Origin of the sequence: Pseudomonas azerbaijanorientalis (assembly GCF_019139795.1) — a bacterium.
In the GTDB taxonomy this organism is placed as follows: domain Bacteria; phylum Pseudomonadota; class Gammaproteobacteria; order Pseudomonadales; family Pseudomonadaceae; genus Aquipseudomonas; species Aquipseudomonas laurylsulfatiphila.
This window is the reverse complement of sequence record NZ_CP077078.1, coordinates 435,061-492,731: the sequence shown is the minus strand read 5'-3', so window position 1 is coordinate 492,731 and position 57,671 is coordinate 435,061. Positions and strand designations below refer to the sequence as shown.

Genomic DNA, 57,671 nt, shown 5'->3' with positions numbered 1-57,671 from the left:
ACCCTGACGCGCAAGATCAAGGAGTTGGGGATGAAGGTGGATGGTGGGGATGATGATGAGGGCGACGAAGCCTGATTACTCACTGAGCACACGATCCTGTGGGAGCGGGCTTGCTCGCGAAGGGGCCATAACATTCAACATCATTGTTGACTGTTACACCGCTTTCGCGAGCAAGCCCGCTCCCACATTCAAAGCTGCGTGCACCGCCTGAATGCACTGTGAACCGCAATCGCGCACAAAAACAGTTTCGAATCCCCATCTGCTTTCGCAATCGAATCCCTTTCGAAAAAACACGAAAGCCCCGAATCTCGGGGCTTTCAGCGTTTCAAACCGGCTTTTTTGTTTCTCTTTGTGAAAACTGGCACGCCCCCTGCAATAACCCTTTCAAGTGATTCAGATCACCGACCCGGTTTCGGGGACCTTGGTACAGGCAGGCCGGGGATTCCCCTCTTTACACCGGGCTCACACCGCAGCCGCGACGAGCCCAGCCGTTTTGGGGCCCTTGATACAGGCAGGTCAGGGGTTCCTTCTTTACACCAGGCTCACACCGCACTCGCGACGAGCCTCCCGTTTCGGGAACCTTGGTACAGGCAGGCCGGGGATTCCCTCTTTTATTGCTCCCGGAGATGGATCTCCAGCCGCCAGCGGTCATCGACCTCGCTACCGGCCCACTCGCCCTGCAGGGGTCGGGCCGCCACCAGCGTCAGCAGCAACCCTCCATCACTCAAACGTACCCGCCAGTTCACATCCTTGCCGCCAAGCTTGAGTTGGCCTTTCTGCGCCTGGCCCTCGGCGCCAAACAGCAGCGCGACACTGCCGTCGACGATTTCGCCATGGACCTTGGGTTCGTTGTTGAACCACACCACCAGCCCGTCGCCCGTCACCTCAACCTGCTGCAACTGACTCGGGTCTGGCGTGGTCAGGCGACCGATCATCAGGCCGATCATCATCCCGACAATCGCCAGCGAGCCCATCACCCGCAGGAATAGTTTCGAACGCACGTCTGCTTGCGGCGTAGAATGCGCGTCATCTTTACCTTCGGAGCCGTGCATGTTTCACGTCATCCTTTTCCAACCAGAAATTCCGCCGAATACCGGCAACGTTATCAGGCTGTGCGCCAACAGTGGCTGCCACCTGCATTTGATCGAGCCGCTGGGCTTCGAGATGGACGACAAGCGCCTGCGCCGCGCCGGCCTCGACTACCACGAGTATGCCACCTTGCAACGTCACGCCGACCTCGCCAGCTGCCTGGAAAGCCTCGGTCATCCACGGCTGTTCGCCTTCACCACCAAGGGCTCGCGGCCATTCCACGATGCCAGCTTCGCCCCAGGCGATGCGTTCCTGTTCGGCCCGGAAAGCCGGGGTTTGCCCGCCGAGGTGCTGGACGCCCTGCCCCCTGAGCAACGCCTGCGTCTGCCGATGCGCGAGGGCTGCCGCAGCCTGAACCTGTCGAATACGGTGGCCGTCGCGGTTTACGAAGCCTGGCGCCAGAACGACTTCAAATAACACCGCATAGCAAATGTGGGAGCGGGCTTGCTCGCGAAAGGGTCATCAACTTCAACAAGAATGTTGACTGAAAAACCGCTTTCGCGAGCAAGCCCGCTCCCACATTGGACTTGCTTCGACGCTCAGAAATGCTTACTGAACAGTCGGCGTCTCGCCGGCAGCCTGCATGCGTTGCAGTTCTTGCGCATACAGCGCATCGAAGTTCACCGGAGCCAGCATCAGTGCCGGGAACGAACCACGGGTCACCAGGCTGTCCAGGGTTTCGCGAGCGTACGGGAACAGGATGTTCGGGCAGAACGCACCCAGGGTGTGGCTCATCGAAGCATCGTCCAGGTTCTTGATCAGGAAGATACCGGCCTGTTGCACTTCAGCGATGAACGCCACTTCGTCACCGTTTTTCACGGTAACCGACAGGGTCAGCACGACTTCGTGGAAGTCCGATTCCAGTGCCTTTTGACGGGTGTTCAGATCCAGGGCGACGCTCGGCTCCCACTGCTGGCGGAAGATCGCCGGGCTTTTCGGAGCTTCGAAGGACAGGTCACGCACATAAATGCGCTGCAAAGAGAATTGCGGTGCAGTTTCTTCTTCGTTCGCAGCAGTGTTCTGTTGGTCAGTCATCGCAGATCCTTCTTGATCCAGGGTTCTTTTAGGTTTGCTTGTTTGGGGTACTGGTGTCAGGCCCTGAGCAGCGCGTCGAGCTTGCCGGCGCGCTCAAGGGCGAACAAATCATCACAACCGCCCACGTGGGTGCTGCCGATCCAGATTTGCGGCACGGACGTACGTCCGGCCTTCTGGGCCATCGCAGCGCGCACCTGCGGCTTGCCATCGACCTTGATCTCTTCGAAGGCCACGCCTTTGTTCTCGAGCAGGTACTTGGCTCGCGAGCAGTAAGGGCAGTAATCGCTGGAATAGACGACGACGTTGCTCATATCACTTCACCAGCGGCAGATTGTCGGCTTTCCAGCTGGAAATACCGCCGGACAGCTTGGCGGCGGTGAAGCCGGATTTCATCAATTCACGAGCATGAGTGCCGGCGGTCTGGCCCATGGCATCGACCAGGATGATGGTCTTGGCCTTGTGCTTTTCCAGCTCGCCAACGCGGGCGATCAGTTTGTCCTGGGGAATGTTCAGCGCGCCGACAATGTGACCGGCGGCGAAATCCTTGGTTGGACGAATGTCGATCACCACGCCGGCGTCCTTGTTGACCAGGCCGGTCAGTTCGCCAGTGCTCAGGCTACGGCCGCCGCCCTGCATTTGATAGGCAATCAGCAACGCCAGCAGTACGACGAAGATACCGACGAGAATGTAGTGGTTAGTGGCAAATTGAATCAGGTTAGCAACCATCGAAGGAGGTTCCAGGGCGTTAAAATGTCGGCCAGTATACACAGCCACTATGGTGGGCCAAACCCCGTCCGGCGGTGACGCGGCCGGAACTTCGCTTTAAACTGCGACTCCCTTTTCCATCGCCCCTTTTTACTTGAGCCAGAGCGAATTCCATGACTACCACGCCTAAACCTTTGGTCCTGATGATTCTCGACGGCTTCGGTCACAGCGACAACCCCGAATCCAACGCCATTTTCGCGGCGAAAAAGCCTGTACTGGATCGCCTGTGGGCCACTGTGCCGAACGGCCTGATCTCGGGCAGCGGCATGGACGTCGGTCTTCCGGATGGCCAGATGGGCAACTCCGAAGTCGGTCACATGAACCTCGGCGCCGGTCGCGTGGTGTACCAGGACTTCACTCGCGTCACCAAATCGATCCGCGACGGCGAGTTCTTCGAGAACCCGACCATCTGCGCCGCCGTGGACAAAGCCGTCGCCGCCGGCAAAGCCGTGCATTTCATGGGCCTGCTGTCCGATGGCGGCGTGCATAGCCACCAGGATCACCTGGTCGCCATGGCCGAACTGGCCTTCAAGCGCGGCGCTCAAAACATCTACCTGCACGCCTTCCTCGACGGCCGTGACACGCCGCCAAAAAGTGCGCAATCCTCGATTGAACTGCTCGACGCCACTTTCCAGGCCCTGGGCAAAGGCCGGATCGCCAGCCTGATCGGCCGTTACTACGCCATGGACCGCGACAACCGTTGGGACCGTGTCTCCCAGGCCTACAACCTGATTGTCGATGGCCAGGGCGAATTCAACGCCGCCACCGCCCAGGAAGGCCTGCAAGCAGCCTACGAGCGCGGCGAGAGCGACGAATTCGTCAAAGCCACCTCCATTGGTGAGCCGGTAAAGGTCGAGGACGGCGACGCCGTGGTGTTCATGAACTTCCGCGCCGACCGCGCCCGCGAATTGACTCGCGTGTTCGTCGAAGACAACTTCAGTGAGTTCGAGCGTGCCCGCCAGCCGAAACTGGCCGGTTTCGTCATGCTGACCCAATACGCCGCCAGCATTCCTGCCCCGTCGGCCTTCGCCGCCGGCAGCCTGGAGAACGTGCTGGGCGATTACCTGGCAAAAAATGGCAAGACCCAGCTGCGCATCGCCGAAACAGAAAAATACGCCCACGTGACCTTCTTCTTCTCCGGCGGTCGCGAAGAACCGTTCCCGGGCGAAGAACGCATCCTGATTCCGTCGCCGAAAGTCGCTACCTATGACTTGCAGCCGGAAATGAGCGCACCGGAAGTTACCGACCGCATCGTCGACGCCATCGAAAACCAGCGTTACGACGTGATCGTGGTCAACTACGCCAACGGCGACATGGTCGGCCACAGCGGCGTGTTCGAAGCGGCGGTCAAGGCTGTTGAATGCCTTGACCTGTGCGTGGGCCGCATCGTCGACGCCCTGGAAAAAGTCGGCGGCGAAGCCTTGATCACGGCTGACCATGGCAACGTCGAGCAAATGTCCGACGAAACCACCGGCCAGGCGCACACTGCACACACCACCGAGCCGGTGCCGTTCATCTATGTCGGCAAGCGCGACCTGAAGGTCCGCGAAGGCGGCGTGCTGGCGGACGTGGCGCCGACCATGCTGAAGCTGTTGGGCCTTGAACAACCGGCGGAAATGACCGGGACTTCGATTCTGGTCTGATCGGATTTCCAAAACGCCACAAAATCTGTGGGAGCGAGCTTGCTCGCGATAGCAATCTGACAGCCAACATCTATGTTGAATGATCGGACGCCATCGCGAGCAAGCTCGCTCCCACAGTGGTTTTTGGAGTTTTTGAAATGGAATTCAGTCTGTCGCTTGCTCCAGTCATCACACAGTCAGAAATGGGCATTTTTTTTGCCGCCCATGGCGGGCATACTAGGCCGTCCCTTTCCCTGGTACCGCCCGCCCCTATGCTTCGCGTCCTGATAGCCCTAGCTCTGACTTGCCTGCTCCAACCGGCCTTTGCTGACGAGCGCGCAGACACCCAACAACAGTTGGACGCCACGCGTCAGGACATTGCCGAGCTGAAGAAGCTGCTGGGCAAGCTGCAGGAAGAAAAGTCCGGTGTGCAGAAAGAGCTCAAGGGCACCGAAACCGAAATGGGCAAGCTCGAGAAGCAGGTCGATGCCCTGCAAAAAGAGCTGAAGAAAAGCGAAGCCGAGCTGCAGCGACTCGATGCGGAGAAAAAAAAACTCCAGAGCGCGCGCATTGAACAGCAACGACTGATTGCCATTCAGGCCCGGGCGGCCTACCAGAATGGTCGCCAGGAATACCTCAAGCTGCTGCTCAACCAGCAGAATCCGGAAAGATTCGCCCGTACCCTCACCTATTACGACTACCTGAGCCAGGCTCGCCTGGAGCAGTTGAAGAGTTTCAACGAAACCCTGCGCCAACTGTCCAATGTCGAGAAAGACATCGCCATGCAGCAGGCGCAACTGCTGGTGCAGCAAAGCAGCCTCGACACCCAGCGTGACGAACTCGAGAAAGTCCGCAAGGAGCGCCAGCAAGTCCTGGCCAAGCTCAATGACGACGTAAAGGCTCGCGATCAGAAACTGGCGGCGCGCGAGCAGGATCAGGCAGACCTGTCTAAAGTCCTTAAAACCATTGAAGAAACCTTGGCCCGCCAGGCCCGTGAGGCAGAAGAAGCGCGACAAAAAGCGCTGATTGCCCAGCAGGAAGCCGAAAAAAAGCGTTTACGTGAGGCCCAGGCGCAGGCAAATGCCAGCGACGACGCCCCACGCAAACCAGTCAGATCGATACCTGGCGCACTGGTTTCCAGTTCCGGCGAGACCTTTGGTGGTCCGTTTGCGTCAACCCGCGGCAAACTTCCGTGGCCTGTCGATGGTCGACTGCTGGCGCGCTACGGTGAAAGCCGTGGCGACGATGCCCGGACCAAGTGGGATGGCGTGATGATCGGCGCGTCTGCCGGCAGTACCGTGCATGCGGTGCATGGTGGTCGCGTAGTGTTTGCCGACTGGCTGCGAGGCGCCGGGTTGCTGGTGATCCTCGACCACGGCAACGGTTTTTTGAGTCTTTATGGTCACAACCAGACGCTGCTCAAGTCTGCGGGTGATGTGGTTAAAGCCGGTGAGTCCATCTCCACTGTCGGCAACAGTGGCGGGCAGGATACGCCAGCGCTGTATTTTGCTATTCGTCAGCAGGGTCACCCGAGTGATCCGGCGCAATGGTGCCGCGCGCAAGGATAAGCGCGTTACCTAATTCAGGAGTTTGTTAGACATGCTGCATTTGTCCCGCCTTACCTCGCTGGCCCTGACGATCGCCCTGGTGATCGGCGCGCCTCTGGCGTTTGCCGCTCAACCGGCCCCGGCGATTGCGCCTGCGGGCACTGCTGCGACCACCAAGGCGCCACTGCCGCTGGATGAGTTGCGCACCTTTGCCGAGGTGATGGACCGGATCAAGGCCGCTTATGTCGAACCGGTGGACGACAAGACCCTGCTGGAAAACGCCATCAAGGGCATGCTCAGCAACCTCGACCCGCATTCGGCTTACCTCGGCCCTGAAGATTTCGCCGAGTTGCAGGAAAGCACCAGCGGTGAATTCGGTGGCCTGGGCATTGAAGTCGGCGCCGAAGACGGCTTCATCAAAGTGGTGTCGCCGATTGATGACACTCCAGCTTCCAAGGCCGGCATTCAGGCCGGCGACTTCATCGTCAAGATCAACGGCCAACCCACCCGTGGCCAGAGCATGACCGAAGCCGTCGACAAGATGCGCGGCAAGATCGGCCAGAAAATCACCCTGACCCTGGTGCGCGACGGCGGCACGCCGTTCGACGTGACCCTGTCCCGCGCCGTCATCCAGGTCAAGAGCGTGAAGAGCCAGCTGCTGGAATCGGGCTACGGCTACATCCGCATCACCCAGTTCCAGGTCAAGACCGGTGAAGAGGTTTCCAAGGCGCTGGCCAAGCTGCGCAAGGAGAACGGCAAGAAGCTCAACGGTATCATCCTCGACCTGCGCAACAACCCGGGCGGTGTGTTGCAGGCGGCGGTGGAAGTGGTCGACCACTTCATCACCAAGGGCCTGATCGTCTACACCAAGGGCCGCATCGCCAACTCCGAGCTGCGTTTCTCTGCCACCGGCAAGGACGAAAGCGAAGCCGTGCCAATGGTCGTGCTGATCAACGGCGGCAGCGCCTCGGCTTCGGAAATTGTCGCCGGCGCCCTGCAGGACCAGAAGCGCGCCGTACTGATGGGCACCACCAGTTTCGGCAAGGGCTCGGTGCAAACCGTGCTGCCGCTGAACAATGATCGTGCATTGAAGATCACCACGGCGCTGTACTACACGCCGAACGGCCGCTCCATCCAGGCCCAGGGCATCGTCCCGGACATCGAAGTGCGCAAGGCCAAGATCACCAGCGAGCAGGACAACGACTACTTCAAGGAAGCCGACTTGCAGGGTCACCTGGGCAACGGCAACGGCGGTGCGGACAAACCGACCGGCTCCAGCAAGGCCAAGCCGATGCCACAGGACGATGATTACCAGCTGGCCCAGGCCCTGAGCCTGCTCAAAGGGCTGAGCATCACGTCCGGCCGTTGAGGATGCGCCTGCGGTACATTCTCGGCCTGCTTTGCTGTCTGGCGGGTGTTGTTCACGCAACACCCGCCCCGACCACCCCGCAAAAAGCCTACCTGACCCTGATCATCGATGACCTGGGGCAGAACCTGCCCCGGGATCGCCGCGTGCTGGCCCTGCCCGGCCCGGTGACCACGGCAATCATGCCCGACACGCCTCACGCCACCGAATTCGCCCGCGAAGCCCATCGCGCGGGCAAGATCGTCATTCTGCACATGCCCATGGATCCGGCCACCGGACCGTTCGCCTGGCATCCCGAACTGCCTGTCGATGAGCTGGAAAAGCGCCTGAACGCCGCGTTCAAAATGGTTCCCTACACCAGCGGCATCAACAATCACATGGGCAGCCGCATGACCGCACAACCCGCGGCCATGGCTTGGTTGATGGCAGATTTGCAACAACGGCACAAATTTTTCGTCGACAGCCGCACCAGCGCCCAGACCGTTGCCGCGGCCGAAGCGCAGAAGATCGGCCTGGCCAGCGTTTCGCGGGATGTGTTTCTCGACGATGAACGAACCGAAGCAGCGATCTTCAGCCAGTTGCAGACAGCGATCAGCCTCGCGCACAAGCAGGGTTCGGCGGTGATGATCGGGCATCCTTATCCACAGACACTCGCGGTGCTGGAGCGGGAGTTGCCGAAGCTGAAGGCTCAGGGAATTGAGTGGATTGATATCAGGCAGATGATCAGTGTGCGCGGTAATCGGGCAACGGCGGCGCATGGGAAGGATGGGGTGTACCGCTAGAGCTACACAGCGCCCCCTGTGGGAGCGAGCTTGCTCGCGATAGCGATCTGTCCTTCACCAATGTTGTCGACTGACACGACGCCATCGCGAGCAAGCTCGCTCCCACAGTGGTCCGGGCATGACTGAAGGGTTGGTGTTGAATCCTATAGATACCGCGCCATGATCTCGTCGACCTTGCCTTCCTTGCGCATCTGATCCAGCGCCGCCTGGAGCTTGGCCACCGTCTCGTCCGGCACGTCCTTGTTCAGTGCCAGGTACAGTTCGGCACTGTTGAAACGCAGTACGGTTTTCAACCCGTTTACCCCTTCCTGACGCGCCAGATAGCGCCCGGCCGGGTCACCGGTGGCCCACAGGTCGATCTGCCCGTTGACCAGTTTTTTCGCGTTGTCCTGATCGCGCAGTACAACAATAGGATTGAGCCCCTGCTTGGCCAGCGTCTCGGCAATCGCGTCGCCCTTGTAGGCGCCGATCTTGTACTTGCGCGCATCATTCAAGGTTTCGAGGGTGATCTTGCTGTCTGCCTTGGCCAGCATGATCCAGTCGTCCGGGCCGATTGGACCGACCCATTTGAACAGCTTCTCGCGATCCGGCAACCGCGCCATGACGAACACGCCATAGCCGGGTTTTTCCAGGGTGAGTTTGTAGATTCGCTCCCAAGGGAAACGCAGCGTCAGGCTGTAGGTAATGTTGGCGCGCTTGAAAATCTCGCGGACGATATCGGTGGCGATGCCATCGATGTTCTCGTCCTGAGCGAAGTTCTTGCCATTCTTCGCCATGTTGTAGGGCGGGAAGTTTTCAGTCAGCAACACCATGTCGGCATCGGGACTGTCTTTTGCGTGTGCTCCGCCGATGAACAACAGAGAAGCGCTGGCAAGGACGAGAAGAAAGCGTTTAAGCATGTCTGGCTACCGAAATCCATGGCGTACCCAAGAGTGCCTTGGGCACGCCATGATGTCCACTGGCCTGCACTGGTTTGTTCAGCGCATCACAATCCCGCGATGGGCCATATAAGCCTTGGCTTCCTGCACGGTGTATTCGCCGAAGTGGAAAATACTCGCCGCCAGAACCGCGCTGGCGTGACCTTCGATAATGCCATCGGCCAGGTGTTGCAGGTTGCCGACGCCACCGGAAGCGATCACCGGAATGCCCAGCGCATCGCTGATGGCGCGGGTGACGCCCAGGTCGAAACCGTTTTTCATGCCGTCCTGGTCCATGCTGGTCAGCAGGATCTCACCGGCACCCAGACCTTCCATTTTCTTTGCCCATTCGACAGCGTCGAGACCGGTTGGCTTGCGACCGCCATGGGTGAAGATTTCCCAGCGCGGAGTTTCGCCAGGTCCCGAAACCTTCTTCGCGTCGATCGCGACCACGATGCATTGCGAACCGAAATGCTGCGCGGCTTCGCCGACGAACTCAGGGTTGAATACCGCTGCGGTGTTGATCGAAACCTTGTCCGCGCCGGCATTGAGCAGGTTGCGGATGTCCTGCACGGTGCGCACGCCACCGCCCACGGTCAGCGGGATGAACACCTGGCTGGCCATGCGCTCGACGGTGTGCAGCGTTGTGTCGCGGCCATCGACGCTGGCAGTGATGTCGAGAAAGGTAATCTCGTCGGCGCCCTGCTCGTCATAACGACGGGCGATTTCCACCGGGTCGCCGGCGTCGCGGATATTTTCGAATTTCACACCCTTGACCACCCGGCCGTTGTCCACGTCCAGGCAAGGGATGATGCGTTTGGCCAGCGCCATGATCAGTCCTCAGCCTTTGTACGAATCGCAGAAAGCTTGCGCTTCGGCGACATCGAGGGTGCCTTCGTAAATCGCACGGCCGGTAATGGCGCCGATGATGCCCGGCGCCTTGGCGTCGAGCAGGGTCTTGATGTCGCCCAGGTTGTGGATACCGCCGGAAGCGATCACCGGGATCTTCGTTGCAGCAGCCAGTGCCGCGGTGAACGGAACGTTGCAGCCCTGCATCATGCCGTCTTTGGCGATGTCGGTATAAACGATCGCGGAAACGCCGTCGGCTTCGAATTGCTTGGCCAGGTCGATCACCTGAATGGTGCTGATTTCAGCCCAGCCGTCGGTGGCGACGAAGCCGTCTTTGGCGTCCAGGCCGACAATCACCTTGCCCGGGAATGCGCGGCAGGCTTCGGCAACGAAGGCCGGATCTTTCACGGCCTTGGTGCCGATGATCACGTAGCTGACGCCCGCTTTCACGTAGTGCTCGATGGTTTCCAGGGAGCGGATACCGCCACCGATCTGGATCGGCAGGTTCGGGTAGCGCTTGGCGATGGCGGTGACCACTTCGCCGTTGACCGGCTGGCCTTCGAAGGCGCCGTTCAGGTCGACCAGATGCAGACGGCGGCAACCGCCCTCCACCCACTTGGCAGCCATGCTCACCGGGTCATCGGAGAACACTGTGGAATCTTCCATGCGGCCCTGGCGCAGACGAACACAGGCACCGTCTTTAAGATCGATAGCGGGAATAATCAGCATCTGGCAAACCTTCAAATTTGAATGTTCAGCTTGGCTCGGAAATCAGTTTTTCTCGAGCGCCCACAGGTCGCTTTCGATGCTTTCGAACCTCTCTTTGAGGTGCGCCTGCACATCGAAAATCGCCCTGTTGTAATAGTGCGGAGCAATTTCACGGGTAAACAGCTCAAGAATCTCCGCCGCCTCGAACGAGCCGAGGTCGAGTTCGAAGCGGTCTTCCATGAAACGCTTGATCTTGCGATTGGCCTCGCTCTCCTGCTCGGGAGTGAGGGTCAGAATCGGCGGTTTCTTCTTGACGGCCATTTACCAGCGACCGTCCCACGCAGCGAAGTTCTGCAGCAACTGCAGGCCATGGGTATGGCTTTTCTCCGGGTGGAACTGCACGGCGAAACGCGAGCCTTCGGCCAGCGCGGCGGCGAAATCGACACCGTAGTGCCCGCCACCCACCACCTGCCGCGCGTTGGCGGCAGCGATGTAGTAGCTGTGCACGAAGTAGAAACGCGCCAGGTCCGGAATGTCATGCCACAGCGGGTGACTGACCTTCTGCTTCACTTCGTTCCAGCCCATGTGCGGGACTTTCAGGTGCTCGCCGTCCTCGACCAGATCCTTGCCGAAGAACTTCACCTGGCCCGGGAACAGGCCGATGCAGTCGACGCCGTCGTTCTCTTCACTGGTGTCGAGCAAGGCTTGCATGCCCACGCAGATGCCAAGGAACGGTCGATCCTGGCTGACTTCACGCACCAGCGAATCGAAGCCGAGGCGACGTATCTCCGCCATGCAATCGCGAATGGCGCCAACGCCGGGGAAAACCACCCGGTCGGCTTCGCGAATCACGGTGGCATCGCTGGTGATCAGCACCTTGCCGGCACCGACGTGCTCGAGGGCCTTGGCCACCGAGTGCAGGTTGCCCATGCCGTAATCGATAACCGCGACTGTCTGCATTACAGGACGCCCTTGGTCGAAGGCATTTGCCCGGCCATGCGGTCATCGAGCTCGACGGCCATGCGCAGGGCGCGACCGAAAGCTTTGAACACGGTTTCGATCTGGTGGTGGGTGTTGTGCCCACGCAGATTGTCGATGTGCAAGGTGACGTTGGCGTGGTTGACGAAGCCCTGGAAGAATTCCTGGAACAGGTCAACATCGAAGCCACCGACGGTGGCACGTGTGTAGGGAACATGCATCTGCAGGCCTGGACGGCCGGAGAAATCGATCACCACGCGCGACAGCGCTTCATCGAGCGGCACGTAGGCGTGACCGTAGCGACGGATGCCTTTCTTGTCGCCGATGGCTTTGGTGAAGGCCTGGCCGAGGGTGATACCGACGTCTTCCACGGTGTGGTGGTCATCGATATGCAGGTCGCCCTTGCTGACAATATCCAGGTCGATCAGCCCGTGACGGGCGATCTGGTCCAGCATGTGCTCAAGAAAAGGTACACCGATATCGAATCGGGCCTTTCCGGTGCCATCGAGGTTGATCGAGGCTTTGATCTGGGTTTCCAGAGTGTCGCGCTCGACAGACGCCTTACGTTCGGCCATCACCAGCTCCGCAAAATCATTGGGCGAAAAAGGCAGCCATTATAGGCGTGCGGGAGCCAAACAGAAACACGCGAGGTGATATCACTGACGGAGTGAATCCGGGGGTGCCAGCGGTGTACATGTCAGTACAAGCCATTCAGGTGCAACACAGAACAAATGTGGGAGCGGGCTTGCTCGCGAAAGCAGTGGATCAGCCCACAATAATGTCGACTGATACTCCCTCTTCGCGAGCAAGCCCGCTCCCACAGGGGCTGTGGCTTACCTTGGTGTTAGTGGAACAACACCGCTGTTTTTTGCAAGGTCACCCACACACCCCACGCCAACGGAATCCCCACCACCAGCCACGCCGCCACCGCCAGCGGTTTGGTGCCAGGCGCGGCTTTCCACTCCAGCACGGTGCTGCTGTCAGCCCCTTTGTCATGGCCCAGCGCCTGTTCGGCGGCCAGTTCGGCGTCGGTCATGAAGTACTTGTCCGCCACCGGGCGCACCAGCAGGTTACACAGGAAACCCAGCACCAGCAGGCCGGCGAGGATGTACAGCGTGATGTCGTAAGCTGCTGCACGCTCGACGCCGATGCTCAGCTGATATTCACGCAGGTAGTTCACCAGCACTGGGCCGAGCACGCCGGCAGCCGCCCACGCCGTCAGCAGACGACCGTGAATCGCACCGACCATTTGCGTACCGAACAGGTCCGCCAGATACGCAGGAACAGTCGCGAAACCACCGCCATACATCGACAGGATGACGCAGAACGCCGCCACGAATAGCGCGATGCTGCCCAGATGACCCAGGTTCGGAATCAGTCCGTACAGGGCAAAGCCCAAGGCGAAGAACACGAAGTAGGTGTTTTTGCGACCCAGGTAATCCGAGAACGAAGCCCAGAAGAAACGCCCGCCGATGTTGAACAGGCTCAGCAAACCGGTGAAACCGGCCGCGATGGCGGCGATCGAAGCCAGTTGCGAAGCGTCGAGTTGGCCGAACGCCAGGTCATTGCCCAGCAACTTGCCACCGAACACTTCCTGCAACAGCGGCGACGCCATGCCGAGGATACCGATACCGGCCGATACGTTCAGGCACAACACCAGCCACACCAGACGGAACTGCGGCGTCTTCCAGGCCACATTCACGTGAACATGACGATGAGTAATCATCGCGTTCGAGGCTTTTTTCGCCGGGGCGGTCCAGCCTTCAGGCTTCCAGCCGGTTGGCGGGACGCGGTAGGACAATGCGCCACCGATCATGAACACGAAGTAGATCGCGGCCATGACCAGGAAGCTCTGCCACACGCCGACGCTGGTTGGCGAAGCGAAATGCCCCATCAGCGCTGCCGCCAGCGGAGCACCGACCATCGCACCACCGCCGAAGCCCATGATCGCCATGCCGGTGGCCATGCCGCGCTTGTCCGGGAACCACTTGATCAGCGTCGAGACCGGTGAAATGTAACCCAGGCCCAGGCCGATACCACCAATGACCCCGGAGCCGATCCACATCAGCCAGATCTGGTGGGTATACACGCCCAGCGCCGAAATCAGCAGACCGCCGCACCAGCACAATGCCGACACTACGCCAGCCTTGCGCGGCCCGGCATGTTCCAGCCAGCCGCCCCAGATGGCGGCCGAGCAACCCAGGAAGATGAAGAACAGGGTGTAGATCCAGCCGAGCATCGAGATCGGCCAGTCACACTGGGATGAAAAGACTTGTGCGATAAAACTCATGTCTGGCGCGCAGGCCACTGGAGCCGTGATGCCCAACGCCTTTGACAGCGGCAACCAGAACACCGAAAAGCCGTAGGCCATGCCGATGCACAGGTGGATGGCCAGCGCGGCCGGCGGTACCAGCCAACGGTTGAAACCGGGCCTGGCGATGATCCGCTCCTTGGACAGGAACGCAGGCTGGTCGGCGCCGAAGCCGTCCGCCGTGATGCTCGTGGTCATTGTGTATCCCCCAATTATCAGTAGGGTTCGCCAGCCACAGTTAACTCCCGGCCTTTATGCACGCAGACATGACCGTTTTTTGGTGGAGCGCCTTGTTGTGCGACAACAGGTCGCAGAAGGACGGGCGAACGGGCAAAGGTTACCATCTGCCAGTGACAGAAAAACCAAACTGACATCACCTTTGGTACGTCGTCTGACCTCCATCGCTTCATGACCCCACAGGAATCACCATGCCGATCATTGTCGAGCCGCTGAACCAAGCCACGTCCCAGGATCGGCAGGATCTGCAGAAGATCTACCGCGACGCTCCAGACTGGTTGTTCGCCCCGTTTTCCGGCGAAGCGCAGTTGATCGAGGAGTGTTTACGCGACGGCACACTGATCGCCGGACGCTTCAACGATCGCCTGCTGGGCGCGGCCCGCTTGCAAAGGCACCAAGACGCCTGGCATTTGTCACAAATATGTGTGCGAAAAATTACCCGTCGCCGTGGTGTTGCCGAGCGACTGGTGGCCGAAGCGCAAAAAATGGCCGCTCAATCGGGCATGACGCTACGCCTGCTGGCGCCTGCCGGGCACCTGGAAGCGCAGGCGCTGGCCGCCAAGCTGAAACTGCCGCTGGATGTGCTGCCGGAGTGATCGCCGAACGGTCGTCCGTTCCGGGGCGCTATACTCCCCGGCTAAATTTTGAATTCGACTAATTACAAGGACTCGCCCATGAAAGCGTTCGGCAAAATCCTGGGTCTGGTACTTCTCGGGCTGTTGCTGATCATTGTGGCGCTGGGCTTTGCCCTGACCCACCTCTTCGATCCCAACGACTACAAAGACGAGATTCGCCAGATTGCCCGCGACAAAGCCCACATCGAGCTGACGCTCAATGGCGATATCGGCTGGAGCCTGTTCCCGTGGCTGGGCCTGGAGTTGCACGACGCCAGTGTCGCGACCATGGTCAAACCGACTGAAACGTACGCCGACTTGCAGATGCTCGGCCTGTCGGTGCGCGTACTACCGCTGCTGCGCCGTGAAGTGCAGATGAGCGACGTGCGCGTCGAAGGCCTGAACCTGCGCCTGAACCGCGACAAGCAGGGTCATGGCAACTGGGAGGACATCGGCAAGCTGCCTGCAACGGCCGGCACCGACGCGACCGGCACCCCGCCAGCCACTACCGAACCTGCGCCCGAAACCAGCGCCGCGGCGGAAAAACCGCCCCAGCCGATCCGCCTGGACATCGACAGCCTGACCGTGAACAACGCACGGGTCGAATACACCGACGAAAGAACCGGCAAGAGCTTCAGCGCCGAAAGCATTCAGTTGAGCACCGGCGCGGTCCATGACTCCGTCAACATTCCACTCAAGCTCACAGCTTTCCTGTCAGCCAACCAGCCTGCACTGCGGGTGCGTACCGAACTCAACGGTGAGTTGCGCATCGCACGTGCATTGCAGCGCTATCAGTTCGAGGACATGAAGCTGACGGGGGAAGTGACCGGCGACCCCTTGCAAGGCAAGGCCGTGACGTTCTCGGCCCAGGGCCAGCTGGTGCTGGACAAGGCAGCCAACGTTGCCGAGTGGACCGGCATCAAGATCTCCGCCAACCAGTTGCGGGCACTGGGTGAACTGAAGGTCAACGATCTGGACAAGACCCCACAGGTCAGCGGCGGCATCTCGATTGCCCAGTTCGACCTGGCGAAATTCGTCGACAGCATCGGCCAGAAACTCCCGGCCATGGCCGAAGGCAGCCTGAGCAAGGTCGAGCTGGTCAGCCGGTTGGCCGCGACACCGACCAGCCTGGCGCTCGACGACCTCAACCTGAAAGTCGACGACAGCACCTTCAGCGGCCGCATCGCCGTAGAAGACTTCGCCAGGCAATCGCTGCGCGCGGTGCTCAAGGCCGACACCTTCAACGTCGACCGTTACCTGCCGCCGAAATCCGCCGAGGCCAATAGCGCGACACAAGTGCGTCAGGCCGAAGTCGCCAGCACCGAAGCCGATGCCATGGCCGGCGCCGGCAGCACGCCGTTGCCACCCGCGCCGACCAAGGACGCGTGGAGCAGCGAGCGCCTGCTGCCAGTGGAACGCTTGAGCAAGCTCGATGTGGACGCCGAACTGACTTTCGGCCAGTTGACCCTGCAAAAACTGCCGATCCATAACGCTGCGCTCAAGGCCACCGGCCAGGGCGGCCTGCTGACGCTGGCCAACCTGCGCGGCGACCTGTACGAGGGCAACTTCGAAACCACCGGCACGCTTGATGTGCGCCAGCCAGTGCCGGCACTGAATCTGCAGACGAAGATCAGCCGGGTACCAGCGGAAAAAATCCTCGAAAGCCAGGGCAAGAATCCACCGGTCAAGGGCCTGGTCACGCTCAACAGCAACCTGACCGGCAACGGCAACAGCCAGAAGGCGTTGATCGAAACCCTCAACGGCAACGCCAGCTTCGTCATCAACAATGGCGTGCTGCTCAACGCCAACCTTGAGCAACAGCTGTGCAAAGGCATCGCTACGCTCAACCGCAAAACCCTCAGCGGCGAGCCACGCGGCAAGGACACTCCGTTCCAGGAGCTCAAGGGCAACCTGACCTTGCGCAACGGCGTAGCCAGCAACCCGGACCTGAAAGTGCGCATCCCGGGCATGACCGTCAAGGGTGACGGTGACATTGATCTGCGAGTGCTGGGCATGGACTACCGAGTCGGCATCATCGTCGAAGGCGATACCAGCGCCATGCCGGACCCGGCCTGTCAGGTCGGCGACAAGTTTGTCGGCATCGAGTGGCCACTGCGCTGCCGTGGCCCGCTGGAACTGGGCGCCAAGGCCTGCCGTTTGGATAACGACCGCATGAGCCAGGTCGCGACCAAGTTGGCTGGCGACAGGATCAGCGAAAAAATCGACGAAAAATGGGGCGACAAAGTCGACCCTAAACTGAAAGACGCGCTCAAGGAACTGTTCAAGCGATGAGAGCCGAGCAGTTTTCAACGGCGGTGCTGGACTGGTTCGACCGCCACGGCCGTCACGATTTGCCCTGGCAGCAGGACATCAACCCGTATCGGGTTTGGGTCTCGGAAATCATGCTGCAGCAGACCCAGGTCAGTACCGTGCTGAACTACTTCGATCGCTTCATGGCCTCGTTGCCAACGGTCGAAGCCCTGGCGGCGGCACCGGAAGACGAAGTGCTGCACCTGTGGACCGGCCTGGGTTACTACACCCGCGCGCGCAATTTGCAGAAGACCGCGAAAATCGTCGTCGAGCAGTACGGCGGCGAATTTCCCCGAGACGTGGAAAAACTGACCGATCTACCCGGGATCGGCCTGTCCACCGCCGGCGCCATTGCCAGCATCAGCATGGGCCTGCGCGCGCCGATCCTCGATGGCAACGTCAAACGCGTCCTGGCGCGCTTTACCGCGCAAGAGGGCTACCCGGGCGAGCCGAAGGTCGCCAGACAGCTCTGGGCCAACGCTGAGCGCTTTACGCCTCACGACCGGGTCAACGCCTACACCCAGGCGATGATGGACCTCGGTGCCACGCTCTGCACCCGCAGCAAACCGAGCTGCCTGCTGTGCCCGCTGGAAAAAGGCTGCGAAGCGCACATGCTCGGCCTGGAAACCCGTTACCCGATCCCCAAGCCGCGCAAGGCCATCCCGCAGAAGCGCACGCTGATGCCGATGCTGGCCAACACCGAAGGCGCCATCCTGCTTTACCGTCGCCCCTCTACGGGCCTCTGGGGCGGCTTGTGGAGCTTGCCGGAACTCGACGACCTCGACGACCTGTCACACCTGGCAGCGCAGCACTCGCTGGAACTGGGCACCCAACAGGCATTGCCGAGCCTGGTGCACACCTTCAGCCATTTTCAGTTATCCATCGAACCCTGGCTGGTTCAGGTCCAGGAGACCGGCCATCACGTGGCCGAGGCCGACTGGCTCTGGTATAACCTCGCCACCCCGCCGCGCCTGGGCCTTGCCGCCCCGGTCAAAACCTTGCTCGAACGCGCGGCCGCCGTATTGAACGCAGGAGAGTCGTCATGACCCGCACCATCATGTGCCGCAAGTACAAAGAAGAATTGCCAGGCCTGGAGCGCGCTCCCTTCCCGGGCGCCAAAGGCCAGGACATTTTTGACCACGTCTCGGCCAAGGCCTGGGCCGACTGGCAAAAACACCAGACCCTGCTGATCAACGAAAAACGCCTGAACATGATGAACGCCGAAGATCGCAAATATCTTCAGGGCGAGATGGACAAGTACTTCTCCGGCGAGGATTACGCCAAGGCCGAAGGCTACGTGCCGCCGTCGGAATAACCCCGATTTATCGGGGGTCGGAACGTAAGCGACGGTAATAATTAAAATTTTTTTGAAAACTTGCTTGACGACCCCCTGAAAAACCCGTTTAATGCGCCCCGTTGCCCAGATAGCTCAGTCGGTAGAGCAGGGGATTGAAAATCCCCGTGTCGGCGGTTCGATTCCGTCTCTGGGCACCAAAATACCGAAAAACCCCAAGCGAAGATGATTCCTTGGGGTTTTTTATTGCCTGCGATTTGATGACCGCCGAACCAGGCCCTTAACACTTTCCCATGACCCATCATTCCAGCCATTCCCCCCTCCTTTCAAAAACAAATGGCTTTCGAAACTCTTGAAGCTATCGCCGAGAGCTCGCCCAAGTCGCATCCACTGACGCCGACTCAGCTACCGATTTGATTACCTGACTGATGGCAGTTTGACGCTATCGTTTTGCCCTGTAGACTGCCAGGCACTTCCGCTTCCTCTTTGCATAAAAGGAATTTGCAATGCCAACCCTGGGCGAAATCCGCGTCAACCCTACGACTGGCTATCATTCCGAGCCCTCCCTCACGGCCCTGAAAGATGGTGGTTACATCGTGGCGTGGAGCGATCAGGGAACAAGCACCACCGATTACATCTACACCCAGCGCTATAACGCCAGTGGCGTGAAGGTCGGCGGACCAGCCCTCGTCAACACCGTTACCAACAGCGCACAGGAAGATCCCACCATTACCGCATTGGCCAACGGTGGCTACGTGGTCGCCTGGCAATCGGATACCTACGACGACATGTCGGACATCGCCGCCCAGGTCTACAACGCCAATGGCGTCAAGGTTGGAAGTGAGTTCATCGTCAACACAACCAGAAACGGCATACAGGACAGCGCAGAGATCACCGCGCTTAAAGACGGCGGTTTTGTGGTGTCCTGGGCTTCGTACGGTCAGGACGGCAGTGGCTGGGGCGGTTACCTGCAGCGCTATAACGCCAGCGGGGCGAAGGTCGGTGTGGAAACACGCGTCTCTACCACCACTCAGTACGACCAGGATGGCCCTACCGTCACCGGCCTTGCCGATGGCGGCATGATGGTGGTTTGGGAGGGGAACGGAAAAGACGATACCGCCGGCATCTTCGGCCAGCGGTTCAAGGCCGACGGCAGTAAATCCGGCGCAGAAATTCGCATCAATACCAGGATTGCCGACGATCAGACAGACCCGGTTGTGAAGGTTCTGAGTAGCGGTAACTACGTCGTCACCTGGCAATCGGCTCCCGACGATGGTGATGGCGACGACGAAACCGATGCCCCAGGCGACATCTACGCGCAGCTTTTCAATGCCGCCGGCGTAAAGGTGGGCGCAGAAACCCGGGTGAACACCACCATTACAGGCAATCAGGAAGAACCCAACGTCACCGCCATGATGAATGGCGGTTATCTGGTGACCTGGGCAGGCCAAGGCATCGGTGATGCAAATGGCATCTTCTGCCAACTCTTCAATGCCAGTGGCGTCAAGGTGGGTACCGAAACCCGCATCAATACCACGACCACCGGCAATCAATTGTTCTCCCAGGTAACGACATTGGCCGATGGCGGCTATGTGGTTGCCTGGGAGTCCTCTGTGGTGAATGGGCAAGTTGATGTTTATACCCAGCGCTTTGACGCGAACGGCAACAAGGTTTCCAGCCTGACAGGCGATGCCTTGGCCAACACCCTGACCTGGACCGGCGCCGGCAGCGTGATCATCGACGGCGGCGCGGGCAACGACACGCTTACAGGTGGCCGTGCCAACGACCATCTGAACGGCGGAGCAGGCAATGACTCGCTCAATGGTGCAGCCGGTGCCGACCGCCTGACCGGCGGCGACGGCTCCGACCTCTACTACGTCGACAATGCCGGCGATATCGTCAGCGAAACCAATGCCACGGCCAGCATCGGCGGCACCGATAGCATCTATAGCTTCCTCGGTGCCTACACCCTGGGAAACAATGTCGAGAACCTGCGCTTGCTGTCGACCGGCGCTGCCAGCGGCACCGGTAACAGCCTCAACAACATCATCGACGCCGGGGTCGGCAACAACATCCTCGATGGTGGCGCCGGTATCGATACCTTGTCCTATGCCTATGCCACGGCGGCGGTGACGGCCAACCTGGCGCTGACCACTGCGCAAGCCACCGGTGGTTCCGGTTCCGACACCCTGTTGAACTTCGAAAACCTCACGGGCAGCGCCTATCACGACAAGCTCACCGGCAATGCGCTTGCCAACACCCTCACTGGCGGTGCCGGCAACGACACGCTCACCGGTGGAGCCGGCAACGACCTGTTGATCGGCGGAGCGGGCCTGGACAAGCTTTATGGTGGCACCGGGGCCGACAAGTTCGACTTCAATGCCTTGAGTGAAATGGGCCTGGGCGCCGCCCTGCGCGATGTCATTGGTGACTTCAAGACCAGCGAAGGCGACAAGATCGACCTGTCGACCCTGGACGCCAACGTGGCGACGGCGGCCAACGATGCGTTCAGCTTCATCGGCTCCAGCGCGTTCAGCAGCAATGCCGCAGGGCAGGTACGGTTCGCCGGCGGCATTCTCTACGGCAGCACCGACGCCGACACCGCCGCGGAGTTCGAAATTCAGTTGCTGGGGGTGAACACACTGAAAGTTACCGACCTGATTGCCTGATCGGCCGGACATTGCATATCCGATGTTTCATGGTAGTCCCGAAAAAACTGACAAGTAAGTTATAAACAAATGACAGGGGTGTTGATATGGCTAGCTTGATAAACGGACTTGGTGGTGCGGCGGGTTTCGGGGAGAACCAGCTGACTCGAAACGATGACAGCTACACCTCCTACATTGATATCAGCACTGTTTTCGGGGCGGCCGGACTCAACTTCTTCGGCACCAACTACACCGACATTTCCGTCAACAACAACGGAAACATCACATTTGGCGGCGGTCTTTCCACCTATACCCCCTACGGCATGCAAGATTCCAGCAGGCCGATGATTGCTCCCTTTTTTGCCGACGTCGATACACGTGGTGGAACGGTCAGTGCCACGCCGGGCGGTACATCGACTGGCAGCAACCTGGTTTATTACGACTTCAATTCCGCAGGCAATGGCACGCTGACCGTTACCTGGGATGACGTCGGTTACTACAACAGCAAGGTAGATAAGCTCAATGCCTTCCAACTCCAGCTTGTTGGAAAGGGCAACGGCAACTTCGATGTCATCTTCAGATATGAAACCGTCAACTGGACGACCGGTAGCGCCAGTGGCGGCACCGATGGCCTGGGAGGAACCGTTGCCCGTGCCGGTTACTCGACTGGCGACAGCTCCTCCTGGTATGAACTGCCGCAATCGGGAAATGAATCCGCCATTCTCGGGCTGGAAACCACTCCAGGTAACACAGGGGTAGCCGGTTATTACAAATTCAGCATCGTCAGCGGCACATCCGGCAATGACAACATGCAAGGCACTGCCGGGAATGACTCTCTCTATGGCTCAGCGGGCAATGACGTCATCAATGGTTATGCCGGAAATGACGTGCTCTACGGCGCAGCGGGCAGCGACAGGCTCTTGGGCGGACTGGGAGACGACACCTATATCGTGGATGCGCTGGATACGCTTGTGGAACTGGCCAACCAGGGTATCGACGTTGTTCAGTCAGAAATCAGCTATACGCTCGGTGACAACCTGGAGAACCTGATTCTGACTGGCAACAGCAGTATCAACGGCACAGGTAACGCACTGAACAACACCTTTGTCGGCAACTCATTCAACAATGTATTCAATGGCGCGGCGGGCACCGACTTTGTTTCGTATGCCTATTCCAACTATGGCGTCAGCGTCGACCTGTCCAACACCGGCTCGCAATATACGTCTCAAGGCTACGATACTTTCGTGTCTATCGAGGGCGTCATCGGTACCGATGATTCCGACACACTAACCGGCAATGCCTTGGCCAATATCCTTTACGGCGGCGCAGACAACGACACCCTCAATGGCGGTGGCGGCAACGACTCCCTCGATGGCGGCAGTGGTGCCGACCAGATGACTGGCGGCGATGGTTCTGACGTCTATTACGTCGACAATGTCGGCGATATCGTCAGCGAGACCAATGCAGTCGCCAGCACGGGTGGTACTGATTCCGTTTATAGCTACCTCGGTACCTACACCCTGGGTAACAATGTCGAGAACCTGCGCCTGCTGTCGACCGGCGCTGCCAACGGCACCGGGAACAGTCTCAACAACGTCATCGACGCCGGAGCCGGCAACAACATCCTCAATGGCGGCGCCGGTATCGATACCGCGTCCTATGCCTATGCCACGGCGGCGGTCACGGCCAACCTGGCGCTGACCACTGCGCAAGCCACCGGCGGTTCCGGTTCAGACACCCTGTTGAACTTCGAAAACCTCACGGGCAGCAACTATCACGACAAGCTGACCGGTAACGCGCTTGCCAACACACTCAGCGGCGGCCTGGGCAGCGACCAACTCAACGGCGCCGCCGGTGCCGACCGCATGATCGGCGGCGATGGCGCCGACCTCTACTACGTCGACAATGCCGGCGATATCGTCAGTGAAACCAATGCTGTTGCCAGCACCGGTGGCATCGATACCGTTTATAGCCTCATCAGTGCCTACACCCTGACTGACAATGTCGAGAACCTGCGCCTGCTGGCGACCGGCGTTGCCAACGGCACCGGTAACAGCCTCAACAACGTCATCGACGCCGGGGCCGGCAACAACGTCCTCAATGGTGGCGCCGGCATCGATACCGCGTCCTATGCCTACGCCACGGCGGCGGTCACAGCCAACCTGGGGCTGACCACTGCGCAAGCCACCGGTGGTTCCGGTTCAGACACCCTGTTGAACTTCGAAAACCTCACGGGCAGCAACTATCACGACAAGCTGACCGGTAACGCGCTTGCCAACACACTCAGCGGCGGCCTGGGCAGCGACCAACTTAACGGCGCCGCCGGTGCCGACCGCATGATCGGCGGCGATGGCGCCGACCTCTACTACGTCGACAATGCCGGCGATATCGTCAGTGAAACCAATGCTGTTGCGAGCACCGGTGGCATCGATACCGTTTACAGCCTCATCAGTGCCTACACCCTGACTGACAATGTCGAGAACCTGCGCCTGCTGTCGACCGGCGCTGCCAACGGCACCGGTAACAGCCTCAACAACGTCATCAACGCCGGGACCGGCAACAACGTCCTCAATGGCGGCACCGGCGTCGACACGGCCTCCTACCTCTATGCCGGCAGCGCAATCACCGCCAGCCTGGCCGTGACCACGGCCCAGGCCACCGGTGGATCAGGCGCCGACACCCTGCTAGCCATCGAAAACCTGACGGGTTCCAACTACAACGACAGGCTCACGGGCAATACCGCCGCCAACCTGCTCAACGGTGGGGGCGGGAACGACATCCTGGTTGGCGGTATGGGCAAGGATGTTCTCACCGGCGGCATCGGCAACGATATCTTCGATTTCAATGCCCTCACTGAAACGGGGCTGACCAGTTCCACCTGGGACATCATCACCGACTTCACCCGAGGAGCCGACAAGATTGATCTGTCGACGCTCGATGCCAATGCGGCGACGACCACCAATGAAGCCTTTCACTCGGTAATCGGCAGTACCGCTGCCTTCAGTGCGGCCGGGCAATTGAAAGTTTCAGCGGGCGTGCTCTACGGCAATACCGATGCGGACAGCGCCGCCGAGTTCGCCATCCAGATAGTTGGCATCAGCAACGTGACGACAGCGGATTTCATACTTTAACCCCTGGCGCTTTCCGGTTCTCTTGCGGAGTGTTCTGGCCTCACCTTGCGAAAAGAAAACCCTGAATCGCAGATTCAGGGTTTATTTCCGATCCATGGTGTAGAGCGTCTCGTTAACTCGCATCATTCCAGTGGAAAACCAGGTTACGAGCTGCACCACTGCCAACATCGGCAACGTCCTGCCGGGTTTCGCCGTTGCGCGTCGCAATGACCGTGTATTTACCGGCCGGCAGCTTCACGTAAACCAACGGACCGGCGTCATTGAGTGTCAGCACGGTTTGCCCGGGGGCTTTCTGAATGACTACGTTCACGCCAGGAATGTATTTATTTTCCGTCCCGACAGAGAACGTCATGTGCAGGTTGTAGCCGGTGCTCTGCTGGATGGCCCTGGACTCATCCTCGCCGATACCGCCGGACAGGTAGGCGATGCCGTTTTGCTCCTGGCGCTGCACCTGTACGCCAGTGCTGTCGATTGGATCAAGGCTGGCGGCGGGCGACATCGATGGAAACATCAGCACGCCGACGGCGGTGAGAGGCAACAGGAGTGAATGGAGGTACTTCATGATGACGACTCCCGGGTTCTGCAGAACCCAATCGTTACATTCTTTGGATTTCCAGTCGCAGGGCGGGGTTTTAGATTGATTTGGCCTGAGTACGAAACGTACTACGCCATTTGCTCCTCAGCCCTCGCCTGCCCTCCGACACGTCCTGCCGGCGAACCCGGGATTTCCTGCCTGTTTTTCAGTCACTCCCGGCAGCTTCGAAGGGTGCTCACTTGTCATTCTCTTTCGCTATCCAATCTGCTGCGGAAGACCTCATGACGGCCCTCACACCCAACGACACTCACGACCCCTATCTGGCTTCACTGCTTGGGAACCTTGGCAAATCGATCCATCAGGCACGCCAGAAGGTGCTTCGGGCGGTCGATACCGTTCAGGTGCAAACCTGTTGGCAGATTGGTCGACATATCGTCGAGTTCGAGCAGGAAGGCGCTCGGCGGGTGAAGTATGGCAAAGAGTTCCTGTCGACTCTGGCCAAAGAGCTAACTGCGGAATTCGGAAAGGGATTTGACGCTTCCAACCTTCGGTATATGCGCCTGTTCTATCAAGCCTTTCCAATTCGTGACGCACTGCGTCACGAATTGAGCTGGACCCACTACCGCCGCCTGCTTCGGGTCGACAACGACAGCGCCCGCCTCTGGTACATGAACGAATCAGCCACACAAAACTGGTCGAGCCGCGCCCTGGAACGCCAGATCAATACGCTGTACTACGAACGCCTGCTGGCGAGCCGAGATCGCGGCAGTGTCAAGCAGGAGGCCGCCACCAACATTCAAAACATGAAGGCCAGCCCTCGGGATTTCATCCGTGATCCGGTGGTACTGGAGTTTCTGGGTTTACCCAATGCCGGCAAGCTTCAGGAAAGCGAGATCGAACAGGCGTTGATCGAACAGCTGCAAGGCTTCTTGCTGGAACTGGGCAAGGGATTCGCGTTCATAGCCCGCCAGCAACGCATCAGTACCGACAGCAAAGACTTCTACATCGACCTGGTGTTCTACAACTACTTGCTCAAGTGCTTCGTCATCTTCGATATCAAGCGCGGTGAACTGACCCATCAGGATGTGGAGCAGATGGACATGTACCTGCGCATGTACGACGACTTGAAACACAGCGCGCAAGACAGCCCTACCGTCGGCATCATTCTCCGTGCGCAAAAAGATGAATCCGTGGTGCGCTACTCAATGCAGGAAGGAAGCGAACAACTGCTCGCCAGCAAGTACAAGCTTGTCCTGCCGAGCGAAGAGGAACTCCGTAACGAACTGGATCGGGAACTGGCAGCACTTGAAGAGCGACTGCTCGATCAACCACTGCCTTGAGGCCCAATGGATTGTTCATCAACGGCATCAAGACTATCGTTGGCAGCTACCCGCAAAGGTCCGACGCCGATGAATTTGCAGGAAACGCCTTCACTCGTCTCAACTCAAATCGAGTTGCCGTTGCAACGCGTTGCGTCCGGCGAACCGTTCAAGGAAACCGCTGCAGACGGCTTTGTCCTCGGTGGTTTCACCTGGCGACACCCGTTCCGGGATGCCGCTCGTCCGGTCGTTATCATCAACGCCGCCACCTCGGTCCGTTGTCGTCATTACTCGCGCTTCGCCGACTATCTGTTCGATCACGACTTCGACGTCATCACCTATGACTACCGCGGCATCGGCGAGTCGCGGCCGGCATCGCTCAAAGGTCTGAAGGCTTCATGGACCGATTGGGGAGCACTGGACTTCGAGGCGATGCTCAAGCGCGCACAGCGTGAGTTCCCCGGGCAGCCTATCGATGTGGTCGGCCACAGCTTTGGCGGCTGCGCAGCGGGACTGGGGGCGTCCGGGCACCTGATCCGGCGTCTGGTGACGGTCGGAGCGCAATTCGCCTACTGGCGCGACTATGCGCCCGCCCATCGCTGGCGGATGTTTGCCAAGTGGCATGTGCTGATGCCACTGGTGACGATGGTCTACGGCTACTTTCCGGGCAAACGCCTCGGATGGCTGGAGGACACACCCGCCGGCGTGGTCCGTGACTGGAGCCTGTCCACTGCCCGCTACGAAACACGCGCCAGCGGCCGCGCAATCAGCACAACAAGCGGGCAACTGCCCTTTGCCGACGTCACCGCGCAAACCCTGGCCATCAGCCTCAGCGATGATCCTTACGGCACGGTCCCGGCCATCGAACGCCTGCTCAGATACTTCACCGGCAGCACAAACGTTCACCTGCGTATCCATCCCGAAGACATCGGCGAAGAAGAAGTCGGACATTTCGCCTTTTTTCGCAGCCCATACCAAGCCACACTATGGCCCATTGCATTGGCCTGGCTGCAAAACGGCGAACTGGCCCCCGATACCCCCGGGCGGCGAGTGCCACGCGGCTAGGGGGCGCTCTCAATTAGCTTTCACGCCGCGCCGGGAAGCTAATTGAGAACGCCCCCTAGGCCTCTTGCCCTTTCAACGAATACGGAACGACGCCCATGGCCTCTGCCAACAAGCAACACAAACGCGCCTCCCGCGCCAAGGCCAAGGCCAAGCAGAACCGCACCCAGCGGGCCGCCGCGCCGGTCGAACTGGACCCGAACGACGATCGCATCGATTTCGAATCGGTGGATCTGACCGAACTGTTCAAGAAAATGATCGACGCCGAAAAGATCAGCCAGCAAGCCATGTGCACGGCCTTCCTCGAAGACCCGTTGCTGGAACTGGTGTACGAGCAGGAAGGCGAAGAAGGCGCGATGGACTTCATCCTCGCCGCGCTGATCGAATATCGCCAATGGTCGGCTGAAACAGACGAAGCTGGCGCCCTGGCGTGGATCGAATCCCCGGCCTTCCAGGCCGACTATGTGGCGGCGTCCGACGCCATTGCCGCGCAAACCCAACAGAAACCGAACTGAGTTCCCATGGCCTCCCTGAACAAGCAACAGAAACGCGCCAAGCGTGCAAAAGCCAAAGCCAAGCAGATCAATATCCACGGCAGGAAACCCGCTGCACTGGACGATGATGAACTCGGTCACCTCGCCGAGCCGATCCCGGAATACACCCTGGCGATGTTCAGCAAAATGCGCGACGCCGAAGCCGTCAGCCGCAGCGAAATGCTCTCGGTCCTGCTGACGAACCTCGCCTTTATCATCGTCGACCACCCAGAACTGCTGGACATGGAAAACGCCGACGACGAAGGCATGGCCGCCACCCACCTGGCCGCCGACATGCTGATCGACTACCGCATGTGGGCCGACGGCATGGACCGCGATGCCGCCCAGGCATGGCTGAGCGAACCACAGTTCATTACTGACTTCGGCACTGCGCTGGACGCCTACCGCGAGTCGCAGGAAATGCCGGCAGAAAAAGCCGAGTAAGGGTTACGGCACAAACAAAAACGGCCGCTTGTCATCACTGACAGCGGCCGTTTTGCATTACGCAATATGGATCAGTTCAGCACCACCGCGCCGCGCTTTTCCAGTTTGCGACGGCGAGCCACCAGCAAGCCGGCTGCTACTACCAGGGCACTGAGCAAGCCGGTCGCGAGGATTTCCACACGATGGGCATCCTGGAACAGCATGATGGTCAGGGCCGCAACGATGAAGACGATCACCGCGTAGGTCAGGCCCGGGAAAAGCCACATGCTGAAGACGATTTTCTCACCACGAGCCATACGCTGCTTGCGCATGCGCAGTTGCGAAATCGCGATCACCAGGTACACCAGCAATGCGATGGCGCCGGAGCTTGCCAGCAGGAATTCGAACACGGCAGCCGGGGCCACGTAGTTGGCGAATGTTGCCAGGAACGCAGCACCAGTGGACAACATCACCGCCCAGTAAGGCGTGCCACTTTTGTTGGTGCGCGTGGACATGGCCGGTGCATCACCGCGCTTGCCCAGGGAGAACAGCATCCGCGACGAGGTGTAGAGCGCCGAGTTCAGGCAGCTGGTCACAGCAACCAGCACCACGATGTCGACAATCATCTTGGCGTTCGGGATGCCCATGCGCTCAAGCACGGTCTGGTAGGAGCCCAGGCTTGCCAGTACCGGGTCGTTCCAAGGCACCAGGGCCACAACGATGAAGATCGACACGAGGTAGAACAAGCCGATCCGCCAGATCACCGAGTTGGTAGCCTTGGAGATTTGCTTGCCAGGGTTTTTCGATTCCGCGGCCGCGATGGTCACGATCTCGGTGCCCATGAAGGAAAACATGGTGGTCAGGATCGCGCCCAGTACCGCGCCCATGCCGTTTGGCAGGAAGCCCTGGGTGTCGAACAAGTGCGAAACGCCGCTGACCTGGCTGTTCGGCAGGAAGCCGAAGATCGCCGCTACGCCGAGAATGATGAAACCAATGATGGCCAGGACTTTGATCAGGGCAAACCAGAACTCGAATTCACCATAATTCTTCACGCTGAACAGGTTGGTCACCGTCAACAGCATCGTGATGACCAGGGCGAAGGCCCAGATGTCCACGCCAGGGAACCAGGCATGCAGGATGGTCGCGGCAGCGTTGGCTTCCAACGGGATCACCAGAACCCAGAACCACCAGTACAACCAGCCGATGGTGAAACCGGCCCAGTGACCGATCGCGCGGTCGGCGTATGTCGAAAACGAACCGGTGTCCGGCGAGGCAACGGCCATTTCGCCGAGCATGCGCATCACCAGCACCACCAACATGCCGGCGGCGGCGTAAGCCAACAGAACAGCCGGACCTGCAGCGGCGATGGCGTGCCCCGAGCCGACGAACAAGCCGGCGCCGATAACCCCGGCAATCGACAGCATGGTCACATGGCGCGGTTTGAGCCCCTGTTCGAGGCCATTAGAGCTTTGGGTACTGCTCATTAAAACTACCTTTGTAAGGAGAAGCGAATGCGTGCATCCCGTTCGGCGGACCTTCTCGTAAAAAGAAGCCAACAGGGCGTTCTGGATTCTGCACGCAATAATTGCGCCAAAATGTTTCATATCCCTCTAGCCCGGCGATCTCACTTCGACCGGACGGTCATCGCAACCCATTGAATTCAATAGCACTTTGCCAGAGCGTTACCCTGCGACCCACTTTGCGGGGCAAATCTGCGCACCGGAAACACACCTGAAAATGGCCCTGCGCACATTAAAAGTGCACAACCGCTGCATTTGGCCGGATAGCGCTTCCAACACCCCGTCAAAGCTGGCAACATCGCGCCTTTTTTTGCGACAGCCACCGCGCTTTTTATCGACAGGCAAGGTTCAAACGGCTGTTCGGTTGTTGATGGGGCGACAGTCTGCTGCGCCGATGCGACAACCTGCCACACGCCAGCCGTTTACTGCCCGTAGCGCTGTTGGCTGCCATTGAAACGCTATGCTAGGTTGGCCGCCTCGCCAGGAAGGCCGCCAAGAGCAGGAGCGCAACATATATGAGGAACGCACATGGCTGAGGCCACGCCCGCGCTTGAAATCCGCAACTTGCACAAACGCTACGGTTCGCTGGAGGTGCTCAAAGGCATCTCGCTGACCGCCCGCGACGGCGATGTGATCTCGATCCTGGGTTCCTCCGGCTCCGGCAAGTCCACGTTCCTGCGCTGCATCAACCTGTTGGAAAACCCGCACCAGGGCCAGATCCTGGTGGCCGGCGAAGAACTCAAGCTCAAGGCTGCGATGAACGGCGAGCTGGTGGCCGCCGACGGCAAGCAGATCAATCGCCTGCGCAGTGAAATCGGTTTTGTATTTCAAAACTTTAACCTGTGGCCGCACATGAGCGTGCTCGACAACATCATCGAAGCCCCGCGCCGCGTGCTCGGCCAGAGCAAGGCCGAAGCCATCGAAGTCGCCGAAGCCCTGCTGGCCAAGGTCGGCATCGCCGACAAGCGCCACGCCTACCCGGCGCAACTGTCCGGCGGCCAGCAACAACGCGCGGCCATCGCCCGCACCCTGGCCATGCAGCCCAAGGTCATCCTGTTCGACGAGCCCACCTCCGCGCTTGACCCGGAAATGGTCCAGGAAGTACTTAATGTCATCCGCGCGCTGGCCGAAGAAGGCCGCACCATGCTGCTCGTGACCCACGAAATGGGCTTCGCCCGTCAGGTCTCCAGCGAAGTGGTGTTCCTCCACCAGGGCCTGGTAGAAGAGCAAGGATCGCCACAGCAGGTGTTCGAAAACCCGCTTTCGGCGCGCTGCAAACAATTCATGTCCAGCAACCGCTAACGGAGCTATCCACATGCAGAACTACAAAAAGGTCTTCCTGGCTGCCGCCGTCACCCTGGCGTTCAGCGCCAGTGCCATGGCCGAAACCCTGAAGATGGGCATCGAAGCGGCCTACCCGCCGTTCAACAACAAAGATGCCAGTGGCAATGTCGTCGGCTTCGACAAAGAGATCGGCGACGCCCTGTGCGCCAAGATGAAAGTCGAGTGCACCGTGGTGACCTCCGACTGGGACGGCATCATCCCGGCCCTGAACGCCAAGAAGTTCGACTTCCTGATCTCCTCGATGTCGATCACCGACGAACGCAAGCAAGCAGTGGACTTCACCGACCCGTACTACTCCAACAAGCTGCAGTTCATCGCCAAGAAAGACGTCGACTTCAAAACCGACAAGGCCTCGGTCAAAGGCAAGATCATCGGCGCCCAGCGCGCGACCCTGGCCGGCACCTTCCTGGAAGACAACTATGGTGACGACATCACCATCAAGCTCTACGACACCCAGGAAAACGCCTACCTCGACCTGACTTCCGGCCGTCTGGACGGCATCCTGGCCGACAAGTACGTCAACTACGAATGGCTGAAAAGCGACGCTGGCCGTGCCTACGAGTTCAAGGGCGACCCGGTGGAAGAAAGCGACAAGATCGGTATTGCCGTGCGTAAAAACGATCCGATCCGCGCGAAGCTGAACACCGCGCTGAAAGAAATCGTCGCTGACGGCACCTACAAGAAGATCAACGACAAGTACTTCCCGTTCAGCATCTATTGATTCTGACCTGCCTGACCGGCGCCTGATGGCGCCGGTTCTCGGCCTTGCCTGCCGCGATTTGAAAAGAAATCCATGATTATCGACCTCTACGGATTCGGCCCGGCGCTCGCCGCTGGCGCGCTGATGACTGTGAAACTGGCACTCTCGGCCCTGTGCCTGGGGCTGGTGCTCGGTCTGCTCGGCGCCTTGGCCAAGACTTCCCCGTACAAGCCGCTGCAATGGCTTGGCGGCACTTATTCGACCCTGGTTCGCGGCATCCCGGAATTGCTCTGGGTGCTGTTGATCTACTTCGGCACGGTCAACCTGATGCGTGCCCTGGGCGAGTTCTTCGGCAACCCCGACCTCGAGCTCAACGCCTTCGCCGCTGGCGTGATTGCACTGGGCCTGTGCTTCGGCGCCTACGCCACGGAAGTGTTTCGCGGTGCGATCCTCGCCATCCCCAAAGGCCATCGCGAAGCCGGCGTGGCCCTGGGCCTGTCGAAGTGGCGCATCTTCACCCGGCTGATCATGCCGCAGATGTGGCGCATCGCCCTTCCGGGCCTTGGCAACCTGTTCATGATCCTGATGAAAGACACCGCGCTGGTGTCGGTGATCGGCCTGGAAGAAATCATGCGTCACGCGCAAATCGGCGTGACCGTATCCAAACAACCGTTCACCTTCTATATGGTGGCCGCGTTCATGTACCTGAGCCTGACGGTGCTGGCGATGACCGGCATGTACTTCCTGGAAAAACGCGCCGCTCGCGGCTTCGCGAGGAGCACCCAATGAACTGGGAAGTCATCATCAAGTGGCTGCCGAAACTGGCCCAGGGCGCGACCCTGACCCTGGAACTGGTGGCCATCGCCGTAATCGCCGGTTTGCTGCTGGCCATTCCGCTGGGCATCGCCCGCTCGTCGCGCCTGTGGTGGGTGCGGGCCTTTCCCTACGGCTACATCTTCTTTTTCCGGGGCACGCCGCTGCTGGTTCAGCTGTTCCTGGTCTACTACGGCCTGGCGCAGTTCGACGTGATCCGTAACAGTTCGATGTGGCCGTACCTGCGCGATCCGTTCTGGTGCGCCACGGCGACCATGACCCTGCACACGGCAGCCTACATTGCGGAAATCCTGCGCGGTGCCATTCAGGCGATACCACCGGGCGAGATCGAAGCGGCACGGGCGCTGGGCATGTCCAAGCCAAAAGCGCTGTTCTTCATCATGCTGCCGCGCGCGGCGCGCATCGGCCTGCCAGCCTACAGCAACGAAGTGATCCTGATGCTCAAGGCCAGCGCCCTGGCCAGTACCGTGACCCTGCTGGAACTGACCGGCATGGCCCGCACCATCATTGCCCGGACCTACCTGCCGGTGGAGATCTTCTTCGCCGCGGGCATGTTCTACCTGGTGATGGCTTACGTGCTGGTGCGCGGCTTCAAGCTGCTGGAGCGCTGGTTGCGCGTCGATGCCTGCCAAGGGCGTTGAGGATGGCGTGTTGACGGGCGAGGCCTTGCTCGCCCGCTTCACCGCGCTGGGTGCTTTTCTGACAGAGCATCAGGCACTGTGGAAACCTCGGCCGTTCACTCATCTGCAACTTCCCTGGGAAGCGTCCTACCCAGCTCTGGCCGAATGGCTACGCGAGCGATCACTGGAAGACGCGGAAAACGCCCACAATCAACCCGCCCTACTGAATGCGCCGGAACCCTTTGCTTCCTTGGCATCGATGTCCGTTGCCTTGAGTGCTGTGGATGAATTGCCTGCACACGCACTCGAAGCGGCCGGCCATCGGCTGAACGTCGATGTACCGGGGCGCAAATGGCAGCAGATCGAAGCTTTCGCCAGTCGATTGCAGTTCTGCGAAACACCGAAGCATTGGCTGGACTGGTGCTCGGGCAAGGGACACCTGGGGCGACGCCTGCTGCAGCCTGGGCAACAACTGACTTGCCTGGAATACGACCCGGCACTGGTAACCAGCGGCCAGGCACTCAGCCAGCGTCATCACCTGCATGCGCTGCATATTGAACAGGATGTGCTCGCGGCAAACGCAGCTACTTTACTGAGTGCGCACCACACGCCCGTCGCGCTTCACGCCTGCGGTGATTTGCATGTGCGGCTGATTCAACTTGCCAGCGCCACAGGCTGTAAACAGCTCGCCATCGCGCCGTGCTGCTACAACCGGATCAGCCTTGCCCAATACTCGCCGATTTCCTCGGCCGCCCAAGGCTCCGGCCTACAGCTTTCCCTCGACGACCTCGCGTTGCCCATGAGCGAAACCGTCACCGCTGGCGCCCGCGTGCGCCGTCAACGCGACACCTCCATGGCCCGGCGCCTGGGTTTCGACTTGCTGCAGCGGCAACTGCGCGGCATGGACGAGTATCTGCCGACCCCTTCCCTGCCCAGCGCCTGGCTGGACAAACCCTTTGCCGATTACTGCCATCACCTGGCCGCACTCAAAGAGTTATCCACAGTCGGCCCGCAAAATTGGCCAGCCCTCGAAGCCGCCGGTTGGCAGCGACTGGCCGAAGTGCGCAACCTTGAACTGTTACGCGGACTTTTCCGACGCCCACTGGAGCTTTGGCTGGTTCTTGACCGGGCACTTTTCCTCGCCGAGCAGGGCTACAGCGTCCGCGTCGGCACCTTCTGCAAAACCCCGCTCACGCCACGTAATTTCCTGCTCCTGGCCGAACGCGCTTAAACACATCCGCCCTGTGGATAACTCTGTTGATGAAATAATCGTGGATCCAATATCTACGCCTGTTTCAGGCCAAAATCCACACTGTTCATTTTTTGTACACCCGCATAAAAAATCGAAAAAACAGGCATTTGCGGACAAATGAGAACGGATCCACAAATTCGGCCTAAACCCAGTGCGCCGCCAATGCCATTGTGCATAAGCATTTAACCAAAACGACATAAACGCCTAATCCCGGACCGCAGACAGGGGAAATTGCACCCTTTCATTACTCTTGATATACACACACGCAAGGGCGCCGGCAGCGCGGCCACGAACAAGAATATTCCTCCGACAGGATGCGCCAGTGACGTTCATTTCCTACGCACAGAATTTCGAAGACATACGCCTGTGGCGCGCCCTCAAAACCGTCGAGAACGGCTTCTACATCGACGTCGGGGCAAACGACCCCACCCACGACTCGGTCACCAAGGCGTTCTACGACAACGGCTGGACCGGCATCAACGTCGAACCGATGCCCAACTACTACGAAGCCCTGTGCCAGCAACGCCCCAAGGACACCAACCTGCAATGCGCGGCCGGGGAAAGCGCTGACGATCTGACCTTCTACGGCATCGCCGGCACCGGCCTCTCGACCCTCGACCCGGCCATGGCGAAAGTGCACAAAGACGCCGGAATGGACGTGCGCACCCAGACGATCAAGTCCCGCACCCTGAGTTCCATCTGCGAAGAACACGTCCGGGGCCGCGCCATCCACTTCCTGAAAATCGATGTCGAAGGCCACGAAGAAACCGTCCTGCGCGGCATGGACTTCACCCAGTGGCGGCCATGGGTAATCCTCATCGAAACCCCTTGGGCCCGCGACCAGACCTGGGAAACCCTCGTCACCGACGCTGGCTACCACTCCATCCTGTTCGACGGCATCAACACCTACTACCTCGCCGAAGAACACCTGAACCTCAAACCCGCCTTCGACATCCCGCCGTGCAACCTGGACGAATTCCAGTTCTGCAAAGGCCACAAGTTCAGCCACCCCGTCAGCGACGCCGAACACCAACTCACCGCCGCCCTGCAACGCGCCGATCAAGCCGAAGCACAGCTGCGCGCAATGCAAAACAGTCGAACCTGGAAAGCCATTCAGAAACTCAAGAAAACCCTGCTGCGCGCCTGACCCGAAGCCCGCGTAAAAATAGTCAGAATTCAGGGGTTTACAGAACCTATCCAATCGCTATAATCGTCGCCCTGACACGCCGGTATAGCTCAGATGGTAGAGCAACTGACTTGTAATCAGTAGGTCCCGGGTTCGATTCCTGGTGCCGGCACCACATTAGGCTCCATTGCATTCCACCGAATGCTCTGGAAGCCCCGAAAACCCGCCCTTTGGCGGGTTTTTTCGTTCCAGGACCCTCCGTCGGGATCCAACAAAATCCCCCTTCCCCGAGGGTATGTTAGGGGTACTGCGATTTCCCGGTCAGGAGCGCGTACCCCTATGCCACGTCTAGCGATCCCCCTCAGCGACCTGCAATGCCGCACGGCCAAAACCCGCGAACGCGCCTACAAACTGTTCGATGGCGGCGGCATGTACCTTTTCGTCAAACCCAATGGCGTGAAGACCTGGCGCTTGAAGTACACCAAGCCCAGCGGCAAGGAAGGGACACTCATCATCGGCAATTACCCCATCGTTACCCTTTCCGTCGCACGACGTAAGCGAGACGAAGCCAAAGCGCTGCTGCTCGACAACCTCGACCCAATGGAAGAAAAAAAGAAGGCCAAGATCGTAGCCCAGCGGGCGGCACTGCTTTTCGAAACCGTTGCGCTGGAGTGGCACGCTGATATGTCCCGCCGCTGGACCGAAGGCCACGCAAAAACCGTGATGAGCCGACTGCGTACCCACGTCTTCCCGCTGATCGGCCAACGACCCATCGCTGAACTCGATACCCATGACCTGCTAGAGATCACCCAGCGCATCAAGGAACGCGGCACCATGGATGTGGCGTTACGGGTACAGAACTACTTATCCACCATCATGCGCGGGGCCAAAAGGGCTCGGCAGATCACCATGAATCCTGCACTGGATCTGGCAGGCTCGATTCACGCGCCGCGCACAGTCCATCGCCCCGCCCTATCCCTCAACCGCCTACCCGAACTGCTACACCGCATCGACAACTACAACGGTCGCGAGCTGACGCGCCTTGCCGTCCTGTTGACGTTGCATGTATTCGTCCGCTCCAGCGAACTGCGCTTCGCTCGATGGAGTGAGTTCGACCTTCAACGCGCCATGTGGGAAATCCCCGATACGCGCGCACCGATTGAAGGGGTACGCAACTCCACACGCGGGACCAAAATGAACGGCGACATTCAAATGGTTCCGCTATCGCCGCAGGTCATCGAAATACTGGAGCGCCTGCGCAGCCTCAGTCGCTTTTCAGAGTTGGTGCTACCGGGAGACCATAAGTACTGGAAGCCCATGTCCGAGAACACGGTGAACACCATGCTCCGCAACGTCGGCTATGACACCAGCAAGGACGTGTGCGGCCACGGCTTCAGGACCATGGCCTGTAGCGCCCTACTAGAGTCCGGGTTATGGACCGACGCAGCCATCGAAAGACAAATGAGTCACAAGGAACGCAACCGCGTGCGCGCCGCTTATATCCACAAGGCCGAATTCCTCGAACAGCGCAGGTTGATCATGGCGTGGTGGAGCAACTACATCGACGCCAACCGCCAGGGGCATGTGACGCCCCACGAATTCGCTCACCCGGTCGGCGACAACATTACCGCCCTGCAAAAAAGCCGTGGCGCATCCAAACGAGGGTAAGCCAATGAGATCACCGCAGGCCGCCCTTCCACGCGGGTCCATCCAAACAGGGCTGCAAAGCCGCCCTGCTTGGATGGACCTCACTTAAAAAATCTAAAGCCCACGCAACTGTCTGTGGAAAACCACTGATTTCCACCGGTGGATAATTTCATCCACAGCCGCAGAACTCCCGAAAATTCGAGCCTTGACCCGAATTATCCACAGGCGTAGAAAAGATCGGGCAAGCGCTGTCGTTGACAGCAACCCAGGTAGCCAGAACCTTTAAGGCTACGCCACACCATGGTGGTTCTCCCAAAGTGCGATTAGCATCCGGCGGCTCGCACGGTCACAGCGATGTGATGGATGCCTACTTCTACCAGAGTGCCACTGCGGCAAATCATACCCTTTTATAGCTGCCCTGCAGCAACCTATTCGCTTGGCCATTTCATTGCGCCAACCTGCGCCCGTCTCTTTCTCCCGGAAAGAGACGGGCGCTCCTACCGCTGCTGCAGCCCAACTCGTACAAGGCTTTGCGGCATTCCCCCTTGTGACAATCGGCGTGACAAACACCGAGGTCACCAGCAACAGCAATGCAGATGATGGTGCCGCAGCCCAAGGAATGGGTTGCACCTGACTGACAGTCAGGCATGCCCCGGTCATCTCATCACTGCCTTCACCCGACTCAGGATCTCGCGGCGCTGATCTCGTCAGCCAGTGCAGCCTCCACCCGCCCACTTCTTCGGAAGTGCTCAGGAGGTCAGATCATGAGATGCCCAAGCTCCCGGTCGTAAAGAGCCGCCAGTCCCGCGTTAGTGGACAAACCCCACAGGTCGCAGGGGCCTTGATCCCTGATAACACTCAACATTCTTGGCGGGATGACGTGAGGGAAGGTTTCAACGGTTTGGCTTCGAGAGGAGCTCGGTCATGGCATTGGTCGGTAGGCGGGATGGGCGCAATTTTGGTTATGGCCGGCAGCTGAGCTATGTCGGACCGCAGGCGTTGCGCGACCTATTTGGCGACGGGCACTACGGCACGGTCAAAGCTCACAGTGATCGGTGGCAAGCGTTTGTACGCTGGTGTCGTTCGGAGGATGGACCAGAGTTTAACGATGCACGGCGGATTGATCGGCAGACCTTGCTGGACTACGCCGGACATCTGCGTCAGCAAGTTGAACAAGGCGCTATCGACATCGCCACCGCGCAAAACCGATTGTCCAGCGTGAACCGGCCCCTGGCTGCGCTTCGCGGTGATCAATATGTGAAATTACCGAATCCGAGCAAGGCCTTGGGAATGCGGCGCACCAGTGTTCGTCATTCGGTGCCACAACGCCAAGACCGCGAACACGTAAAGCGGATCGTCGACGTGCTCTGCGAACACCAAATGCTCAAACGAAAAATTTACACCACGCGACAGGATGCACGGGGGTGATGTGTTCGATTACATCGAGATGTTCTATAACCCGAAACGCCGTCATGGTTTCAATAATCAGTTGTCACCGGTAGAGTTTGAAAAGCGTCATGCAATGAGCTTGCAGGGTGTCTAGGGAATTCGGGGCGATTCAGTGGGGAGAGCGTCTTGGAGGACCTTATCATATGGAGTTTGTATCAGTCATATGGTCTGATATCAATGTGAAGGCACCATTCTTTCCTTGAGACTCTCATGACTGAACAAACAGAAAGCCGTAAGACCATCATCATCGATCTCGATTGCAGCGACAACAACGCAACCGTCGATGTGCAGCAGCTTGTTCAGCATGCATGTTATGTGAATCTAAAAAACAATATTACCGCTGACCTCGCCAAGGCTGAGCAAGATTCCAAGCGAGTGGAGCGAACTGGGCCCACCAAGAACTACCCCTATGGCAGCGGTTTGGTCTACTTCATTGATGGCACTCGCGGCGCCGGCAAATCCACCTTCCTCCAAAGCGCTTATCATGCCCTGCCAAAGGACCTTAAGGCGCACACGGTTGAGTCTCTAGCGTACATCGACCCCAGTCGCATCGAGCGTAGTGAAATCATCCTCCTGAGCATACTCAAAGCTCTCAAAACACAGATGCTCGCACTCTCAAGAAAGGCCTCCACGCTAGAAGGGGAGCGAGTAAGCAAGAGTTTCCGGGAGGGTTTCAAGAAGCTTGCTGGTGGTTTGAGTCTCTTCACAAAGAGTCACGATCAGCTCCAAGACCTGGATGCTGAGTTGTTTTTTGAATGGGGTCTGGAGCGCGCCGGACACAGTGCAGACCTTCGTAAAAACTTGCATGCGCTGTTCGATATTACTTGCGAATCGCTAGGTGTCGATGCGTTGATTCTCGCCTTTGACGATGCAGACACCAATGCCCAGCACGCGCGCAATGTACTGGAATGCATTCGCAAATACCTTGATACCCCGCGCCTCGTGATTTTAGTTACCGGTGATATCGAGCTGTACTCCCTGATGGTCCGCGATCATTTCTATGACAGCCTCGGAGAGGCTAAGCATGATCAGACGCCGGAACGCAAAGATCAACGCAATAAAATGGTCGACCATTTGGAAGACCAATACCTGCTCAAACTCTTTCCCATGCAACGGCGCCTTCAGTTGCGCCCATTATGGAACCTGCTGAAAAGCGACTCAGAACTTTACAAACTGAGTTACAACAAATGGGGCGAGCAAGCCCAAAGAAAACCCGCAACAGTGGTGGATGAGTTAGTCCGGCAAGGACTTCGAATCAAAACGCCCCGCGACCTAGAACTGTATCGCGAATTCCTGCTAAAACAGCCGTTGCGCTCAATACTTCAGGTACTGTGCCGGTGCGTGCCCTTCCTCGCAAAGAACAACTCAAATGAGCAACAATCCTATGCATGGAATAAAGAACTATCCGAAGCTCTAAGCGAAAGCCTTCGGGCTCTTGCATTGGGCAGCCTATACAAATTCGGCGTGGATGTAGACGCAATCGCTGCTCACGAACTACCTGCACTGACCAAAGCCGTATTCGACCTTGCAGTGCGTGACGGTGACTTTGACACCGCCGCATACCTGCGTCCCCAACCCAGCAATGCAGACCTCAAAAACAGCTTTGCAGCCCTTTCCGCAGATGTCACTCGGCTTTGCGCGGAAAAGCCTGCAGCTCTCATCGACTACATGCTAGCCGCTCCCGGCAGCGTAGCCCTGTATGGCCAAGTACTACGACGTAAGGGTAAAGATCTCCGAACCGGGGATGACGCCCAGACACTTCGTCAGCAATTCGAGCAATACATGGGTATTGGGCGTAAAGAAGATGCTCTCAACTGGGCGCGTCATGCTGTAACAATTTTCTCCGCACCATACGGTGCTAACCCAAACCGCGCAGTGGTCTATTCCGGCATTATCGGGCTCAACAAGGGCAAACCAGATCAGGCCCCCAAGGAAAGCGAGTCTAACTATAAGACAGCCCTCAGCGTCCTCAAAAGCAGTAAAGATCTCCCCGCTTTTGCACTGAGTCTTGTCGACGTATCAGGCACTGCCTCACGGACGTATGCCTCGATCTACAACATCTTAGGTCTGATGGCCCGCTTGCTCGCACTTGAACCAGACCATACCAAACAATATCCCGTGCTCAGCGTCTTACCTAAGCCCTATCCACCGCTGAGTGTTTCCCGTCCACAATGGGAAAATGACACTGTCGAAGAGGAAGACAGCGAGCAGGATGCAACCGACGATGCGGCAAAACTCGCCACGCTCGAACGCGCTGTCGAGCAATGGCTTCACGACACAGCGAGTCTTCGCATAAAGCTCAATCCGTCTGCTGTGCTAATCGGCAAGGTCTGGACGCGCCTCTACTTCAGCTTGGAGAAAGTGTGTGATGCCAACAGGCCCAAGGTTGCCCAAGACGGGGTAGGTGCCGCCAGCCTCATGGAGTTGTTCGCCCTGTGTGTAATCAATGCGTTCTACATAGAGGAACAGGACTACCACTTGAGTAGCGGCTCCAACAGCTCTGCAGGCGGTTCCGCGCTGGACCGCACCAATCCACTCACCTCTGCCAAAGTATTTATTGATAAATTCAAATCCATTAAGGAAGCTCACACAGAACTTCCCCTTACCTATCTAGTAGCGACATGTCCTTTACTTTTGGGGCTATTACAGGCAACAGCCAATACAAAAAACCTGGTTCACGGACTTCTTTCCTGCAATGACGCCTCCTTTAAACCTGATCCAGGAAGTGAGAGTCCCGCCAACTCAAGAATAGAAGCCGCAGACTTACTTTGTGATGACGCCATCTGGAAAAAAATTAATAAAACATACATTGCTGGCACGAAATGGAAAAAAGAGTCTGAAGCGCAGCTCGATCAAGAAGGGTCGACCAAGTCTTGAGTAATAGCATGCGCGAACAAGCCGCTTCAGTTATTGCCCAAATCGGTACCAGTCTGCTCGCCAGCCACAAGGTGCTGTCCCTCGTGAGGCATACACCTTTTCATACACCTTTGGGCTCACAAGACCTGCGAGAGGCAGTTTATCTTGGTTATCTCCCTTGGTCCTCCCGTCTGCCGGACCACGTCTTTGAGCATAGTTTCCAGCGGCTTACTAGTCATCCGACTGGCAAAGAGAAGCCTTCTCTATTGCTCGCCACCCTTCAGGCCATGGCAGACGAATTTCTCAAGTTCCAACACGGGAAGTTGTATGTGAGGCAACAGAAGTTTGGTGCCTGGCAGCAAAGCGTAGTGAGTCGCATATCCGGCCTCCCCCTGCAGGCGGCTGCTCATCTGCTAGCGCTGCCCCGCGACGGGCTACTAGATCAGAGGGCTACTCACTGGTCGAGGGGAGAGCAGCCAAACTGGGCAGAAAGACATTTACCTATCGTCAGCCCATACGATCCGGTGGTTGAGGACTATCTTGCCCGCGAAGGCTTACACGAGACACATCTACATCTCAACGGCAGCACCCACGCGGAAAACTGCTGGCTGCGTGCTCTGCGCACGCCAAAGCAGGAGACAAGAGATTTCGGCATCAAATGGCATAACCGCAGTCGAACCGATGCGGCCAGCATCCGCGAGCTGGCACACTCCATCAATCCAGAACTGTCACCAGTTGAACTGCACAGCCAGCTTGTGGTTGCAAGCCGCTTGCGGCTATGGCTGATTGCAGCAGCAACCAATACCCTAAGCGCAAATGTCTGCCTGCCCTACGACTACTCGGAGTTAGCCGATGAGGAGAACCAGCAAGAGCTGGCTCCTGCCCCCGGCGAAAGACATCTAGAGTTGTCCGCTCAAAGCTGCGCCGACGACGAGTTAAGCTGGATGCAACAGCTCCTGCAAAAGCTCACAATAGAACCCAGTGTGATAATCGAGCGCATGTTCCACGCCTATCTGCTATTACAGAACCAGTATTATCGCCTACTGGTTCAAAGCGAGGAGCAATTCGGTTTCGACCAGTTCCAAAAGTTGACTTACACCGAGCTGCGCGAACCTGCAGAAGCAGACTACCTTCCTCGCTTCTGGGCTATGCATGGCAGACAAACAGGTGCCAGCCGTACCACCTACCTGGAAGGGCGTTTTGCGCCCAAGAGCACGCTACGCAAGAACCATCAACTGTTGAAAGCAATACTGGGGGGTTATTGGCATTACCTTCAGAGCCACTCCCCGCACGACCTCAATTCAAAACCGGCCCCCCGCAACTTGGGCGACATGCTTGCGCAACTGGAAACTATCTTCCTAAATAAATCACCCCTTGACCGTTCACATCACCGCCTTGCCCTAGTGGTGCATTTCATAAAAAAGCCATGGGCTCCCGGCAAAAAGGCTGGACCTAACCGTTTTTACGCTCAGCGTGCAGAGCTGGAACATAGCACTAACGTACTGCTCGAAACCCTCAAACGATGGCCCAGGTTACGTACTTGGGTACGCGGAATAGATGCGGCATCAAATGAACTGCACGCCCCTCCCGAGGTATTTGCCAGTTGCTATCGAGCTTGTCAGCACGCCGGCCTAACCCATCGTAGCTACCATGTAGGGGAGGATTTTGCCCATCTGTTGAGTGGTCTGCGTGCCATGTATGACGCACTAGAACTTCTTGACCTGCGCGATGGGGACCGCATAGGCCACGGCACAGCCATGGGCATTGCTCCCAGACTTTGGCTGGAGCGCATGCCAGGGCAATTGGTGGTAAAAAAAGGCGAATGGATGCTGGACTTGTTAGCCGCTTGGCGCTTGTTACGTACCCTGCCCGAAGCAACCGCCGCGGCTTCCAGAGTAGCGGACGATTTGGCCAAGTGTGCGGGCGAGGTGTTCCGCCGTGACATCAGCTGTGCAGAGCTTGAAGCCGCAATGGGTCTGCGACACCTGAATGTCCGCTATCTGCAGGCGGCCTTTGAAACGGACTGGTCAGTGGACATAACGCCGCTCAATGACATCTGGCAAGCCGAAGCACTGCGCATCCGCGCAGCAAAGCACAGCAACCCACACCATTTGAATCTGCTGTGGGAATGGCTCAGCGACGAGAATCTTTGCCAGCGTAGCGAGTCGCTGGAAAGCGTGGACGCTGCTTATTTTGACGAAATCACTTACCTGCAGCTCCAACAAGCTCTGATGCGCGAAGTTGCTCACCGTAACGTCGTGGTCGAAACCCTCCCGTCCAGTAATGTGCGCATCAGTCAGTACCATAATTTCAGCGAACACCATGCACTTCGATGGATGCGCGTGCCTGGGTTTGTGGAAAAAGGCGACCCTGAAATCATGGTATCGCTAGGCTCGGATGACCCCGGAATTTTCGCCGGAGATTTGAACGGTGAGTTCTACCAATTATACGGAGCCCTACGTAATCAAGGTATTAGCGACCAAGCGGCCTTGGCTCATCTGGCGCCTGTCAACGAGCGCGGTCGCGCTTACCGGTTTCACGATCCATTTCTTGGATAACTATTGGCCATAGAGTCTTATACAAACCAAGCAGCATGGGGCCATGGAGGGCCCCGTTCAACTCTTGGGAAAATGGTTGGCCACCCTAGGACACGCTAGCGGGCTCAGGATCTAGGCCCGGCTGAAGTTGAATGAATTGCTACTCGCCAGTAAAGCCCCAGTTCGATTCCACAGAAAGCTATAACTAGCTGATTTATTTATAGTTACTAGTTGGGGTACGCCAAATTTTCCACCGAGTTCCAGACCCGCAGAAAACCTAGCCCCGCAGAAAGCTACCGTTCGTCTGGTGCCGGCACCATATAGAACAACGACTTAGGCTCACCTTACGGTGGGCCTTTTTCGTTTCTGGGGTTTCATACCCGATTTGGTCACAGCTTCTCAGTTGATTGGAGCTGGCGGCAGCCTTTTTGACTGGCACCGCGCTGCACTGCCGGGTGGGCTCCGGCGCTGGTTTTACGCCGAAAGGACTCCCCACCCACACTGGCGCAGCACTTGACCTTCCTGGGCTACAAAGAACGCGCCGAGCCGAAAGCTGCGGCGATAAAACTCGGCCTCGGGATCGTGCCGGGCTCCGGCAAGAGTGCCTGTCGAATCAACGACACAGTTCGTCCCGCAAGACGTCCACCACACGTTCCTGCTGCTCGTCCGACATACCGACCCACAGCGGCAGTCGCAACAAGCGTTCCGAGAGGCTCACCGTGTTGTCCATGGCGCCATGGACACGGCCGTAACGCTGGCCAGCCGGCGATGAGTGCAGGGGCACGTAATGGAAGACCGAATTGATACCCTCTCGCTTGAGGCCATCGAGCACCGGTTGTCGCGGCACGTCTGCGGGAAGCAGCACGTAGTACATGTGCGCGTTGTGCTGGCAGTCGGCCGGCACGATAGGGCGGCGCAGTGCCCCGCTGGTTTCCAGCGGCGCCAGCAATTCGTGATACCGCTGCCAGATGGCCAGCCGCGACTGCGTGATGTGTTCGGCCTCTTCCAGCTGCGCCCAGAGAAACGCGGCAGTCACGTCCCCTGGAAGGAATGACGACCCGACTTCCTGCCAAGTGTATTTGTCGACCTCGCCGCGGAAGAAACGGCTACGGTCAGTGCCTTTTTCGCGGATGATTTCTGCGCGCGACACATACCCAGGATCATTGACGAGCAATGCGCCGCCCTCGCCCGAAATGACGTTCTTGGTCTCATGGAAGCTGAAGGCGCCGAAGTCCCCGATACTGCCCAGAGCCCGGCCCTTGTAAGCGGCCATGACCCCCTGCGCCGCATCCTCGACCACCTTCAGGTTGTGACGCTGGGCGATCTCCATGATCGTATCCATCTCGCAACTCACGCCCGCATAATGAACCGGCACGATTGCCTTGGTGCGCGGCGTGATGGCCGCCTCGATCAGCGTCTCATCCAGGTTCAGGGTATCCGGACGGATATCGACGAACACGGGCACGCCGCCGCGCAAAACGAAGGCATTGGCCGTGGAAACGAACGTGAACGAGGGCATGATGACTTCGTCGCCCGGCTCGATGTTCAGCAACAACGCGGACATTTCCAGCGCTGCCGTGCACGAGTGGGTCAGCAAGGCCTTGCTCGAACCGGTACGTTCGGTCAACCATTCATGGCACCGCTTGGTGAACGGGCCATCGCCGGCAAGGATATTGCCGAACTTGGCTTCAGCGATGTAATAAAGTTCTTTCCCCGTCATGTAGGGGCGATTGAACTGGATCTTTTTGTCTTCCGCCATTTGGGCCTTCGCACGCAGATTTTAGTCGGGTCGAACTAGACATAACGTCGTTATGCAAAGTGGGGTCATCCACTCTTTTTCCGGACGACAAGCAGCCTGGAAGCACCGACCGGAAAACTCACTCCCACCTTGATGAGCAAACACTCCAGCCACATCACGAAACCAAACAGCATATTGAGCGCCTTGGGTACCGCTAATTCGGCGGTCTCGCTCGTATCGCCCCGCTGTTGCTTCTTGGCGCCGCGTGAAATCATCATCGCCGGCAGCAGTAACGAGACGAACGATGTGCTGCGCACAACGGAAAACCCCGCCTCTTCCACCTTGCGATGCAGATCGGCGGCATCGTAGCGCCGCACGTGGCAGGAATATTCATCCACCTGGCTCCACAGCCACTGATGCTGGGGCACGGTCAACAGCATGATTCCCCCGGGCTTCAGGGCACGGTGCATCTGCTGGAGCACCACGGTATCCGCCTCGATGTGCTCGATGACATCGAACGCGCCAATCGCTTCGAACTCGTCGATGTAAGGGATATCGCGTGCATCCATCTGTACGAACTCCACGCCGGGCAAGCGAGAGGAGGCAAACTTCAGCCCGGTCGAGAACATCTCGCTGCCAAGCAACCTGGCCTTGGGAAACGCCACGGCGACCCGACTCAGAATGAAGCCGGTACCGCACCCGATTTCCAGAAATGAACGCATGCGCGGCCCATATTTCGTCAGCGCCCATGTAATCAACCTGCCGCGCGCCCGGAACCAGAAATGGCCGCTTTCAAGATGCGCGTAGGTCTCGTAGAAATCGGCCTTGAAGCCCTCCTGCTTGTCCTCGAGTTCTGGCGCAAACGCGGCAAAACCGTTCTTTCGAGCCACCTGATGTCCACACTGGGCACAAGTCCATTGCTCCGAGGCATACGGCGTCTCGCATTCAGAACAGATCTTCACGCCTGGTTCCCATGTGGTTGGTCATGACGAAAGACGAATAGCTTGAAGACGACGAACAAGAAACCTCCTACAACGAAAATGGCAGCGGCCTGGACCCACTGATGAGGATATCCCAGCTTGTCGACGAACACCGTCAGCAAGGCGAGGTTGAGCAAATAGCCGGCTGCGTGCGCTAGACCGAAGCGCCATGCCGTCCCCACGACGTTGCCGCGATGCTCGAACGCCCAGTTGCGGTTGCCCAGGAAGCTGATGCAGATGCCAATCACGTACAGGAAGCTCATGGCCAGCTTGAATGGGATGCCCAGCCACGTCAATGCAAGGTAGGCCGCATAACCGATGGCATTGCAGGCGACGCCGACGACTGCGTAACGGAGAATGGGTCTGATCACGGGCCGCCAGCGCTGCATTAGAATCACTCATCTCCCCAGACGGCAATCCCGAAACCCGTCTTGCCATAGCCGTTGCCGTTATAAAGCATGTAGCGTCGACCGGCATGATCGAAGACGAACGGGTAACAGATCATCTCCGAATCCCAACCCGATTCCGATACGTCGATTCCCACCTGCTCGTCGTGCCGCGTCCATTGCACACCATCGGACGAGGTCGCGTAGCGGATCCGGTAGGTGGGACAGTCTTTTGTGGCCCGGGAGCAGAACCACATCCGGTACATGTCCGCATCCTTGAGCACGCGCGGCACACCCAGGGCGTACTCGTGTTCGTCACGGAACCCGATGGCAACCGTGCCGTTGCGCTCCCACTCGATCCCGTCGGCGGACTCAGCATACTCGAGATGGTAGAAGTGCTTCGCTTCCGAAGGGCCTTGCTCCCATCGCACACAGGAGGTGAACCAGGCCCTGAATCGTCCGGCCTCGAACTGCACCTCAGGGGTGGCGACGAAGTGAGGAAGATCGCGGGTGCGGTCGATGACGGGGCCGCGGAACAGCCTCTCGAAGCGCTGGGTGGCCTCGTTCCATTCGGCCAGGCCGATGGAGTTGCGGATCTTCACCGTTACGCCCAGGTTGATCCCGGTGTAGTACAGCAGCTTGCGGCCACCGACGTTGACGATCGAATTGGGCAAGGCGCCACTGTCGTCGAAACATCCGAGGTCGCCCGGTTCGAGGACCGGATCCGGATGGACGCGCAAGACCTTGGTCGGGTCCCGCATGTCGATCTCGAGGAAGCCGCCGTGTCCGCGATTATTCTTGTCACGCGATGAGAAATAGATGCGATACAGGTCGCCGTTCACCTGCTCAGCAATGGGAATCATCGCGTGAGAATACAACCAATCGCTCTGCCCTTCTGCGCAGAATATCTTGCCTAGTTTTTTCCACATGGGATTTCTCACGCCAATGATGAGGGTCTTCAGATGTTCCTGACGCGGGTACTCGGTACGCGCGACCGTTCGGTGGCTTGTCCGACGTATACGCCTTCGGCAGCGGCATCTCCAAGAATCAGGGCGCCGGCGCCGATGATGCATTTCTCGCCGATGGTGACGTGATCGCGAAGGGTCGCGTTGACGCCGAGAAAACAGCTTTCCCCGATCGTCACACGGCCGGATACGACGATGTGCGAGGCCAGGAAACAGTGGTCCTCGATACGCGAATGGTGACCGACGTGATTGCCGCTCCACAGGGTCACGTTGTTGCCGATGCGCACGAAGGGCTGAACGGTATTGTCTTCCAGGATGAAGCAGTTCTCGCCGATGTCCTCTGTCAGCACCGAGGCTCGCGAACTGATGTAGCTGACCATTTCGTAGCCCAGCGCCTTGACTGCCAGATATTTTTCCTTGCGGATCTGGTTGAGCTTGGAATAGCCGAGCGCGACGAAAAAGACATACCGGTCTGGCGGGTAGATCTGGGCGACTTCATCGAATGCCACCACCGGAAATCCCATGAAGCTCTTGTCGGCCGGCATGTAGGCGGGATCGACGGCAAACGCCTCGACCTGATAGTCGGAGTCGTTGGAAAAATAATAGAGTGCGAGCTCGGCGGCGTCGGTGAGACCAAAAATAATGAGTTTTTTCATTCGATGCTCCGCGTCTCAGCCTGACGGTAGACGTTCCGGACGATAGTGTAGGGTCTCTGTTTGACTTCGGAGTATATCTTGGCGAGATAAATCCCGACCACGCCGACGAATGCGATGATCAGGCCGCCGAGCAGCCAGATCGAAGCCATCAGCGACGTATAGCCACTGGGTGGGTTCGCCAGGAGCAGCCAGTTGACGACGAGAAAGCTCGTGTAGGCGGCCGACAGCAGGAAGATCGCGCAGCCCACCACGAAGATTCCCACCAGCGGCGCACTGCTGAAGGCAGTAATCGAATTGACCAGTTGCGCCACTTTCTTTCCCAGTGTGTAGGTCGTCTCGTCACGACTGCGCTTGTCGATGGTCTGCGCACGCTGATCGAAGCCGGTGATCACCCACAGCCCCGCCATGAACAACTCGCGTTCGTCGTGCTGAATCAGCGCGTCCACATAGCGGCGCGACATCAGCCTGGCGACGACGATATTGTCGGGCATATCCAGCCCGCTGAGGAAACGGAAGAGCTTGTAGAACACCTGCCCGGTCCAGCGCTCGAAGTGCTTGCCTTTTCGCTGCTGCTGGACACCGTAGACCACATCGGCCTTTTCGCGCTCCATCTGCTCGCTGAACGAGAGCAACCATGCCGGATCTTCCTCCAGGTCGCTATCGAGCAGGAAGACACGTTCACCGCGGGCATGTCGCAGGCCCGTCATCATGGCCTTGTGGTGGCCGAAATTGCGCGAGAGATCGACGACCACCACGTGGTGATCGGCTTCGCTCAACTGGACGGCCAGCTCCAGGCTTGAATCGGGCGAGCCGTCGTTGACCAGTACGATCTCGTAATCGTCTCCGACCAATTGTTGTGCCGCCTGGCTTGCACGGAGATGGAACTCCTCGATGAACTTGGCCGAGCGGTAAAGCGTGGCGACGATGGACAGCTTCATGCTTTGACATGCCTCATGTAACGGCGCGCGTCTTTGCCGCAATTGAACAGCAGATCCAGGACGGTGACGCCATGGGTGAATTCCCCCCAGAGTTGCGGATACTCGGGGAAGCCGGCGTAATCGAACCATTGCAGCGCAATGCCGGCGTCGTCGAACAGCGGCGCCTCGATGTAGTCCTTTGCCGCCGGCCCCGACAGGTATTGCGTCGCACCGGCCTGCTGACAAAGGTCCACCAGGCGGGCGGTCCGGGTTTTGTCGCCGGCAGAGATATAGTCCCAGCAATTGGTAATGCGGGTTTCAATACCGATGTATCGGCAAATCGCTTCCATGAACTTGCGGTTCATCGACGACAGGCCCGTGTGGGTCTCCGCCAGATAGAGCGGCTCGAGCCACTGGGCGACCTCATCGAAGAAAGGCGCGCGCCGATAGTTGCTCTGCAGCGTTTTCCAGTGCTTGACCTGCCAGGCAGGGGCCAGCTCGACATCGCGAATGCGGCGACTGATGCCTTGCCCGACAGGCACGCTGAGCCACTGGACGCCTTGCGGCGTCTTGATCTGGTTGCGATTGCGCCAGTCGTTCTTGGTGAACTGCATGTCGTCGTAGAGGATGAACTCATCGACCGCAGCGATCATGTCGAAATAGCCCTTCCAGGGTATGTAGTTCGACTGAAGAATGGCGACGGTCTTCATGGCTGCTTGACGCTCGCGTCCCAGGCGCCCGGGAAGTAACACCCCTGGCATTTTGCCTGCGCGACCTGCTGGAGATGGAAGGAAATGCAGAACAACAGCGCCAGCGCCCAGAAACGCAACGCAACCGGTGAAGGTTTGAAGGCAAAATTCAGAACAATCGCGACGAAAACCGGTGCCATCAGCAGGTAGTCATACAGGTACGGATGAATGGCAACGGCCTGCGGCCACAGCAGGCTGGTCATCACGTATTGCGAAAAAAGCAGGAAGTAGAACATGCCGATGCCGGCCAACGGGGAGGTCCCCGTCGGTGCCGCAACGCCGGCAGGCTCACGCCGTTTGATCATGCGCAAACAGGCCAACTGGGCTACCAGGAACAGGATCGGCACGGCAATGGTCGCAAATGGCCGCGGGAACTGCGGAACAAGTACCGACTTCACGACGTTGGTGAAATAAGTGGTGTCGCCATCCAGGCCAGCGCGAAACAGCCAGCCGCTGTTGGACGAGGTGAAACCCAGTGCCTTCGATATCAGTGGGGACGGCAGATAGAAGGCAACTGCCGCAACGAGGGCCACCAATGCCAGGCGACACATCCGTCTGTCGAGACCGTCGCTGCGGCATGCCCAAACCATCAAGGCGAGGCCCAGCAACGCTGCCGAGATCGGAGAAAACACGGCAAACAACACGATCACTGTCATGACCGCTGCGGACCGTTCCGGATTTTTCCAGATCAAGAACGCAGCCAGCGCCTGAAACGCAAATATCAATGGGAATGTATTGTCGACGTTGAATCTGGCCGAAGAAATCCAGAATCCCGGCATCGACACCATGAATACGACCGATAACAGAATCAGCAGTCCCTGACCGAATGCCAGGCGCTTTTCCACCAGACGGGACAGAAAAAAGAACGTAACGCCTGCCAGCGAAATAATGTTCAGGAAAGCCCCTGTCACTCTCATCGGTAATGCCGACACATACATTTCCACTTTATAGAGGGCGTACATGTAGAACAGATAAGCCGTGGAGTGGTTGGAATACGCGATCTTTTTTGCGTAGTCCTCCATCGAATAGAAGACGAGGAAACCGTGCTGCGAAAAAGCGTGTTGCTCCCAGATGGGGAACGTGAAGTTTCTCAGGCGCTCGGGCGCCATCGCAATCTGGCTTGCCGCTTCCCGGAAGCCCAGTGAGTACACCACGCCGATGGTTATGACGACTGCCAGCAAGTATAAGCAGGAGAAAAGCTTATTATTTTTTATAAAGATCATCTTTTCTGATATTCGCAATACGCTTGGGATAATTGGTGCCAGTGCGGGAGGCCCAACGCGGCATTTGCTGCCAAACGAGGTAAGAATCGGGTAGCGATCGGGGGAATGGCCCGTAGTTATAGAGGATTACGGTCAGGCGGCAGCGCGATCATAATCTAGATGTACGGTCTGGTGAAGCGCTCCGCCTGGAGAATGGCGAATTGATTCATCGTACTTTTCCAGTCGTGGGCGGGTGTTGGCGAAGCTGCCAATGGTCTTTTCCTTGTTTCGTATACAACGGATTTTTCTGGTTTTAGTTATCTGGCGAATCATGGAAAAACGCCGGGACAAGCCGCTTGTTATCAGTAGTTCCAGGGGGCGATTCCTGGTGCCTGCCCCCTACAAAACAAAGCCCTCGTAGAAATACGAGGGCTTTGTTGTTTCTGTCGTCCGGAAAATCAGGCCTCAGTGACCTGCACTCTGCCCGCCATCCACGTGCAGGATTTCGCCAGTAACAAACTTGGCGCCGTCCAGATACACGACCGCCTGCGCAATATCGTCTATCTCGCCCATGTGCCCGACCGGGTGCAGATTGCCCAGTGCTTCATGGGTTTCTGCGCCGTGCATCGGGGTCTTGATGATGCCCGGGCTGACCGCGTTCACCCGGATTCCGCGCTTGGCGTATTCGATCGCCAGGGATTTGGTTGCTGCGTTAAGGCCGCCCTTGGTCAGCGAAGCCAAGACCGATGGCACACCGTCGATGGCGTGATCCACCAGGCTGGTGGTGATGTTGACGACGTGGCCGCTGCCTTGCTTTTCCATCTCGGCGATGGCGAGTTGAGTGATGTAGAAGAAGCCATTGACGTTCACCGACAACACATTGGCGTAGTCTTCTGCCGTGTATGCGGTGAACGGCTTGGCGATGAAGATCCCAGCGTTGTTGACCAGGGTATCGATGCGACCGAAACGGGACATCGTTTCACGGATGACGCGCCGGGCAGTTTCCGGCTCGCCGATGTCACCGGCCACGGTGAGAATGTCCGGATCGGTGGATGGCTTGATCGAGCGCGAAGTGGCGACGATCCGGTAACCGAGTTCACGAAAGGCTTTGACCATACCGTCGCCGAGACCTTGTGACGCGCCGGTGATTACGATGACTTTTTTCGAAATGCTCATGATGAAGACCTCTGACAATTAAAAGTGGGGTAGAAAATCTGTAATCAGGCGTCGGCCGGTGCCTTGGCCATTTCTCTCAACATCTGTTCGTAGTACTCGACCGATTGCGAGCCGGACACCAGGTGGCGACCGTTCAGCACCATGGCCGGCACCGAATTGATGCCGCGCTGCTGGTAGTACGCTTCAAGCTCCCGCACCTCAGCGGCGAACGCACCGGACGCCAGCACCCCTTGTGCAGCTGCACCGTCCAGCCCCGCTTCAGTCGCCAGACTCACCAGTGCCTGGTGATCGCTCGGGTTCTGGCCTTCACTGAAATAGCCCCGCAGCAGGACCTTCTTCAGCTCGACTTGCCGCCCTTCCTGCAACGCCCACAGCAACAAACGGTGTGCATCAAAGGTGTTGTAGAAGTGCGTGCGCTTCTCCAGATCGAATTTGAAGCCGATGGCCTCGCCGCGAGTGATCTGCATGGCCTTGCCGGCGGCGACGTCGGCGGCGGTTCTCCCGTACTTGCGCATCAGGTGCTCGACCGCTGGCTCACCTTCAGCCGGCATGTTCGGGTTCAATTCGAACGGCTTGTAGGTCAGCTCGACCGAGACTTCCCCGGCCACGTTCTCGATCGCCTGCTCCAGCGCCGTCGCCCCCAGCGCGCACCAGGGGCACACCACATCGGAAATGAAATCGATGGTGACGGAGGACGTCATGACTTGCCCTCCGCCTCGGCCAGTTGCTTGCGGTACTGGGTGGTGGTAATTCCGGCGTAACCCCAGTTATCGGTGTCGACTTCCTCGATCACGATGTGGGTCAGGTCAGGGCGCTTGTTGAGAACGCGTTCCAGGGTTTCAGTGATTTCGGCGATCACCTGAGCTTTCTGCTCAGTGGTAACGCCATCGCGGGTGATGCGTACAGTTACGAAAGGCATGAGGGCAACTCCAGTGACCTTCCCGTCGGGATGATGGGAGAGGCGTTGGAGATGAATGTATGGGGTTGGCGGGAGGGGATAAAGGTGGGGGCGGGAACTTCATTCGTTACGTGGTGTAATGATTACTGTAGGACTCTATGCCGTTTTTTCTGTCGTCCATTTGCTTACGTGTCGCAATTTTCCACTTTTTGCGACACGTCTTCGGGACATGTCGCTGCGGGCGACACGTTCGCGTTGAAGCGCGAATGCATTGTTAAGGCTTACCCTCCGCGATAGGGCTGACGCGGCTCTCATTCATTTCGCGAACAGACGCCAGCAAGTCCTTCTGAAACTGATTTGTTCGATATCCTCTAGCGCGAAACCAACTGCCTTCAGGTGACGATAGTCGGCGTTAGGAACCCCGTTGATGACCTGAATATCAGCGCCCGGGTGAGACCTCTTTTAAACGCAGCCTTATCGGTTGCTTTTTTATGCCCACAAAAAAGCCCCGATCCAGTCGGGGCTCTTTCTTTTCTCAGCCACTGATCAGGCCTCGATACCGCAACCACTCATCAAAAGATGTTAATCGGGTAATCCACAAACACACGCACTTCGTTGCCGCTCACGTTGTACTCGCTCGACTTCTGCGACACGCGCAGGACCGAGCTGCGCAGTTTCACGCTGAGGTCTTTGGCCGGGCCGCTCTGGACGACGTATTTGATCTGGTTGAAGATCTCGCGCTCGGTGCCGCCTTCGCTGGTGGAGGTGGTGATGTTGTCACCGCGTACGTAGGCGAAGTTGTAGCTCAGGCCCGGTACACCGAAGGTGCTGAAGTCCAGGCCGTAGCCCAGCTGCCAGCTGCGTTCGTCTTCGGCGTTGAAGTCGGACCAGTAGGAGTTCGCCAGGTAGATGGTGTTGCCACCGTCGCCGACGCGACCCTGGTCTTTCTGGTAGCCGCCGTAGGCGTAGCCCAGGTTGCTGTCACCGGTGCTGCGCTGGTGCGCGAGGGTGAACGAGTGCGGGCCGGTGATGAAGGTGGCCGCCAGGCTCCAGATTTTGTTGTCGTCGCCAGTGATACCGTTTTCGCGGACGTAGGAATCGTCCAGCTTGGTGCGGTAGCCGTTGAAGTCCAGGGTCAGGGACTGATCCTTGTCGACCGGGAACACGTAGTTGGCGTTCACGTATTGCTTCTTCAGCACGTCTTCGACGTCGGAAGCGTACAGCGCGGCCTTGAATTGTTCGGTGAACTGGTAGCTACCGCCCAATACGTTGATCGACTTCAAGCCACCGCTGTCACGGCCTTCAGCGCTTTTACGCGATTCGGCGGTGAAGCGACCGGCGTCCAGTTGCAGGCCTTTGATCTCCCTGGAGGTGATCAGGGTGCCGGTGTAGCTTTCCGGCAGCAGGCGCGAGTTGTCGTAGCTCAGCACCGGCAGGGCCGGCATCTGGTCGCCGTAGGTCAGGGTGGTGCTGGACAGGCGGAACTTGATCGCTGCGCCGCCCTTGGACAGGTCGTCAGCCGGCTGGCCGCTGTCGCCCTTTTTGAAGAAATCGATGCCTTGCGCGCCGCTACGGTCTTCGCTGCGCTCCAGGTTCAATGCGTACAGGCCGAAAGCGTCGACGCCCACACCCACGGTGCCCTGGGTGAAGCCGGACGAGAACGTGCCGATGGCCGCCTGGCCCCACTCGGATTTATCCGGGTTGCCGTCTTTGTAGTCACGGTTGATGTAGGCGTTGCGCAGCAGCACTTTGAGGTTGCTGTCTTCAACGAAACCCTTGGATTCGGCCTGGTCGTTCGCCATGGCCTGTGTAGCGCTCAACATCCCCAGAGCAATCAGGCTGATTCTCTTGTTCAACATTTTGTTTTTTTCCTTGATACGGTTGATACGCGCTGTGTCGAATGGCCGAAACGGCGCTATTGCGCTCTTATTTCAAGGCGAAAACAAAAAGGCCCGCCCACGATTTCTCGCGGCGGGCCTTTTATTGTTTTTGAGTCGTGGCGGTCGGCCACAGGCGTTGGGCCGAATCGTAGCCGCGCCTTTGACGATGTGTCAATTTCATGAATCTTCTAAAAACAGGCGAAAAACGTCTAAGAAACTGCTTTACGCGGCAGGAATATTCAATCGACGCAGCCTTCGAGACCACAGGCGGCTACGGTATTGGATGAGTGCTGCTCCGGCAGCGACTGACCCAGCCATTGCGCAAATGCCTGGGGTTTGCCCAGCCATGGCCCGATATCGATCAGGGTGAATTGGCCATTGTGTTCAAGCACCAGGGTCGGAAAACCCTGCCCGCCCACCTTGGCCAGCAAAGCCCGGCTGTCCTTGATATGGCCTTCGGTGTCGGCTGCCCCGAAGGCTCTTTCGAAGGCTTGAGGCTCCAACCCCATACCGTGGGCCAGTTCAAGCAGTACCGACTCGTCGGCGATGCGGCGCCCTTCCACGTAGTGAGCACTTTGCAAACGCTCCAACAACTCCAGCCCGCGACCTGCCATTTGCTCGGCCGCCAGCACCGCAGCGATGGGTGGAGCCGAATCGAACACGGCACTGTGATCTCGCAGCAAACCTTCGAAATAAGCTTCACCGAACGGCTGCCCGCTGTATTCGGCAATGCGCCGGTCATGGGGCATGACGTAACTGCGCAGTTGTGGCGAAACCTTTTGCCGATTGGCTCCTGTCATCATGCCGCCGCCGTGGGCAAGCACGGGCAGCACAGCCTGGGCGGCTTGCACCAGCGGTTTGGCGCCGTAGCACCAACCGCACAACGGGTCGTAGATGTAATGCAGGATCATGGGAAAGCTCCGATAGAAATTCAGGAAAATTCGATGTCGGCAGATTAGTGCCACAGCGGTTTCGGAAAAACGCCGGATCAGCTTTCAGTCTGTTGCTTGAATCGGTCGAATGACTGAACAAACCCTTTGTATCAACTCAGAAATAATTCGAAACAATCAAATGAGAAAAGCTCTCAATAAGCACTAACAACAGTAAATGACAAGCATTACTATTCGCGCCCTCCACATGCTTCAACCTAAAAATCCCACGGATGCGCTCTTCAATGCCAGCCCCTTTTCGCCTTGCGCCCTACAGCCTTGGGCTCTCTGCCTTGTTGTCTGCCGGTTTTTCCTTCGCTGCACCGACCACCTTGCCTGTCACATCGATCAGCGCCGAAGCTGAAGCCGACGACCCGCGCGTGACAGAAACCAACACGGCGACCCGGACCGCCACGCCGGTGCGCTACGTGCCACAAGCCATCGATTCGATCAAAACCTCGAACGTGATGGATTACGGCAGCAACGATCTGGGCACGGCGCTCAGTGGCATCCCCAACGTCAGCAGCGGCGCCGACACACGCTTCGACAGCCTGCGCATCCGCGGTTTCGACGCCAGCAACGATTTCTATCTCGATGGCATCCGCGACGACAGCCAGTACGTGCGCGACTTGCACAACATCGAACGCATCGACGTCCTGAAAGGCCCGGCCGCCGTGTTGTATGGCCGTGGCAGCCAGGGCGGGATCGTCAACCGGGTAAGCAAACTGCCCGAGTTCGGTCGCCGCTCGACCCTTGAAGCCCAGGGCGGTAGCGAGGACTTGCGCAGTCTGTATGCCGACCTCAGTACCGATCCTTCCGAAAACATCAGCCTGCGCCTGAACATGGGCAACATGGACGAGAACAGCTTTCGCGATGGCGTGAGTGGCAATCGCCAGCTGTTCGCCCCCTCGATGAGCTGGCAGCTGACACCCGACCTGAACTGGTTGGTGCAGTACGAATACAGCCGTTACAACCGCACGCCGGATCGTGGCATCCCCGGTGTAAACGGCCGCCCGGCCGACGTAGGACGCGATACCACCTACGGCAGTGAAAACGATTTCATCGACGACAAGGCGCAATCCCTGCGTTCGAAACTCACTTATGAACTGAGCGACAACTGGCAACTGCGCCAGACCCTGGGTGTGTTCAAGCTCGACAGCGATTTCGACAATACTTACTTGAGCGGCTATGTCCCGGCCAGCAACAAGGTCACGCGCCAGCACTGGCAGCAGGAC

At 58.5% G+C, this 57,671-nt stretch carries 52 protein-coding genes, 2 tRNA genes and 2 pseudogenes (2 of these 56 only partly in view); 30 read left to right on the top strand and 26 right to left on the bottom strand.

Translation table 11 applies throughout. The annotated features are described in order from the left end of the window. A protein-coding gene (gene ntrC, locus KSS91_RS02215; RefSeq protein ID WP_015093087.1) for a nitrogen regulation protein NR(I) crosses the window boundary here: on the top strand, positions 1-75 show its end. Its footprint begins 1,362 nt before the window's first position; 75 of the gene's 1,437 nt are visible here — the last part of the coding sequence; its start codon lies off the left edge, out of view; its stop codon occupies positions 73-75. Positions 76-611: 536 nt separating this feature from the next. On the opposite strand, the gene KSS91_RS02210 is transcribed toward ntrC, so the two are convergent. Continuing rightward, positions 612-1,052, bottom strand: a complete 441-nt coding sequence (locus KSS91_RS02210) for a hypothetical protein (RefSeq protein WP_102673911.1) — start codon at positions 1,050-1,052, stop codon at positions 612-614. On the opposite strand from KSS91_RS02210, the gene KSS91_RS02205 reads away from it, so the two are divergent. Then, a complete protein-coding gene (locus KSS91_RS02205) occupies positions 1,051-1,506 on the top strand; it encodes a tRNA (cytidine(34)-2'-O)-methyltransferase (RefSeq protein ID WP_015093085.1) in 456 nt (151 codons plus the stop codon). The two genes, KSS91_RS02210 and KSS91_RS02205, sit on opposite strands and share 2 nt — an antisense overlap. A gap of 132 nt (positions 1,507-1,638) precedes the next feature. On the opposite strand, the gene secB is transcribed toward KSS91_RS02205, so the two are convergent. From secB to KSS91_RS02190, 3 genes are read right to left on the bottom strand one after another with little or no spacing between them, the layout of a single operon-like run. Next, complete coding sequence (gene secB / locus KSS91_RS02200; RefSeq protein WP_015093084.1) at positions 1,639-2,124, bottom strand: protein-export chaperone SecB; 486 nt, start codon at positions 2,122-2,124, stop codon at positions 1,639-1,641. A 56-nt stretch (positions 2,125-2,180) separates the two neighbouring features. Next, positions 2,181-2,435 (bottom strand): glutaredoxin 3, encoded by a 255-nt coding sequence (gene grxC, locus KSS91_RS02195; protein WP_007972741.1) that lies wholly within the window; start codon positions 2,433-2,435, stop codon positions 2,181-2,183. Position 2,436: 1 nt separating this feature from the next. Continuing rightward, positions 2,437-2,850, bottom strand: coding sequence for a rhodanese-like domain-containing protein (locus KSS91_RS02190; protein ID WP_015093082.1), 414 nt, complete (start codon positions 2,848-2,850; stop codon positions 2,437-2,439). Positions 2,851-3,002: 152 nt separating this feature from the next. Between KSS91_RS02190 and gpmI the strand changes: the two genes are divergently transcribed. The 4 genes from gpmI to KSS91_RS02170 all read left to right on the top strand — a co-directional run bounded on the left by gpmI (position 3,003) and on the right by KSS91_RS02170 (position 8,206). Next, positions 3,003-4,532 carry a 2,3-bisphosphoglycerate-independent phosphoglycerate mutase gene (gene gpmI / locus KSS91_RS02185; protein WP_015093081.1) on the top strand — a complete coding sequence of 510 codons (1,530 nt, stop codon included), beginning with the start codon at positions 3,003-3,005 and terminating at the stop codon, positions 4,530-4,532. Between the two features lie 251 nt (positions 4,533-4,783). Further along, complete coding sequence (locus KSS91_RS02180; RefSeq protein ID WP_217836927.1) at positions 4,784-6,079, top strand: murein hydrolase activator EnvC family protein; 1,296 nt, start codon at positions 4,784-4,786, stop codon at positions 6,077-6,079. A gap of 31 nt (positions 6,080-6,110) precedes the next feature. Beyond that, entirely contained in the window at positions 6,111-7,427 is a 1,317-nt protein-coding gene (locus tag KSS91_RS02175) for a S41 family peptidase (RefSeq protein WP_217836926.1), read from the top strand. A 2-nt stretch (positions 7,428-7,429) separates the two neighbouring features. Then, complete coding sequence (locus tag KSS91_RS02170; protein WP_217836925.1) at positions 7,430-8,206, top strand: divergent polysaccharide deacetylase family protein; 777 nt, start codon at positions 7,430-7,432, stop codon at positions 8,204-8,206. A gap of 143 nt (positions 8,207-8,349) precedes the next feature. Here KSS91_RS02170 and KSS91_RS02165 read toward each other — a convergent pair whose 3' ends face one another. The 7 genes from KSS91_RS02165 to KSS91_RS02135 all read right to left on the bottom strand — a co-directional run bounded on the left by KSS91_RS02165 (position 8,350) and on the right by KSS91_RS02135 (position 14,167). Beyond that, a complete protein-coding gene (locus KSS91_RS02165) occupies positions 8,350-9,105 on the bottom strand; it encodes a substrate-binding periplasmic protein (protein WP_217836924.1) in 756 nt (251 codons plus the stop codon). Positions 9,106-9,183: 78 nt separating this feature from the next. Further along, positions 9,184-9,954: an imidazole glycerol phosphate synthase subunit HisF gene (hisF, locus tag KSS91_RS02160; protein WP_007972752.1), complete on the bottom strand. Its 771-nt coding sequence runs from the start codon at positions 9,952-9,954 to the stop codon at positions 9,184-9,186. A 9-nt stretch (positions 9,955-9,963) separates the two neighbouring features. Next, positions 9,964-10,701 carry a 1-(5-phosphoribosyl)-5-[(5-phosphoribosylamino)methylideneamino]imidazole-4-carboxamide isomerase gene (gene hisA / locus KSS91_RS02155; protein ID WP_007972753.1) on the bottom strand — a complete coding sequence of 246 codons (738 nt, stop codon included), beginning with the start codon at positions 10,699-10,701 and terminating at the stop codon, positions 9,964-9,966. Between the two features lie 42 nt (positions 10,702-10,743). Next, a complete protein-coding gene (locus KSS91_RS02150) occupies positions 10,744-11,001 on the bottom strand; it encodes a DUF2164 domain-containing protein (protein WP_007989200.1) in 258 nt (85 codons plus the stop codon). Next, on the bottom strand, positions 11,002-11,640 hold the full coding sequence (hisH, locus tag KSS91_RS02145) for an imidazole glycerol phosphate synthase subunit HisH (protein ID WP_015093075.1): 639 nt from the start codon (positions 11,638-11,640) through the stop codon (positions 11,002-11,004). Next, positions 11,640-12,233 carry an imidazoleglycerol-phosphate dehydratase HisB gene (gene hisB, locus KSS91_RS02140; RefSeq protein WP_003186751.1) on the bottom strand — a complete coding sequence of 198 codons (594 nt, stop codon included), beginning with the start codon at positions 12,231-12,233 and terminating at the stop codon, positions 11,640-11,642. The genes hisH and hisB overlap by 1 nt, the downstream gene beginning before the upstream one ends. A gap of 269 nt (positions 12,234-12,502) precedes the next feature. After that, positions 12,503-14,167, bottom strand: a complete 1,665-nt coding sequence (locus tag KSS91_RS02135) for an OFA family MFS transporter (RefSeq protein ID WP_126048699.1) — start codon at positions 14,165-14,167, stop codon at positions 12,503-12,505. Between the two features lie 230 nt (positions 14,168-14,397). Here KSS91_RS02135 and panM point away from each other — a divergent pair, with 230 nt between their 5' ends. The 7 genes from panM (at position 14,398) to KSS91_RS02100 (ending at position 24,203) form a co-directional block, all read left to right on the top strand. Continuing rightward, entirely contained in the window at positions 14,398-14,802 is a 405-nt protein-coding gene (gene panM / locus KSS91_RS02130) for an aspartate 1-decarboxylase autocleavage activator PanM (protein ID WP_126048697.1), read from the top strand. 78 nt (positions 14,803-14,880) lie between these two features. Beyond that, entirely contained in the window at positions 14,881-17,112 is a 2,232-nt protein-coding gene (locus tag KSS91_RS02125; RefSeq protein ID WP_217836923.1) for an AsmA family protein, read from the top strand. Continuing rightward, a complete protein-coding gene (gene mutY / locus KSS91_RS02120; protein WP_095964560.1) occupies positions 17,109-18,176 on the top strand; it encodes an A/G-specific adenine glycosylase in 1,068 nt (355 codons plus the stop codon). Before KSS91_RS02125 ends, mutY begins: the two co-directional genes overlap by 4 nt. Continuing rightward, a complete protein-coding gene (locus KSS91_RS02115; RefSeq protein ID WP_007972770.1) occupies positions 18,173-18,445 on the top strand; it encodes an oxidative damage protection protein in 273 nt (90 codons plus the stop codon). Before mutY ends, KSS91_RS02115 begins: the two co-directional genes overlap by 4 nt. 103 nt (positions 18,446-18,548) lie before the next feature. After that, positions 18,549-18,624: transfer RNA gene (locus KSS91_RS02110), tRNA-Phe, on the top strand. A gap of 306 nt (positions 18,625-18,930) precedes the next feature. Further along, positions 18,931-21,093: a calcium-binding protein gene (locus KSS91_RS28460; RefSeq protein ID WP_217836922.1), complete on the top strand. Its 2,163-nt coding sequence runs from the start codon at positions 18,931-18,933 to the stop codon at positions 21,091-21,093. 86 nt (positions 21,094-21,179) lie between these two features. Beyond that, positions 21,180-24,203, top strand: coding sequence for a beta strand repeat-containing protein (locus KSS91_RS02100; protein WP_217836921.1), 3,024 nt, complete (start codon positions 21,180-21,182; stop codon positions 24,201-24,203). A gap of 112 nt (positions 24,204-24,315) precedes the next feature. Here KSS91_RS02100 and KSS91_RS02095 read toward each other — a convergent pair whose 3' ends face one another. Further along, positions 24,316-24,765, bottom strand: coding sequence for a carboxypeptidase regulatory-like domain-containing protein (locus KSS91_RS02095; protein WP_217836920.1), 450 nt, complete (start codon positions 24,763-24,765; stop codon positions 24,316-24,318). Between the two features lie 254 nt (positions 24,766-25,019). Between KSS91_RS02095 and KSS91_RS02090 the strand changes: the two genes are divergently transcribed. The 4 genes from KSS91_RS02090 to KSS91_RS02075 all read left to right on the top strand — a co-directional run bounded on the left by KSS91_RS02090 (position 25,020) and on the right by KSS91_RS02075 (position 28,096). Then, a complete protein-coding gene (locus KSS91_RS02090; RefSeq protein WP_217836919.1) occupies positions 25,020-26,078 on the top strand; it encodes a PDDEXK nuclease domain-containing protein in 1,059 nt (352 codons plus the stop codon). A gap of 69 nt (positions 26,079-26,147) precedes the next feature. After that, the gene (locus tag KSS91_RS02085) at positions 26,148-27,122 is read left to right on the top strand and encodes an alpha/beta hydrolase family protein (RefSeq protein WP_217836918.1); all 975 of its coding nucleotides are present in this window, start codon (positions 26,148-26,150) and stop codon (positions 27,120-27,122) included. Positions 27,123-27,217: 95 nt separating this feature from the next. Next, positions 27,218-27,634 carry a hypothetical protein gene (locus KSS91_RS02080; protein WP_007972780.1) on the top strand — a complete coding sequence of 139 codons (417 nt, stop codon included), beginning with the start codon at positions 27,218-27,220 and terminating at the stop codon, positions 27,632-27,634. Between the two features lie 6 nt (positions 27,635-27,640). Continuing rightward, a complete protein-coding gene (locus KSS91_RS02075; RefSeq protein WP_015093065.1) occupies positions 27,641-28,096 on the top strand; it encodes a hypothetical protein in 456 nt (151 codons plus the stop codon). A gap of 71 nt (positions 28,097-28,167) precedes the next feature. On the opposite strand, the gene gabP is transcribed toward KSS91_RS02075, so the two are convergent. Continuing rightward, the gene (gene gabP, locus KSS91_RS02070) at positions 28,168-29,559 is read right to left on the bottom strand and encodes a GABA permease (protein WP_015093062.1); all 1,392 of its coding nucleotides are present in this window, start codon (positions 29,557-29,559) and stop codon (positions 28,168-28,170) included. A 564-nt stretch (positions 29,560-30,123) separates the two neighbouring features. On the opposite strand from gabP, the gene KSS91_RS02065 reads away from it, so the two are divergent. From KSS91_RS02065 to KSS91_RS02010, 12 genes and pseudogenes are all read left to right on the top strand, one after another. Next, the gene (locus tag KSS91_RS02065; protein ID WP_217836917.1) at positions 30,124-30,897 is read left to right on the top strand and encodes an ABC transporter ATP-binding protein; all 774 of its coding nucleotides are present in this window, start codon (positions 30,124-30,126) and stop codon (positions 30,895-30,897) included. 13 nt (positions 30,898-30,910) lie between these two features. Beyond that, positions 30,911-31,660, top strand: a complete 750-nt coding sequence (locus tag KSS91_RS02060) for an ABC transporter substrate-binding protein (protein WP_217836916.1) — start codon at positions 30,911-30,913, stop codon at positions 31,658-31,660. 72 nt (positions 31,661-31,732) lie between these two features. Then, positions 31,733-32,428, top strand: coding sequence for an ABC transporter permease (locus tag KSS91_RS02055; RefSeq protein ID WP_217836915.1), 696 nt, complete (start codon positions 31,733-31,735; stop codon positions 32,426-32,428). After that, entirely contained in the window at positions 32,425-33,114 is a 690-nt protein-coding gene (locus KSS91_RS02050) for an ABC transporter permease (protein WP_217836914.1), read from the top strand. The genes KSS91_RS02055 and KSS91_RS02050 overlap by 4 nt, the downstream gene beginning before the upstream one ends. Then, a complete protein-coding gene (locus tag KSS91_RS02045; RefSeq protein ID WP_217836913.1) occupies positions 33,095-34,324 on the top strand; it encodes a methyltransferase in 1,230 nt (409 codons plus the stop codon). Before KSS91_RS02050 ends, KSS91_RS02045 begins: the two co-directional genes overlap by 20 nt. Positions 34,325-34,667: 343 nt before the next feature. Further along, the gene (locus KSS91_RS02040) at positions 34,668-35,492 is read left to right on the top strand and encodes an FkbM family methyltransferase (RefSeq protein ID WP_217836912.1); all 825 of its coding nucleotides are present in this window, start codon (positions 34,668-34,670) and stop codon (positions 35,490-35,492) included. 78 nt (positions 35,493-35,570) lie between these two features. Further along, positions 35,571-35,646, top strand: a tRNA-Thr gene (locus KSS91_RS02035). A gap of 164 nt (positions 35,647-35,810) precedes the next feature. After that, positions 35,811-37,139, top strand: a complete 1,329-nt coding sequence (locus KSS91_RS02030) for a tyrosine-type recombinase/integrase (protein WP_217836911.1) — start codon at positions 35,811-35,813, stop codon at positions 37,137-37,139. A 903-nt stretch (positions 37,140-38,042) separates the two neighbouring features. After that, a pseudogene (locus KSS91_RS02025) lies at positions 38,043-38,501 on the top strand (integrase domain-containing protein); the annotation flags it as partial. Further along, positions 38,502-38,661 (top strand): annotated as a pseudogene (locus KSS91_RS02020) (IS3 family transposase); the annotation flags it as partial. Positions 38,662-38,777: 116 nt separating this feature from the next. Then, entirely contained in the window at positions 38,778-41,444 is a 2,667-nt protein-coding gene (locus KSS91_RS02015; protein WP_217836910.1) for a P-loop NTPase fold protein, read from the top strand. A gap of 8 nt (positions 41,445-41,452) precedes the next feature. Then, positions 41,453-43,981 (top strand): amidohydrolase family protein, encoded by a 2,529-nt coding sequence (locus KSS91_RS02010; RefSeq protein WP_217836909.1) that lies wholly within the window; start codon positions 41,453-41,455, stop codon positions 43,979-43,981. A gap of 592 nt (positions 43,982-44,573) precedes the next feature. Here KSS91_RS02010 and rffA read toward each other — a convergent pair. The 13 genes from rffA to KSS91_RS01945 all read right to left on the bottom strand — a co-directional run bounded on the left by rffA (position 44,574) and on the right by KSS91_RS01945 (position 56,418). Then, entirely contained in the window at positions 44,574-45,719 is a 1,146-nt protein-coding gene (gene rffA, locus KSS91_RS02005) for a dTDP-4-amino-4,6-dideoxygalactose transaminase (RefSeq protein ID WP_217836908.1), read from the bottom strand. 65 nt (positions 45,720-45,784) lie between these two features. Next, positions 45,785-46,588, bottom strand: coding sequence for a class I SAM-dependent methyltransferase (locus KSS91_RS02000; protein ID WP_225923718.1), 804 nt, complete (start codon positions 46,586-46,588; stop codon positions 45,785-45,787). 68 nt (positions 46,589-46,656) lie between these two features. Next, positions 46,657-47,067: a GtrA family protein gene (locus KSS91_RS01995; RefSeq protein WP_217836907.1), complete on the bottom strand. Its 411-nt coding sequence runs from the start codon at positions 47,065-47,067 to the stop codon at positions 46,657-46,659. Positions 47,068-47,072: 5 nt separating this feature from the next. Then, positions 47,073-47,993, bottom strand: coding sequence for a glycoside hydrolase family protein (locus KSS91_RS01990; RefSeq protein WP_217836906.1), 921 nt, complete (start codon positions 47,991-47,993; stop codon positions 47,073-47,075). A gap of 29 nt (positions 47,994-48,022) precedes the next feature. Then, the gene (locus KSS91_RS01985) at positions 48,023-48,685 is read right to left on the bottom strand and encodes an acetyltransferase (protein WP_217836905.1); all 663 of its coding nucleotides are present in this window, start codon (positions 48,683-48,685) and stop codon (positions 48,023-48,025) included. Then, a complete protein-coding gene (locus KSS91_RS01980; RefSeq protein ID WP_217836904.1) occupies positions 48,682-49,623 on the bottom strand; it encodes a glycosyltransferase family 2 protein in 942 nt (313 codons plus the stop codon). Before KSS91_RS01980 ends, KSS91_RS01985 begins: the two co-directional genes overlap by 4 nt. Next, positions 49,620-50,312 (bottom strand): WbqC family protein, encoded by a 693-nt coding sequence (locus KSS91_RS01975; protein ID WP_217836903.1) that lies wholly within the window; start codon positions 50,310-50,312, stop codon positions 49,620-49,622. Before KSS91_RS01975 ends, KSS91_RS01980 begins: the two co-directional genes overlap by 4 nt. Further along, positions 50,309-51,532 carry a hypothetical protein gene (locus tag KSS91_RS01970; RefSeq protein ID WP_217836902.1) on the bottom strand — a complete coding sequence of 408 codons (1,224 nt, stop codon included), beginning with the start codon at positions 51,530-51,532 and terminating at the stop codon, positions 50,309-50,311. Before KSS91_RS01970 ends, KSS91_RS01975 begins: the two co-directional genes overlap by 4 nt. Positions 51,533-52,018: 486 nt before the next feature. Further along, on the bottom strand, positions 52,019-52,729 hold the full coding sequence (locus tag KSS91_RS01965; RefSeq protein ID WP_217836901.1) for an SDR family NAD(P)-dependent oxidoreductase: 711 nt from the start codon (positions 52,727-52,729) through the stop codon (positions 52,019-52,021). Between the two features lie 44 nt (positions 52,730-52,773). Next, complete coding sequence (locus KSS91_RS01960) at positions 52,774-53,430, bottom strand: DsbA family oxidoreductase (protein ID WP_217836900.1); 657 nt, start codon at positions 53,428-53,430, stop codon at positions 52,774-52,776. Then, complete coding sequence (locus tag KSS91_RS01955; protein ID WP_007972813.1) at positions 53,427-53,648, bottom strand: tautomerase family protein; 222 nt, start codon at positions 53,646-53,648, stop codon at positions 53,427-53,429. The genes KSS91_RS01960 and KSS91_RS01955 overlap by 4 nt, the downstream gene beginning before the upstream one ends. A gap of 551 nt (positions 53,649-54,199) precedes the next feature. After that, positions 54,200-55,486, bottom strand: coding sequence for an OprD family porin (locus KSS91_RS01950; RefSeq protein WP_217836899.1), 1,287 nt, complete (start codon positions 55,484-55,486; stop codon positions 54,200-54,202). A gap of 260 nt (positions 55,487-55,746) precedes the next feature. Then, positions 55,747-56,418 carry a DsbA family protein gene (locus tag KSS91_RS01945; protein ID WP_217836898.1) on the bottom strand — a complete coding sequence of 224 codons (672 nt, stop codon included), beginning with the start codon at positions 56,416-56,418 and terminating at the stop codon, positions 55,747-55,749. 263 nt (positions 56,419-56,681) lie between these two features. Between KSS91_RS01945 and KSS91_RS01940 the strand changes: the two genes are divergently transcribed. Further along, positions 56,682-57,671, top strand: the 5' portion of a protein-coding gene (locus tag KSS91_RS01940) for a TonB-dependent receptor (RefSeq protein WP_217836897.1). Its footprint extends 1,104 nt past the window's final position; 990 of the gene's 2,094 nt are visible here — the first part of the coding sequence; it begins with the start codon at positions 56,682-56,684; its stop codon lies off the right edge, out of view.

Bases quoted from the DNA above. Each gene is read 5' to 3' on its own strand.
- KSS91_RS02205 (WP_015093085.1), top strand. From the start codon at position 1,051: ATGTTTCACGTCATCCTTTTCCAACCAGAAATTCCGCCGAATACCGGC.
- KSS91_RS02210 (WP_102673911.1), bottom strand. From the start codon at position 1,052: ATGCACGGCTCCGAAGGTAAAGATGACGCGCATTCTACGCCGCAAGCA.
- secB (WP_015093084.1), bottom strand. From the start codon at position 2,124: ATGACTGACCAACAGAACACTGCTGCGAACGAAGAAGAAACTGCACCG.
- grxC (WP_007972741.1), bottom strand. From the start codon at position 2,435: ATGAGCAACGTCGTCGTCTATTCCAGCGATTACTGCCCTTACTGCTCG.
- KSS91_RS02190 (WP_015093082.1), bottom strand. From the start codon at position 2,850: ATGGTTGCTAACCTGATTCAATTTGCCACTAACCACTACATTCTCGTC.
- gpmI (WP_015093081.1), top strand. From the start codon at position 3,003: ATGACTACCACGCCTAAACCTTTGGTCCTGATGATTCTCGACGGCTTC.
- KSS91_RS02180 (WP_217836927.1), top strand. From the start codon at position 4,784: ATGCTTCGCGTCCTGATAGCCCTAGCTCTGACTTGCCTGCTCCAACCG.
- KSS91_RS02175 (WP_217836926.1), top strand. From the start codon at position 6,111: ATGCTGCATTTGTCCCGCCTTACCTCGCTGGCCCTGACGATCGCCCTG.
- KSS91_RS02170 (WP_217836925.1), top strand. From the start codon at position 7,430: ATGCGCCTGCGGTACATTCTCGGCCTGCTTTGCTGTCTGGCGGGTGTT.
- KSS91_RS02165 (WP_217836924.1), bottom strand. From the start codon at position 9,105: ATGCTTAAACGCTTTCTTCTCGTCCTTGCCAGCGCTTCTCTGTTGTTC.
- hisF (WP_007972752.1), bottom strand. From the start codon at position 9,954: ATGGCGCTGGCCAAACGCATCATCCCTTGCCTGGACGTGGACAACGGC.
- hisA (WP_007972753.1), bottom strand. From the start codon at position 10,701: ATGCTGATTATTCCCGCTATCGATCTTAAAGACGGTGCCTGTGTTCGT.
- KSS91_RS02150 (WP_007989200.1), bottom strand. From the start codon at position 11,001: ATGGCCGTCAAGAAGAAACCGCCGATTCTGACCCTCACTCCCGAGCAG.
- hisH (WP_015093075.1), bottom strand. From the start codon at position 11,640: ATGCAGACAGTCGCGGTTATCGATTACGGCATGGGCAACCTGCACTCG.
- hisB (WP_003186751.1), bottom strand. From the start codon at position 12,233: ATGGCCGAACGTAAGGCGTCTGTCGAGCGCGACACTCTGGAAACCCAG.
- KSS91_RS02135 (WP_126048699.1), bottom strand. From the start codon at position 14,167: ATGACCACGAGCATCACGGCGGACGGCTTCGGCGCCGACCAGCCTGCG.
- panM (WP_126048697.1), top strand. From the start codon at position 14,398: ATGCCGATCATTGTCGAGCCGCTGAACCAAGCCACGTCCCAGGATCGG.
- KSS91_RS02125 (WP_217836923.1), top strand. From the start codon at position 14,881: ATGAAAGCGTTCGGCAAAATCCTGGGTCTGGTACTTCTCGGGCTGTTG.
- mutY (WP_095964560.1), top strand. From the start codon at position 17,109: ATGAGAGCCGAGCAGTTTTCAACGGCGGTGCTGGACTGGTTCGACCGC.
- KSS91_RS02115 (WP_007972770.1), top strand. From the start codon at position 18,173: ATGACCCGCACCATCATGTGCCGCAAGTACAAAGAAGAATTGCCAGGC.
- KSS91_RS28460 (WP_217836922.1), top strand. From the start codon at position 18,931: ATGCCAACCCTGGGCGAAATCCGCGTCAACCCTACGACTGGCTATCAT.
- KSS91_RS02100 (WP_217836921.1), top strand. From the start codon at position 21,180: ATGGCTAGCTTGATAAACGGACTTGGTGGTGCGGCGGGTTTCGGGGAG.
- KSS91_RS02095 (WP_217836920.1), bottom strand. From the start codon at position 24,765: ATGAAGTACCTCCATTCACTCCTGTTGCCTCTCACCGCCGTCGGCGTG.
- KSS91_RS02090 (WP_217836919.1), top strand. From the start codon at position 25,020: ATGACGGCCCTCACACCCAACGACACTCACGACCCCTATCTGGCTTCA.
- KSS91_RS02085 (WP_217836918.1), top strand. From the start codon at position 26,148: ATGAATTTGCAGGAAACGCCTTCACTCGTCTCAACTCAAATCGAGTTG.
- KSS91_RS02080 (WP_007972780.1), top strand. From the start codon at position 27,218: ATGGCCTCTGCCAACAAGCAACACAAACGCGCCTCCCGCGCCAAGGCC.
- KSS91_RS02075 (WP_015093065.1), top strand. From the start codon at position 27,641: ATGGCCTCCCTGAACAAGCAACAGAAACGCGCCAAGCGTGCAAAAGCC.
- gabP (WP_015093062.1), bottom strand. From the start codon at position 29,559: ATGAGCAGTACCCAAAGCTCTAATGGCCTCGAACAGGGGCTCAAACCG.
- KSS91_RS02065 (WP_217836917.1), top strand. From the start codon at position 30,124: ATGGCTGAGGCCACGCCCGCGCTTGAAATCCGCAACTTGCACAAACGC.
- KSS91_RS02060 (WP_217836916.1), top strand. From the start codon at position 30,911: ATGCAGAACTACAAAAAGGTCTTCCTGGCTGCCGCCGTCACCCTGGCG.
- KSS91_RS02055 (WP_217836915.1), top strand. From the start codon at position 31,733: ATGATTATCGACCTCTACGGATTCGGCCCGGCGCTCGCCGCTGGCGCG.
- KSS91_RS02050 (WP_217836914.1), top strand. From the start codon at position 32,425: ATGAACTGGGAAGTCATCATCAAGTGGCTGCCGAAACTGGCCCAGGGC.
- KSS91_RS02045 (WP_217836913.1), top strand. From the start codon at position 33,095: ATGCCTGCCAAGGGCGTTGAGGATGGCGTGTTGACGGGCGAGGCCTTG.
- KSS91_RS02030 (WP_217836911.1), top strand. From the start codon at position 35,811: ATGCCACGTCTAGCGATCCCCCTCAGCGACCTGCAATGCCGCACGGCC.
- KSS91_RS02015 (WP_217836910.1), top strand. From the start codon at position 38,778: ATGACTGAACAAACAGAAAGCCGTAAGACCATCATCATCGATCTCGAT.
- KSS91_RS02010 (WP_217836909.1), top strand. From the start codon at position 41,453: ATGCGCGAACAAGCCGCTTCAGTTATTGCCCAAATCGGTACCAGTCTG.
- rffA (WP_217836908.1), bottom strand. From the start codon at position 45,719: ATGGCGGAAGACAAAAAGATCCAGTTCAATCGCCCCTACATGACGGGG.
- KSS91_RS01995 (WP_217836907.1), bottom strand. From the start codon at position 47,067: ATGCAGCGCTGGCGGCCCGTGATCAGACCCATTCTCCGTTACGCAGTC.
- KSS91_RS01990 (WP_217836906.1), bottom strand. From the start codon at position 47,993: ATGTGGAAAAAACTAGGCAAGATATTCTGCGCAGAAGGGCAGAGCGAT.
- KSS91_RS01985 (WP_217836905.1), bottom strand. From the start codon at position 48,685: ATGAAAAAACTCATTATTTTTGGTCTCACCGACGCCGCCGAGCTCGCA.
- KSS91_RS01980 (WP_217836904.1), bottom strand. From the start codon at position 49,623: ATGAAGCTGTCCATCGTCGCCACGCTTTACCGCTCGGCCAAGTTCATC.
- KSS91_RS01975 (WP_217836903.1), bottom strand. From the start codon at position 50,312: ATGAAGACCGTCGCCATTCTTCAGTCGAACTACATACCCTGGAAGGGC.
- KSS91_RS01965 (WP_217836901.1), bottom strand. From the start codon at position 52,729: ATGAGCATTTCGAAAAAAGTCATCGTAATCACCGGCGCGTCACAAGGT.
- KSS91_RS01960 (WP_217836900.1), bottom strand. From the start codon at position 53,430: ATGACGTCCTCCGTCACCATCGATTTCATTTCCGATGTGGTGTGCCCC.
- KSS91_RS01955 (WP_007972813.1), bottom strand. From the start codon at position 53,648: ATGCCTTTCGTAACTGTACGCATCACCCGCGATGGCGTTACCACTGAG.
- KSS91_RS01950 (WP_217836899.1), bottom strand. From the start codon at position 55,486: ATGTTGAACAAGAGAATCAGCCTGATTGCTCTGGGGATGTTGAGCGCT.
- KSS91_RS01945 (WP_217836898.1), bottom strand. From the start codon at position 56,418: ATGATCCTGCATTACATCTACGACCCGTTGTGCGGTTGGTGCTACGGC.